Here is a 56890-nt window from a genome sequence, read left to right as displayed (position 1 = left end):
CTTTTCCAAGTTATATTTAAAAGGTCTGATCGATAATTCCTCCGCCAAGGCAGATTTCATCCTGATAAAAGACCACGGACTGACCGGGAGTTACTGCACGTTGCCGCTCTTTGTACTCGACGCGAAATGTGCCGTCCGCTTGCGGGGTGACGAGAACGGGCTGATCTTGTTGGCGATAGCGAAATTTGGCCGTGCATTCAAACGGACTTTGCGGGGTTCCATCGCCCAGCCAGTTGATATCCGTTGCAATCAGTCCGCTCGAATAAAGAGCTTCATGATCATGCCCCTGGGCAACATATAAGGTATTGGTGGACAAATCTTTTTTTACGACAAACCAGGGTTCACCGGTTCCGCTGCCGCCAATGCCCAAACCTTGGCGCTGCCCGAGCGTGTAATACATCAAACCATCATGAGTTCCTTTATATTCCCCGTCCAGTGTCCGAATTTCACCTGGCTGTGCAGGGAGATACTGGCTTAAAAACTCACGGAAATTCCGTTCGCCGATAAAGCAAATGCCTGTGCTGTCTTTCTTTTTGGCAGTAGGCAAACCCGCTTCCTCAGCCAGTTTCCGCACTTCCTTCTTTTGCATGTGTCCGATGGGAAAGATGGCCTGCATCAGCTGGGGTTTGTGCACAGCATAAAGAAAATAGGTTTGGTCTTTGTTTGGATCGGCACCGCGGGCAAGATATTTTTGACCGTCCCGTTCAATGATTTGAGCATAATGGCCCGTGGCGATATAATCAGCACCCAGTTGTTTGGCTTTATTTAAAAACTCCCCGAATTTGATTTCGCGGTTGCACATCACATCGGGGTTCGGCGTGCGGCCTTTGCGGTATTCATCCAAAAAATACTGAAAGACTTTTTGCTCATACTCTTTTTCGAAATTAACCGAGTAATAGGGAATGCCGATGTGCGCACAGACACGCCGCACATCTTCAAAGTCTTCCGTTGCCGTGCAGTGTCCGAATTCATCCGTGTCGTCCCAGTTTTTCATAAACAGGCCGATCACATCATAGCCTTGTTCTTTTAAAAGCAGAGCGGTGACCGATGAATCGACACCACCGGACATGCCGACTACGACACGCAATTGGTTGTTTTTGCTCATAACGATCCGTCCTATGTGAAAAATTCTTAACAGCTCTCCTCTGTCAGGGCAACTTGTCCCTAACCGTTATTATACCGAAATCCTTTTATTTCAACAAACAAAGGAATCAATGGAACCAAATGGCACAATCGTAGCGCCTGCATTTGCCCCTGAAGGAGAACGATCTTGGTGAACGGTTCATTTTGCCGGAAACATTGAATAAACTGGATTTACATCATCCCCGTCCATGTTTGAAGGGGAGCGAGCCATCGGCTGTCGTAGCGCCCGGGAGGAAGTTTCCTTAACAGCGGTGCAAGTGAAAAACGTGGATGGGAAATGAAAAATGCCGCAAGATTGTCAATCGCTCCGCCGGCCGGATGTTGTCAAATGAGTACAGTTCAAGTAAGCTAAAATCAAACTGGTACACCAGAAGGTGAAGGGGCATCCCTTCAACCAAAAAGCCGACTCAGAAGGAGGGCTTATGCAAAAAAGAAAGTTTTGTTTTCTGCTATTCGGGATGCTTGTCGCTGCCTTTTCTCTGAGTGGTTGCTCTCCGGTGCTCCAGCAAATCAAACAGACGGCAGGAAGCCAAATTGATAAGCCGGACCAATTAAATCATTTGGATCAACTGGCGATCAAAGACAATCAATCAACCCAGGAGGAAAAGGAAATCGAACAAGATGATCTTCCGCGAAGCCCGGCTCCACATACGGACTTGCCGGATATCCTTGCAGACCGGGGAGAAGGAGAATACGCCGGCGACAAGTACAACCAATCAAGGGTGATCAAGGCGTTGAAGCAGATGCCGAAAGGATTGTCGGATGACAAAGCGTATGCTTATCTGTTAGGGTTGGTTGGCGAAAATTATAAAAATGATGTTCAGTTTTTTGATGAATTGGGTAAAACCAGCTATGAAGATAAAGTGAATGCATGGCAGCAGGTCGCTAACCGATGGAAGGCAGACACAACGCAAAAATCCGGTGCGAATTCATCTGCTTCAGCCAGCACGTTGCCGGCAAAACCCACTGCTCCGAAAAAAATAAATTTTGTCGTCCTTTTGGATACAAGCAAGAGCATGGACGGGGAAATAAATGGAAAGACGAAGATGGATTATGCCAAAGAGGCGATCCAAAAATTTGCCGACTCCCTGCCCAAGGATAAGACGGCTTTTCAGTTGAGGGTTTACGGCAATCAGGGAAGTGCCGAGGAAAAGGACAAACCGCTTTCTTGCCAAAGCACCGCCAAATTGGTTTCGGGTGCCGTGCCGGATCAGTCCAAATGGAAGGAAGTGCTGGACAAGATCAAACCGACCGGCTATACTCCCATGGCCCTCGCGATTCTAACCAGCAAGCAGGACATGATGCCGGGGGCTCCGACGCAAGCGGAAAATCAGTTGATCATCGTCAGCGACGGCTATGAAAACTGTGGCGGTGATCCGGTTAAGGCGGCTGAGAATCTCCACCTCTCCAACGCGCTGGCCAATGTTCATGTCATCGGCATCGATGTCGATCCGAAAACGGAAACCAAACTGAAGCAAGTGACCGATGTCACAGGTGGCGACTATACAGCGGTTGACGATCCGAAAAAATTGGATCAAGCCTTTCAAGAGCGAAAGCTCTCTTTGAAAATGGCCAATTCTCCATGGCAAATGAGAGCGCTTGATTCGATCATCAAAGAGCACCGTTTGGATGAAAATCGGCTGGAGCAGTTTCATGACAATCTGGTCGGCAAGATCGAGCAAGAATACAACCGCCTGGATCAGGCGAACCATTTCGTTGAAAAGACAGGCAAAGTCGATACGGAAACCTTCGACACGATTAATAATTGGATTCATGAACGCAAATCCCAATTGAAGGATTATTCCGATCGGCGCCAGCAGGAAATCTCTATGGAGCTGGATAAGAACTGGCAAAATCAGGCGAACGTTCTGCTTGATGACTGGAGCAAAGAAGGCGGAGATAAAACCGAGATTATTAAACAGGCCAAGCAATTGTTGCAAAACGATCTGTTGAAAAAACAAATGGATTTGTATAAACTGAAACAAAATCAAGCAGACGTGCACTAGTGACAAAAAGGCAAGGGAGAATCATCGATGGATACGGTGCCGTTTGAGTTTCGATACGACCAGCGGCTGGGGATCAAGCGTCCCTTTTTACATCAGGAATATGAGGCGTTGTCTAAAGAACTTCAAGATGAATTTGAATTGAAATGCCAGGAGATTTGTTCGCAAATTCCTGAACGGGTCAAGATGTTGGAAAGGGAGTATATGCAGAAATTCAATGATCTGAAGGAAATGGACGACGAAACTTCATTTTTGCGGCTGACGGAGGAAATGAATGAGTTGTCAAGGCGAATTTGCGATTTGAATATCCTATACTTACATATTGAAGGAACCTATCTGGCCGCAAATGTTCACGCCTGAACGGAGGCGCCAAGCCGAAAAGGAGCTTGGCGCCTTTTATGTTGCTTCCAATCTTTATCACTTTACTAAATTAACGAATTAATATAGTATACATAAATGTGTGCGATAAATTGTCATTTATATCGATATAAAGCTCATCAATGGAGTGAATGAAGAATGGGACAACAAAGGCAATTGGGTTTATGGGCGCTGATGGCAGCCATCATCGGTTCGGTGATCGGGGGAGCAGCCTTTAATCTGCCCAAGGATATGGCATCAGCCGCCAACAGCGGAGCGGTGATGATCGCCTGGCTGATTACGGGGGCGGGAATGGTGATGCTGGCCCTGGTATTCCAAAATTTGACCTTGCGCAAAGGCGAACTGACCGGGGGAATCTACAGCTATGCGCGGGCGGGATTCGGAGCGTTTATCGGGTTTAACAGCGCGTGGGGTTATTGGATTGCCTCGATTTTGGGACTGGTTTCCTTTATTCCGCTTTTGTTCAGCACCCTGAATTATTTTTATCCGATCTTTGGAGAGGGAAACAATCTTCCTTCTCTGCTGGGCGGAACCCTTTTTGTCTGGGCTTTTCATTTTTTGGTCATGCGCGGGGTGAAAGAGGCGGCTTTTGTCAACTTTATCACCACGATTGGAAAATTGATGCCTATTTTCATTTTCATCATCTTCCTGGTCTTTGCCTTTCACCGCGGAATCTTTTTCACGGACTTCTGGGGAAACGGTTCGTTTTCCTGGACTCTTATCATGAAACAGGTAAAGGATTCGATGCTGGTTACCTTATGGGCATTTGTCGGTATTGAAGGAGCCGTTGTTTTGTCCGGAAGGGCCAAACGGCATCGGGATGTCGGCACGGCGACCGTATTCGGTTTATTGGGCACATTGTTGGTCTATATGCTGATCTCCATTTTGTCCTTGGGGGTTTTGAGCAGAGAGCAACTGCAGGCGTTGCCGGAGCCGTCCATGGCTTATGTTCTCGCTAAGATCGTCGGACCGTGGGGGGCTGTTCTTATCAATGTCGGGTTGATCATTTCGATTGCGGGAGCGATGTTGAGCTGGATTCTGCTCACGATTGAGATTCCCTATGTGGCTGCGCAGGATGGCATGTTTCCCCGCAGCTTTATGCGGGAAAACCGCAAAAATACGCCGATCGTTTCCCTGTGGTGGACAAGCCTGATCACGGAAGCATTCGTCATTATCGTTCATTTCTCCGCATCCACTTATCAGGCGGTTTATTCGATGGCCAGTGTGGCGGTTTTAATTCCCTACCTCCTGTCAACACTATATCAATTAAAGTTGGTAAAAACGGGGGAAACTTATCTTAATGATAAAGATAAAGTGCGGGATGGTCTGATCGGATTTCTGGCTGCACTTTATTCTTGCTGGCTCCTGTATGCCGCGGGCCTGGATTATTTGCTGATGGTCTCTTCTCTTTATCTGGCGGGATTTGTGCTCTACATCCCCATGCAACTGTCCAGGAAGAGAAAGCTGTTCAAAGGCCAGGACTGGCTGGTCGCCTTGGCCATTTCCGGTGCGGGAATCGCAGCGATCGGGATGATCCTCACTGGCAACTTATCCCCATAATTTACCATTGTAAAGTTTTTGTTAATCAAGATTAAAGGATTTATAAAAAGTGTGTTGAACCGGTTTTCAGTACACAATATTAAAGATTAATATATTCTTGGTTGAATTTTGGTTGACTGGGAGGAAATCACGTGCTTTTTAACCGCTCTAAGGATCGCCTTTTTTATCAAATGATGGTGGATGCCACAGCCAATATCATTGAAGCTGTGCAATTGTTCCGTGAGAATGTGGAAACACTCGAAGAGAAAGAAAGATATGCGGAGCAAATCAAAGAGCTGGAAAGCAAAGGGGATGAGTATACTCACCTGCTCATCAAAGAGTTGAATCAAACCTTTGTGACTCCGCTCGATCATGAAGATATTTTAAAATTGGCACAAACCTTGGACGATGTGATCGACGGGATCGAAGCGTGTGCCGCCCGTTTCGTTTATATGCATGTTGACAATCCCACCCCGTATCTCAGCAAATTTGGGGAGATCTTTGAAAAATCGGCCGTGTACCTGCAAGACGCCTTCAGGGCTTTGGAAAAAAGGGACTATGCCGGGATTCGCAAGATCTCGATTGAAATCAATATGCTGGAGAATGAAGCGGATAAATTAATGCGTGAAGGAATCAGCTCTCTGTTTGAGGAGCCGGTCGACTTGATCCAGTTAATCAAGATGAAAGAAATCTACGAAAAACTGGAGGACGTGACAGATACCTTTGAAGACGTGATGGATATCATGGAAAGCGTGGTCATGAAGTATGCTTGATCCTTTTTGGATATTGGTGGCTGTGATCGCGCTTGCTCTGGTTTTTAACTTTACCAATGGTTGGCACGATACCGCCAATGCGATTGCGACGGTGGTCGGTACGCGGACGCTGTCGCCGTGGATGGCCATTTTGCTGGCAGCTGTTCTCAATTTGGCGGGTGCGTTTTTCTCAACGGAAGTGGCCAAAGCGATTGGGGAAGATATTGTCAACATCCATTATGTTACTTTAATTGTGCTTCTTTCCGCGTTAATCGCCGTGATCGTCTGGAATGTGATTACGGTTTTAATGGGATTGCCGACCAGCTCTTCCCACGCCCTGATCGGCAGCATTATCGGTGCCGCCCTGGCTTACAAGGGTCCTTCGATCCTGCAATATCACGGCATTATTACGATTTTAATTGCGATGCTCATTTCTCCCGTTCTGGGCGGGATCGTCAGTGCTGCCATCATCAAATTGATTCGCGGATTTTTCAGCAATATCCCCCGTTCGCGGGTGAAAACGATCTTCAAGTATTTGCAGATTCTTTCCTCCGCTTTTATGGCGTTCAGCCATGGTGCGTCTGATGCGCAAAAGGCGATGGGAGTGATTGGGATGGCTCTCTTCGCTTTCGGTTCGCACTCGCAATTTACGGTTCCATGGTGGGCCACAGCTGCATCGGCACTGATCATGGGGGTGGGAACAGCGGCAGGAGGACGTAAAGTGATTCATACGATTGGATCGCGTCTGAGTCGCCTGGAAACCCCGCAAGGTTTTGCCGCAGAGACGGGAGCTGCTTTTTTGCTGACCACGGTGGCGAAAATCGGAGTGCCCGTCAGTACGACACACACCATCACCGGCTCGATCATCGGGGTGGGAGCGGCGGAACGCTTGCGCAGTGTCCGCTGGAGCGTTGCCGGCAAAATTATCTACGCCTGGGTGCTCACTTTGCCGGGAACAGCCGTGATGTCGTACTTACTGTATATGGCCTTGAAATTCCTTGAACCCTAAGCTGCGGCAACAGCCTGTTCATCATGACGAACAGGCTGTTTTTTCTTTTTGGCACGGCATGAAGGAACGATTTTTTCGTTGCTGATTTGGCGGAAACAGGACAGGCGTGATATAGTAAAAGCAGTGAAAAAATAAAGCAAAAATTTCCAAGCTAAAGGCTCAAATGCCTCCAATTATTTTAAATTTAAAGTATGAATTCCGGTTTGGGCTGATACATAAGGGAAGGGGAGAAAAACGGCATATGATATGGAAAAAGCAGGAGGAGTCGTTGATGACAGAGGTGGCATGGTACGATGAAGTCCTCAAACGCAAAGACGAGATGCTGGAAGAACTGAAAGAGTTCCTGGCGATTGAAAGCGTTTTAGATGAGGCCGACAGCGGATTGGGAGCCCCGTTTGGCCGGAAAATTGCCGAAGCGCTGGAATATATGCTGAAATTGGGCGAGAGGGACGGTTTTAAAACCAAAAATGTCGATGGCTATGCAGGGCATATCGAATACGGGGAAGGAGAAGAACTGATCGGCGTGCTCGCTCATGTCGATGTCGTTCCGGCCGGTGACGGATGGACCTCTCCTCCTTTTGCCCCGGAGATTCGTGACGGAAAATTGTATGCACGGGGAGCCATCGATGATAAGGGACCTGCGATGGCGGCCTATTTTGCCCTCAAAATCGTCAAGGAACTCGGTTTGCCGCTGTCCAAACGCGCTCGTCTCATCTTGGGCGGAGATGAAGAATCGCAGTGGCGTTGTATGGCACATTATTTTGAGCGTGAAGAGATGCCGACAATGGGATTTTCTCCCGATGCTGACTTTCCGATTATCTCGGCGGAAAAAGGACTTTTGGATCTTCGTTTTGCGGGAACCAATGAAAAGAGCGAAGCGAAAGACGGCGAATGGAAACTGGTGCAATTCAAAGCGGGACAGCGGGTCAATGTGGTTCCTGACCTGGCAGAAGTGAAGCTGGCGGGCGAAGGCGATGTGTTTGAACTGAAAGAGAAAGTGCAGGACTTTTTGCTGACCCATCGAATACAGGGATATGCCGAAGAAGGAAATGAAGGAGTTACCATCTCGATCAAAGGGCGTGCCCATCATGGATCGGAACCGGAAAAAGGGTTGAATGCCGCATTGGAAATGGCCCGGCTCCTGGCTGCAATTCCGCTCGATTCCGCAGGGCGGCAATTCATTGAGACAATCAATCGCTATCTGGTGGATAGCTTCTTCGGAGAAAAACTGGGGATTGCCATGGAAGACGAGTTTACAGGCCGTTTGACGGTGAATGCCGGCATTTTCAGCTATGAAGCGGAAGGTGAACGGATGATTCGCCTGAACGTCCGCTATCCGAAATCGGGTGAGGGAGAAAAAATTTGCGAGGCGATTGAAGAAAAACTGGCGGACGATCATTTCCGCATCACGGAGATCGACCATAAACCCGCCCACTTTGTTGAACCCGATCATTCCCTGATTCGGATCTTGTCCAAGGTTTATGAGGAGCAAACCGGAGAAAAAGCAGAACTGTTGGCGATTGGCGGAGGCACTTATGCGCGCGTCCTCGATGTCGGAGTCGCTTTTGGGCCATTGTTCAAGGGACGGGAAGAAACGGCACATCAGCGGGATGAACACATTGTGGTTGAAGACTTGTTAAAAGCGACGGCCATCTATGCCCAGGCGATTTATGAACTGGCCAAATAACCATGCAAAACCCCCCTCTCGATTCTTCCGGTGAGAGGGGGGTTTCTCATGGTTCCATCTTATAGATCTTGTAGAGAAAAGAGTGCGGATTGGTATCGCCGGGCAGTTGCCGCGCGATCTCGATCGGAATCCCTTGCTTGATCATTGTCCGGTGAATCGCCTCAAACTCCCTGGCGTCGTACAGGGGAGAATTATAATTGTTCAAATCCACTGTTTGCCCGTCCTTAAAGAAAACGAGGTAGACCAAACGGTAAGGGCCTGGATTGAACGGCCAACGTTCCGGACGATAATCCAGCTCGATGTGATCGATATCTTGCCAGCGCTTGGCTTTCATGGTTTCCATATTCCAAAATTCGTTGTAGGCGATACCACGCCGGGTGACCAGCAGATAGTTGTCAAAGGAGAGAACCACAAACGGGCTGCAGAGCAGATAAAAGGCCGAAAAAAGGAAGAACAGCCGTTTGAGACGGCCCGGATTTTTCCGTTGTTGAATAAACATGGTGATAAAAAGGGCGACCAGGCAAAAAAAGGCGAACACAAAAGCGTGTGAGATCGGTGTTCCGCTTAAGTATACCTGGTCAGGCTCCGTATAGTTCATCTGTTGCAGGGTGAAGAACAAAATCCAGGCGGCAAAGGCGACAGCGAAAATGACGATCAGTCTGAGTATAACGGAGAAAAACTTACCCAATGAGTCGATCCTCCATCTTTAGGATTCATTGATTAAAAGAGAGCGCAGTTCATCCATCACCTTTTTCAAACAGGTGATAAAACGCTGGAGTTCAGCTTCGGTCGTTTCTTTTCCAAACGTGATTCGCAGGCTTTGAAAAGCTGTTTCTTCATCTGTGCCCATGGCCATCAGCACATGGGAAGCGGCATGTTTTCCCGCACTGCAAGCCGAACCGCTGGAAACATAAATTTTATTGCGACTAAGCTCCAACAACACGGCCTGCCCCTCCACGCGGTGAAAGCTCAGATTAAGGTTGTTTGGCAAGCGCCGGGTGGGATGACCGTTTAACACCACTTCGCCGATTTCATCACGGATGCGCTGCCAACAAGCATCCCGCAATCGGGTTAAGCGCGCGGATTCCGCTTCCGCTTCCTGTGCGGCCAAATAGGCGGCTGCACCAAACCCGACGATGGCCGGGGTATTTAACGTGCTCGGACGCAATCCCCGTTCCTGACCGCCGCCGTGGAAAAGGGGTTCGATTCGCACCCCTTTACGGATGTACAAAGCGCCGATTCCCTTTGGACCTCCGATCTTGTGACTGCCGATCGAGAGCAGATCCACGCCCAGATCGGCCACGGACATGGGGACTTTTCCGAAATATTGCACGGCGTCGGTATGAAACAAAATGGAACTTCTCTTCAGCAGCCGGCTGATTTCCGCGATCGGCTGTATCGTTCCGACCTCGTTGTTGGCCGCCATGATGCTGACGAGAATCGTTTTATCCGTAAGGGCTTTTTTCACATCTTCGCTGCGGACAAGCCCGAACCGGTCGACAGGGAGGTATGTCACCTCAAATCCTTCTCTTTCCAGTTGACGGCAGGCTTCCAGCACAGACGGATGTTCGATGGAAGAAGTAATGATGTGGTTGCCTTTGTTTCTGTGTTTGCGAGCTGCTCCGATCAAGGCGAGATTGTTGGCTTCGGTGCCGCTGCCGACAAAAATGATTTCGCGCGGAGAGTCGGCATCGATCGCTTCAGCCACTTGCCGGCGGGCGTGTTCGATCGCTTCGCGGCTGACTTGCCCGAAGTCGTGAATGCTGCCGGAGTTGCCGTACTTTTCCCTGAAATAAGGGAGCATGGCTTGAAGCGCTTCCTCCCTGACCGGACTGGTGGCTCCATAATCGAGATAAATGGTTTTCATACACCCAACTCCGCTTCCTGAAATTGTTCTTTCATTATTATAGCGAAAAAAGAAAAAGATAGGTCTCACTTTGCCAATCTGTCAAAAAACCAATCGAGAGGCAAGTGAGATTAATCACATTTTTCTCTGTTACCTTCTGATTTAAAATGAAAAAGATAATTTTGGTGGTTGACTTTCTGAACAATCCTGAGAAAATAAAGGTGAGCAATTTGTTAAGAATTTGTGAAAGGATAAACAAACATGATCCGAGAAATGACCGATTACGTGGTGGTAGGGAGCGGTATTGCAGGATTGGTGACAGCGCTTTCTTTGGCTGAAACGGGAAAAGTTGCCGTTTTGACCAAGTCGCAGAAAGCCGACAGCAATTCCTACCGGGCCCAGGGGGGGATTGCGGCGGCGATCGGGGAAGACGATTCGCCTGAATTGCATCTCGAGGACACCTTGCGTACCGGTGTGGAACTTTGTGATCCGAAATCGGTGGAATGCATGGTAAAAATGGCTCCGGAAACCATCCGGATGTTATCGGATTGGGGAACTCCCTTTGACAAAAGAGGAGATCAGTTTGCACTCGGTCGGGAAGGATCGCATACCGTTTCCCGAATTTTGCACGTGATGGGAGATTCAACCGGCGCCGGCATCACATCCGCGTTGTTGAAGCAGGCCGTCGCGCATGCAAACATCACTCTTGAAACGCATACGATGGTAGCCGATTTGCTGGTAAAAGACGGAGTTTGTGCCGGAGTGGTCGTCGCGGATCCGGATCGGGAACCGATTGGTTATTTTGCAAAAAAAGGGGTTGTCCTGGCGACCGGTGGCTGCGGTCAAATCTACCGGTATACGACCAATCACCTTGTCACGACGGGCGATGGATTTGCGATGGCTCACCGTGCCGGAGTCAAGTTGATGGATATGGAGTTTATCCAGTTTCACCCGACCGCGCTGGCAGTCGAGCAAAACCCGATGTTTCTTGTTTCCGAAGCGGTTCGGGGAGAAGGAGCGGTTCTGGTAAACGATGAGGGTGAAGCATTTATGGAGCGGGTTCACCCTTGGAAAGACTTGGCGCCGCGTGATGTGGTTTCCCGGGCGATTTATATGGAAATGCAAGCAGGGAGATCCGTTTATCTGGATGCGACGAAGCTGGGACGGACATTTAAGGAGAGGTTCCCCAAAATCCATCGCCAGGCGGTGCTTTGCGGCATCGATCCCGAACATGACCTGATCCCGGTTACACCGGCGGCTCATTTTATCATGGGCGGAATTCGTACCGATCTCCAAGGCCGGACTTCGCTTCCGCGGTTGTTTGCCTGTGGGGAAGTCGCTTGCACCGGAGTGCATGGAGCCAACCGGCTGGCGAGCAACTCGCTTTTGGAGGGGGCGGTTTTCGCGCAGAGAGTGGCGGCGGAGCTTTCATCCTACAGCGAGCGGAGTGGAGCGGCGTTTGACGGAGAATTTGTATCTCCAATTTTGTGCAGTGATAAGCAAACTGAGGAAACGATCAAAGACCGCATCCGGGAGATCATGTGGGATCACGCGGGAATTGTTCGCTCGTCCGAGGGGCTTAAACAGGGGCTTTCCCTGTTGGATGAAGTAAAAAAACAAGTGAGACCCGGTATGCTGGAATGTTTAAATATGTTAACAACTGCACAAATCATCATGAAAGCAGCATTGTGGCGCAAAGAGAGCCGCGGAGGTCACTATCGCTTTGACTATCCTGATCCAAGTCCGGATTGGGTGCAAAGGCACAATGTGATTTAAGGGGGACCAAGGATGAACACAGTTGCGTTACGGCAATTTATTCGTGAAGCTTTGAACGAAGACCTGGGAGTCGGGGATTTGACGACCGAAGCGCTCGTTCCTGCCGGGCATCAAAGCTCTTGTGTCTTTATCGCCAAACAACCCGGCGTCATTGCGGGCTTGCCCGTGGCGAAGATGGTGTTTGAAGAGCTGGAGCCGCAGATTGCCTGGACGGCATTGGTCGAGGAAGGGGCGGAAGTGGAAAAAGGGACTCCGGTTGCGCGAATCTCCGGTCCGACGAGTGCCATTTTGACCGGGGAACGGGTTGCCCTCAATCTGTTGCAGCGCATGTCCGGCATCGCCACCATCACCCGCCGGTTGGTAAAGAAACTGGAAGGTTTGAATTGCAAAGTGCTGGATACCCGCAAAACGACACCGGGTTTGCGCCAGCTGGAGAAGTATGCAGTCCGCGTCGGCGGGGGGAGCAATCACCGCTTTGGCTTAAGCCACGGGGTGATGATCAAGGACAATCATATTGCGATGGCGGGCAGTCTGGCCAAAGCGATTGAAAAGGCGCGCAACTATGTCGGTCATATGGTGCAAATCGAAGTGGAAGCGGACACGCTGGATCAGGTTAAAGAGATTTTGAAATACGATGTAGACGCCATTTTGCTGGATAATATGGATCTGGAGACCATGCGGGAAGCCGTACGGCTGATCGATGGAAAAGTGTGGACGGAAGCGTCGGGGGGAATCACACCGGAGACGATTCGCGCGATTGCCGAAACAGGTGTGGATGCCGTTTCGCTCGGCTGGTTAACACATTCGGTCACCTCACTCGATATCAGTTTGGACTTTGAAAAAGGAACGGGGGATGCCTGATGGCGATGGATCTGCTTGGCTATGTCGATATGGAAATGCCTGAACAGTACCGTACGATGGGAAGCGAAGAATTGGATGCGCGAATCCGGAGCGCCAAGGAGCGGCTGGGCAAAGATCTTGTGATCTTGGGACACCATTATCAGCGGGATGATGTGATCAAATTTGCCGATTTTCGCGGTGATTCCCTGCGCCTGGCCCGGATTGGCTCAGAGCAGAAAGAGGCCAAGTATATTATTTTCTGCGGCGTCCATTTTATGGCCGAAACAGCGGATACGCTGGCGCAGGATGAGCAAATGGTCATTTTGCCCGATTTGAGGGCCGGCTGTTCGATGGCGGACATGGCTGATATTGAAGAAGTGGAAGAAGCATGGGAAGTGTTGCAGGAGGAGTTTGGGGACACGATCATTCCGGTCACTTACGTGAACTCCACCGCGGCGATCAAAGCGTTTGTCGGACGGCACGGGGGAACGACCTGCACTTCGTCCAACGCGCATCTCGTTCTGGAGTGGGCCTTTAAACAGAAAAAACGCATCCTCTTCTTGCCGGACCAGCATCTTGGAAGAAATACAGCCTACAAAATGGGCATTCCGCTGGAGCAAATGGTCATATGGAATCCGCAAAGCGGCCAGTTCGAAGAGAACAAAGGGAGTTTGCAGGATACGCGGATGATTTTGTGGAAAGGGCATTGTTCCGTGCATCAAAAATTTACCCCCGAGCAGATTCACCGCATCCGCAAACAGGATCCGGAGATGAAAGTGATTGTCCATCCCGAATGTTCTTTTGAAGTGGTGCAGCTCGCTGATCAGGCGGGTTCAACGGACTATATCATTAAAACGATTGAAGCCGCTCCGCCCGGAAGCAAATGGGCGATCGGAACCGAAGTGAATCTGGTTCACCGCCTGGCGGAGGAGCATCCGGAACAGAAAATCGTATTGCTCAGCACCACCATGTGCCCCTGCCTGACGATGAACCGGATCGACCGTCCGCATTTGCTGTGGGCATTGGAAAGTATCCTGGAAGGCCGCCCGATTCACAGAATCGAAGTGGATGAAGAAACGAAAAAATGGTCCAAAGTAGCTTTGGATCGCATGCTGTCGTTAAAATGAAATGTGGAGGAGTGGAGATATTCCACTCCTTTCTATTTATCGGGCAGCGACCACGAGCCGGAAAAAGAGAGATACATGGTGCCGACAGCCCCTGAGGAGTGGAGGCAAAAAGAAAAACGGGCGCATTCCCCGGCGCCCGATAAACCGTTGCGAGTATCATGGAATTATTTTACACAGGACTTATGAATATAAGCAGTTTGCCCGCTCTTTAAGCGGATTTGAAAGAAATCGCCTGCAGACCCTGTCTTCGTAAGTATGGTGCCCTTGCTTACGCGTTGCAGAACCGATGCGGAAAGCGAGGGAGCAGAACGGATATTGGCAAGATAGGCCGTGACCGTCAGTTTGGATGCAGGTGGCTTTGCGGTTGAAACAACCTTTGCCACGGAATGATGGACGTAGGCCGTTTTTCCGCTGCTCAAGCGAATCCGATACCATTCCGTGCTGTCGGCAGTCAATGTAAATTTGCTTCCCTTGCCGGCCTGCGTGAAAATGGCTGAATTCAAGCTGGGACTTGTGCGGATATTGGCCCTGTTAACCGTGATGGCAATCTGGCCGTTCGCCGAATGGAACTGCGGAGCCGGAGTCGGTGCCGGTCCGGTCTTAACGCCCGAGATTTTTACGTAGGGTTTGTAGACAAAACCGGTGCGCCCGTTTGGCAATTTCACCTGGTACCAGTCACCGGAGATCCCGGTCAACGACAGACGCGTTCCCTTTTTTAAGGTGGTCAGAACAAATGACCCTGTGGAAGGGCCGGTGCGCGCATTCACATTTTGTCCGGTAATGGTGGCCGTACCCGTGGCAGGCTTTAAGCCGACGCGACTGTCACCCCGCCAATGGTTATCGCTTTTGCCGGAGTGAATCCAGACGGGGGTTCCCTCATAAATCGTGTTGTATAAGGCGATCACATCTTTGTTATTCATGCGGATGCATCCATTGGAAACATGTTTTCCGATCGAATGGGGATTGTTTGTCCCGTGGATGCCATAAGTACGTCCGCGGTCGCCGTTAACGCTGATTCCGTTCCAACGAACCCCGAGAGGGTTGTCGGCCCGTCCGCCGGGAATGTTTTTCCATCCCGGGTTTACGATTTTCACAACAATCGGAAAAGTTCCCTCCGGCGTCAGATTCTTGCTTCGCCCCGTGGCAACGGGATAGGACCGGATCACTTTTCCGTTTTGATAGAGATAGAGTTTATTGGTGGTTTTGTTCACTTCGATCTTGTAATCGGGAAAAGCGGCCGCGTGCGTGTTGGCAGGAAACAGGATCACAATCAGCGCGAGCGCGACAAGACAGGAAAGATAGCGGAGCCATTTATTCTTTGGCAATGAGTCTTCCCCTCCCATTTATGTTTGGGAATTATGCTCGCAACGGACAAAAAATGGCAAATTTCTTCTGTCTATTTCGATCATAATCTATTCATTATGCGATGTGAAGTATTGTTTTTTACGAGATTAGTAAATTATTAAAGATGCGGTCATCCAAATTTATGCACATCACGATGACGGAAGCCTTGCAGTATTCTGTTTCCTTTATTACAATAAAGCAAATTGCACATCGGTAGGAGGAACCGGCTTTGTACAAGATGATATTATTTGATGTCGATGGAGTTTTTTTAAGTGAAGAACGCTGCTTTGATGCTTCGGCCTTGTCGATTTGGGAACTGCTCTACGCTCCGCATTTTTTGGCGGCGGAAAAAGACAGGCATACGACGCAGCCCGGGGAAGAGCAGATTCGATTCATCCGGGAGACCGTGTTTGATCATGACCGCGTTTTGGACTGGATGAAGTCAAAGGGAATCAATTCCAATTGGGATATGGTTTTTTTGGGATTTTCCGCACAGCTTTTGCAGCTTTTGAAAACTCTGGTACCCCGGCATAAAGAAAAGGTGGAACGGTTTTTGCTTGAACCGATTACCGAAGAATCCCTTCGTTCCTTGGCCGGCTGGGGCAAAGCGGAAATCGCCTCGTTCCGGCCATCATTTGCGGCATTTCCCCAACTTTTCAAAGGGAAGCAAGCGATCAGCAAACATGAGTTACTCACCTATTTCAATGAACTCGCTTCCGAGTGGTTTTCCATTCCGGTCACCCAGTTTTCCCGCAACAGCTCATTATGGGAACTGGGATATTCGGTTTATCAGGAATGGTATCTCGGAGCGGAGCTTTACAGGCAGACCGAAGGGAGAGACGCGAGGGAATCGGGCAAAAAAGGTTTTTTATATCAGGAGATTCCGCTGGCACAGCCGGAGAAGATCCGCAAGCTGTTGACCGGTTTGCGTGAGCAAGGGATTACGATCGGCATCGGGACGGGACGGTCCTTCCTGGAAACAAAGGTTCCGTTTGAACAGTTGGATCTCTTCCCGCTGTTTGCGGAAAATCATATTGCGACGGCCACGGATGTCATTGCTGCGGAAGAGGCTTATCCGGAGTTTGCCCCGCTGGGAAAGCCGGAGCCGTATACCTATGTGAAAGCGTATCTGGGCAGAGAAGCTGAAATTTCTGCATGCCTGCGGGAAGCTTTACCGCTTGCCGATGGAAAACAAATTTTGATCGTCGGAGATTCGGTTGCGGATTTCCTGGCCGCCCGCAAGATGGGGTGCGATTTTGCCGCCACCTTGACCGGGTTGACGGGGCAGGCGGCACGGGCGAAATTTGAAGAGTTGGGTGCTGATTTTATCCTGGAAGATGTGACTTGCCTGGAGAAGATTTTTGCGAACGGGTCCGTTTAGGTTGACTATAAGAATCGATTTTTAGCATAATAATAAAGAGGTGTAACAATTTGATTTAACTCCCTTGGCCTTTGCCAAGGATCTATTTTTAATGATTACATAGGAGGGTTTGATATGGCTAAATATGAATTGCCGGCTTTACCCTATGCTTTTAACGCTCTGGAACCGCATATTGATGCGCAAACCATGGAAATTCACCATGATCGCCATCATGCAACCTATGTCAACAATCTGAATGCTGCGATTGAAGGGCAAAACGTAGGGGAAAAAACGGTGGAAGAGCTCATCTCCAACCTGAATGCCTTGCCGGAAAGCATTCGCACCGCTGTCCGCAACAATGGTGGCGGTCATGCCAACCACAGCCTTTTCTGGCAAATTCTCAGCCCGAACGGCGGCGGACAACCGACCGGCGAAGTAGCCAAAGCCATTGACGAAACCTTCGGCAGCTTTGACGCATTCAAAGAAAAATTTGCCGATGCTGCGGCCAAACGTTTTGGAAGCGGCTGGGCTTGGCTCGTTGTCAAAGACGGCAAACTGGAAATCCTCAGCACCCCGAACCAGGACAATCCGCTGATGGACGGCAGCGGAACCCCGATCCTCGGGCTCGATGTTTGGGAGCATGCTTATTACCTCAAATATCAAAACAAACGTCCGGAATACATTAAAGCATTCTGGAACGTGGTCAACTGGGAAGAAGTAAACAAACGCTTCCTCGCTGCACGCGGCTAATATATCAGGTACAAAAAAACCTTCAGCCTTTCCCGGCTGGAGGTTTTTTGCATCTTTCGGGTGCCGGGGGCGAATCGAACAGAGTACGCGTTTGTCCGGATTAACTGGCAGGAACTTACTATTGAGGTGCACAGAGGATTGCTATAGAATGACTGATGTAAAATTAAAATACTTGTATTTAATTTCACCCCTTTCAGGCGCAGGTTCATTCATAAAACGGCGGTGTGAAAGGGAATAAACAATAGGGGAGGTAATTGAGTGAATATTGCGAAAATAACCTTCCCGCTTGTCGTTTCATTCTTGCTGACGCTGGGGATATTGCCCTTTCAACAGCGTCAGGCTGAAGCGGAGAAGAAGATCACACTGGTCAAGATGAAACAAGAGAGTGTTGCCATGAAAATGAAACAGCAATTACAAGCGGGTTTTAACTATAAAGACTGGACAAATAAGACCACGTTTGCGGACGCAGCGGTTCAATACGTGACGAGGAAATATCATTTACGACAAGTCAGCAAGAGCGACAGGGATATGCGCAGGGAACCCAAAGTGAAACATCATCCGGAACGGCATCGCCCCAAGATGCGTGTTTCGCCGGAGGAATTAGCCCTCCTGGCCCACACCGTTTACGGGGAAGCGCGCGGAGAATCGTTTAAGGGACAAGTGGCTGTGGCCGCTGTCATTCTCAACCGCGTCCAAAGCGATGAATTTCCTCATTCCATTCGCGGGGTGATCTACCAGCCCAACGCTTTTACTGCGGTCGATGACGGGCAGATTCATTTAAAACCGGATCAGGAAGCGTATCGGGCGGTAAAAGAAGCGCTGGCAGGGGCGGATCCGACGCATGGAGCCCTTTATTATTACAACCCTGAAATTGCCACCTCCACCTGGATGGAGAAAAAGGCGAAGCACCGAAAAGCGATTCACATCGGCAATCATCTGTTTCTGAAATAACCATCTCCTTTTTCTTTTGCTCGGTGTTTAAAATAGTGTAGAATATAAAAATACGGCTTCCCCTCATAATCACGGTCCATAACTCGCACACTACCTTCAAGGAGGTGGTTTGCATGCCGAGGCGGGGGAGAAATCGCCTGTTGGTTCCGGGTGCTGAAGAAGGGGTGAACCGCTTTAAAAAAGAAGTGGTAAACCAGGTGCTCGGGACGAATATAACCAATCCGGAAGACGTAAAAATGGAAGTGGCCAAACAGTTTGATATCCCCCTCCGGAAAAGAGGAGGAAATGGAGACATCCGGGCAGAAGATGCAGGGAAAATCGGCGGGTTCATCGGCGGAAACATGGTAAAAGAAATGGTCCGCTTGGCGCAACGGTCGATGGCTCGGAAAGATTGAAAGATGGTTAATATTGCTCATAAAAAATGTGGATTTTATCCATTGACGGGACGGGAAAAGTATAATGGGGATGAACGGTGCAAAGGGGGGGAATCGCTATCGAACGCATATTGCTGCTTTCAATGGGATTTGGGACAGGCCATAATGCTGCTGCGAAAGCGTTAGAATGCCAATTTGCAAAACAACGGCCGCATCTTTCGGTTGAAGTGGTCGACCTTTTAAAATTGATTCCTGGATCCTTCCATCCCCTGTTGCAATCCGGTTATCAGGGTATGTTGAATAAATTTCCAACCCTGTATCATTACCTTTATGATTGGACTCATCACAATAAAATTATTCGCTATGTCTCGAGCGAGATGATCGAAAAAATGGGTTGGACGATCCGGAAAAAACTGAGCCAGCTCTTTCCGGATGAACCGGCGCGCATTGTGACGACCCATCCCTTCGGCACACTGCTCTGTCCGGCTGACTGGGAAAACGTTCTTACTGTCGGCGTGGTTACCGATTATGAGTTGCACCCGATTTGGCTCGCCAGGGTTCCGGATGTTTTGTGTGTACCGAAACAGTTGCTCAGGCGCGGGGATCTGGAACGCATTCAATGGAAAACGGGATTGAAATTGCTGGAAACGGGCATCCCGATCAATCCCGCGTTTTATGAAGAAGTTTCCGCTTTGGAGGCCCGCTTGCAGTTGGGGCTTGATCCAAACCGGCCCGTGGTGCTCATCATGGGCGGCGGTACAGGCCTGGGTCCGCTGGAACAAATTGTCGAAGAGCTGAAGGGATTCACCTGGATTCAGTTTGTCGTTTTAACCGGAAAAAACCACAATCTCTACCAACGTCTCAAGAAAAAACACGATTGTCCCCATATTCTCATTGAAGCGTTCCGGCGCGATGTGGCCTTGTTCATGTCGGCTGCTGATCTGCTTGTGACAAAACCGGGTGGCCTGACGATCAGTGAAGCGATTGCCAAGCGATTACCGATGTTTCTTTTTGAGGCTTTTCCCGGCCAGGAAGAAGCAAACCAGCAGTATTTATTGCATCATCGGGTGGCGATGATTACACGTCCCTCCACCATTCGCATTCAGATTGAAAAATTTTTTTCGCCCGGCTTTAATCGCCAGCGGATTCGTGAGAGATTTACGCCGCTTCTCTCACCGGGAGCAAGCCGGCGGATCGTGCGCGAAACACTGACGGCGAAAGAGCCTGTTGTACAGACTTTATGAAGATCGTGCGAGCCGATCTTGATAAAGTCTGTTTTTCTTCAGGCACTTGCAAAAGATATTTTGGCGCGAATATGCTTAAGCTAAGGGGGGATACGGTTTGAAACTGGTTACATACAAAGTGAAAGAGGACGACCTGAACATTCATACCCGCGATGATGCCGGGGCGAGGTTTGGTTGGATTATCGGCCGGCATGTGGTTGATGTCGGATTTGCGCAAAAGTGGCTGGAAGTAGAAAAAGGTGTTTCCCTTCCGTACGAATTGGCCACCGATCTGCTATCTTGTTTAAAACGAGGGGAGGGGGAACTTGTTTTACTGAAGGAACTGGATCGGCTGATTCGTTTGCAGCCGCTTGAGCGATTGTTTGTCGAGGGGGAACCTGTCACCATTCCCCTGCAAGAGGTAAAATTGTTTTCCCCGCTTCCGGTTCCACCCAGCGTCCGTGATTTTTACGCCTTTGAACAGCATGTGAAAACCTGCCGGGCCCGACGCGGCCTTGATATGGTTCCGGAATGGTACCAGATTCCTGTCTTTTATTTTTCCAATCACCATGCGGTTGTCGGCCACCAAGATGTAGTGAAGAAGCCGTCGTATACCCATTGCCTCGATTTTGAATTGGAAATTGCCTGTATTATCGGGAAAAAAGGAAAAAATATTGCCCGTGACAAGGCACTGGAGTATATCGCCGGCTTTACGATCATGAATGACTGGAGCGCCAGGGATGCGCAGCGGCAGGAAATGGCGGTAGGTCTGGGCCCGGCCAAGGGAAAAGATTTTGCCACATCGCTCGGTCCGTATCTGGTCACTCTGGATGAACTGGAGGACCGCAGGCAGGGCGAGCGCTGGGATTTACAGATGACCGCGCGCATCAACGGCCGCGAAGTCTCCAGGGGCAATGTCAAGGATCTCTATTGGACATTTGCGCAAATGATTGAACGGGCCTCGTCCGAATGTGTATTGGCCCCCGGTGATGTGATTGGCTCCGGCACGGTGGGCACCGGCTGTATCTTGGAATTGGGGGAAGAAGTGCATCGCTGGCTGGAACCCGGTGATCAGGTTGAACTGGAGATCGAGAGGCTCGGCGTTTTGAAAAACGAAATTATTTGACATTGGATCTTGACAATCAGGGTTATCCATTCCATAATAATTTCAACTATGTCACGATAAAGAGAATATCCTTCATTTCTTATCAAGAGTGGTTGAGGGACTGGCCCGATGAAGCCCGGCAACCGTTTTGCCCGTATGGGCAAACAAGGTGCTAATTCCTGCAGTGCATCTGGCACTGAGAGATAAGAAGGCAAAGGTTTTTCTTGGAACAGAACCCTCTTCTTATCTGAAGGGGGTTTTTATTTTGGATCAGGAGGGGAAGAGCGTGGAACAAGTTCAGGTGGCACTTCTCGGTTTGGGAACAGTGGGAAGCGGAGTTTTTAAGATGATTCAGCAGAATCAGGATGTGATCGCCCGGCGCACGGGCAGATTTTTCAATATTCGTTCCATTCTGGTCAAAAACCTCGAGAAAAAGCGGGAAATACAGGAGATCCATCATCTGTTGACCGACGATTATAACCAGATTTTGCGCCAGCAGATCCATGTTGTCATTGAGGCGATAGGAGGTGTTGAACCAGCCCGCACCTATCTGATCGAAGCGATCAAAAAAGGGTGTCATGTCGTGACAGCCAATAAGGAGTTAATCGCCAAACACGGCCGCGAGCTGGAAGAACTGGCGGAACAGCATGGGGTACGGCTCTTGTATGAAGCGAGTGTCGGCGGCGGAATTCCGGTGATCGGCACCCTGGAACATTTCCTGAAGGCAAATCATGTTTATCGGATTTGCGGGATATTAAATGGAACGACGAATTATATCCTGTCGCAATTGAGTGAGCAAAAACGCGAATACACAGAAATTCTGAAGGAGGCGCAGGAAAAAGGATATGCTGAAGCTGACCCCTCCTCCGATGTCGAAGGGCGTGATGCGGCTTATAAATTGTCCATTTTAATCCGGCTGGCATTTGATGCCGATGTTCCCGTCGAGCAAATTCGCTGCCGGGGAATTACCGACGTTACTTCAGGTGAGCTGGAACTGGCGGACAGGCTCGGCTATACGGTAAAACTGTTGGCCCAGGCGGAGCAATTTGGCGAAAGCGGGCCGATCGCCTGTTCTGTCTGTCCGACGCTCATTCCTAAATCGCATTTGCTGTCAAAGGTAAATGATGTATACAATGCCGTTTACCTCGAGGGTGACCGGATTCAGGATCTCACCTTGATCGGGCAGGGAGCGGGTGAAAATCCGACTGCCAGTGCCATGGTCGAAGATTTGTGCAACATCGAACGCTGGCAGTCCTTCCGACGGGTCAAAAAGGCCGAACCCTGGATTGTCGAAGGGGCGGCAGAAGCGGGAACACAGTTTATTTACTTGCGCTCGGGAGATGCGGTTACGGAATCTGACTGGGAGGAGCAGGTAAAGCGCTGGAGCGGTCGGGGAATGGAGTTCCACGGCTGGGCGTTCAGGCAGAAGGAGAGGGAAACGGAAATCGGCTGTATCGTATCGGGATGGAATGAAGAGACAGAGGCGGATTTGATCACAAAAACGGGACGGAATGCACAAATCGTTACCAAGCGTCCGGTCTTTTTGGGAGGATCAGTGAAAAGCAAAGAAGAAAAAATGGCGCGATTGACAGTTGGATAAAACTGCGGGGGATTACGGTATTTTGTGACGAAGGAACCGGGAGCAAAGAACAGCACCAAGATCCGGTGACTTTTTTTGAAACTCCGTTACGAGGCTGAGACGGACATCTTCGGCATGTTCGTCTGTTTTTTTACAAAAAAATCGTCCGACGGGGACAAAAAACGAAGTTTGGATGCGAATAATAGATTGGGTGACAAAAAGCCCCCCTGCCAACGAGGGGGAGGGAGGGATACGAAGTTGTCGTGCTGCCTTTCTTTATTATACTCCTTTCCTCCTCCGACTGTCAGAATGAATTCGATAGAAAAGGATCGGAATTTTAAACGGTTCTGTTGTTTGTCCGATGCTTTTATCAATAGATGTCATAAATGGTTTATCGAATGATTTGATTATTATATCAAATAGAAATTTGTGACAAATTTGTTTCCGTTCTTACCCCGTCCAGCCTTTTCTCCGGCTCTTGACCTGATCCCGTGAAAAGCGGCCTGTCGCACGGTGGACTGCAAGAGGGAGTTTTTGTCATTGATGTGTGGTCGATTGCTCAGCCTTTTTTAAAAGTGAATCAAGCGAGACCCATTCATACCGGATTTCTTCTACTTCCTGATCCCCGATCCAAGAGGTTTCCGAGTTCACGGGGATGGCACCGAGCTTTTCATAAAAGCGCCTGGCAGGATTGTCTTTTATTACATAGACCACGAGAGAATTGCATCCTTGCTTTTGTAACGATTCGGCGAGCTGCCGCATCAACCGGGTTCCGAGTTGTTGTCTCTGTACTTCTTGCAAAAGGTAAAGCGCATAAACCTCTCCGGTTTGCACCGGCTGTTGGCTTCGGATTTTGCCGCCGCAGATGAATCCGGCGATTTTTTTCTCCGGTGTTTCTGCCACATACGTCACACTGTCACTGCGCAGATGTTTTTCCCAGCGGGCTGCGCTCTCTTCCGGATTGAGACTGGTCAAATAATCCTCTGACACGATGCCTCTGTACGTGGTTTGCCAGCTTTTCACATGCACTTTGGCGATTTCCCGGGCATCTGCGATCATCGCAGGGCGAATATTCATAAGAACCCCCCCTTGAAAGGAATGACATTGCCACCCATCAGCCGTCATTGTTTCATCGCCCGGAAGGAACAGAAGCTTCCGGGCTTATTTCGTTTTAATATATCATAGCGGAAAAAAGATTTGAGAGGAAGAAGGATGCTCCATCGGAAAGCGATGGCTGAAAGTTGGCAGATGTTCAGGTGAAGCGGGGGAGTGTTTTTCAGCCGCGTCCTTTATGGAAAGTAACCGGGGGCAAAGAGAAACGCCCGGATCCGGCAGACTCCGCTTTAAAAACTCTTTCAACAATCTTTGTTTTCTTTGACTTGCTGTCCCATGCCTTGGGGAAAATGGTAAAATGTTTGGGATCAGGAGTGCGGGACGGAGTAATGAAAGAGGAGAGGGGCTCTGCCGCAAAGAGGGGACGGGGCGGGGATGAGGTTCCGGAGCTGTTCAAAAAGGCAGTCCATGCTCTTCAAGGAATCGTTATGAGATCATATGGGAAAGGGATAAGTCAGATGGGAAAAACGGAGTATCAGCATAAAGTTCGCTTGAAAAAAGGACAGGTGATTGAAGTTCCGATCCGCCGCATCGGCATCAACGGCGAAGGGATCGGTTACCATCAGCAACAAGTAGTGTTTATTGACGGCGCTATCCCTGGAGAAATCGTCAGCGCCCGCGTCACTCAGGTGAAACCTTCGTTTGTCCGGGCGAAGCTCATCAAATGGAAAAAGAAGTCAGCCTACCGGGTCGAGCCGCGTTGTCCGGTTTACCATCAATGCGGCGGCTGCCAACTGCAACACATCGATCGGAGAATGCAGCGACGTTTGAAACGGGAGTTGCTTGAGGAGGCATTTGCAAAATACACCCGGCTTTCCACGATTCCGATCGAGCCGACGATTACCATGGATGATCCCTGGTTTTACCGCAATAAAGCACAGCTTCCTGTCAGCATGATCGCGGGAAAGGTCGTGATGGGGATGTATTCTGCCTCATCCCGGCGTTTGGTCGATGTGAGTGATTGCTTGGTGCAGCATCCTCTTATCAACAAAACGTTGCAAACCGCCAGGGATATATCGGAGAAACTGGGAATCTCCATCTATGATGAGAAGAAGCATGAAGGGGTTTTGCGTCATCTGGTGGCGCGAATTTCCTTTGCAACCGGGGAAATACAACTGGTTCTCGTGACCAGGACGAAAACTTTCCCGCAGGAACAAGCCTTTGTTGCGGAAATGTGCAAACAGGCTCCGCAGGTGAAAAGCATCATCCTCAATCACAATCCGAACCGAACCTCGTTGGTTTTGGGTGAGAAAAACCGCCTGTTGTGGGGGAAAGAAAAACTGGAAGAACGCATCGGTGATCTGGTTTTTCTGCTGTCCCCGCGTGCTTTCTTTCAATTAAACCCATTGCAGACGGAAAAGCTTTATGATGAAGTGGCCAAGGTGGCTCACCTTACCGGAACGGAAACGGTTGTCGATGCGTATTGCGGTGTGGGAACGATCGGGCTTTGGCTGGCGGCAAAAGCCAAACGGGTGATCGGGGTGGAAGTCATTCCCGATGCGGTTGCTGATGCGAAAGAGAATGCAAAGCGAAACGGGATTGAAAATGCCGAGTTTTACACAGGGCAAGCGGAAGCGCTTTTGCCTGTCTGGGCCGGAGAAGGGCTGCGGCCGGACGTCGTGGTCGTCGATCCGCCCCGAACCGGTCTGCATGATGCTTTGATCGACACCCTTCTCAACCTTAAAGTGCCGCGGATCGTCTATGTTTCCTGCAATCCAGCCACGCTGGCCAAAGATTGCGACCGTTTGCTGCGCGGGGGCTACAGCCTGAAAAAAGTGGTCCCGCTTGACATGTTCCCGCAAACGGCACATGTCGAGAGTGTGACATTGATGACAAGGGAGGATCAATAGAAGGGCTGAAAAACTTGTAAATAAAGGGTTTCCAGGCATTGAGCTTTTGCGGAATCACTGTGTTGGCAGTGACAATGTCAGGAAACCCGGATGATTATTATCAGATAAATGAAATTTTTATAATATACTTACATAAACGGTACCTGCCTGGGAGTATCACGAAAGTTCATTGTTTATTCCCGATTGCTGATTTGGTATGTGCTTTATTCTTCTTCCGGAGCTTATTCTGGTTTTTTTCAAAAACATATTTAGATCATTCCATAAATTGTGCCAGTCGTTCATCGAACTTTTCCGGTTCCTTGGGAATGGACGTTATGCAAGAAAAACCGGAAGCAGTATTTCATCAACCAATAACTCAAGCCGGTTTCTGTCAATCACATCTTTCCGCAGAAGATTTTCTACACGGATCAAGTCAAAAGGCAGGGTCAGTGTCGCATCGCTGACCTCTTTTATTTTTTCACCCCTGTTTTTGGCGAACCCGAGCAATTTACGCATGACCAGGATATTTTTATTTGTGGCGTTAACTTCAATTTCAATCTTTTTTTTGCGGTCTTGCCCTATCTCAAATAAAATCGCATTCATTATTTCAGGTCCAATCTCTGCATAAATGCTTTGATAAAGTGTAAGCAACTGTAGCAAGTCACCACGCAGGCTTCCTGTGTCCTCAATCCTGTCAATCAATTCACCGCCCAGTATGTTCGTCATTTTATATACCATTATTTCGCGAATCAAATCATATTTGGTTTTCCAGCGGCGGTACATTACGGTACGGCTTGTTTTTGCGGCTTGCGCGATTTGCTGAAATGTAAGATTGGTATAGCCAACTTTTTGGATCATTTCTATAGTGGCATCATAAATGCTTTCACTCAGTGCGTCTCCGCGCCTGCGCATGTTCCTGCCTGAATTGTTCATTCCTGTGTCCAACCTCTTTCCAGCAATAATTAAGTATACAAGTAAGTTTTGCAACTGGTTCTAAAACATTATACCATTTTGTCGGGATTAAAATAAGGTACATGTTGCACCTTATTTTAAAAGCGTGTATACTTATAAGGTGCAAAGTGTACCTTAAGGGGTGGAGATATTGGAAAAAGAAAAATTACCAAAAGGAATTATCAGCATCGCGTGGATTTTAGTGTTCGGTGCACTCCCGCCGATGCTGGATACCACCATTGTCAATATTGCAGTAAATAATTTGGCAAAAGTGTTCTCTGCCAGCTTTGTCGTTACGCAATGGGTTGTGACCGGATATGTCTTGGCTTTGGGAATTGCCGTTCCATTTTCCGGTTGGATGATGCGAAGGTTTGACGGCAAAAAAGTATATATGAGCGCAATGGGCTTGTTTTTGGCAGGATCTCTGCTATGCGGCCTTGCATGGGATATGCAGAGCTTAATCGCATTTCGCGCGCTGCAGGGCTTTGCTTCAGGCATCATAATTCCAACGCTTACCGCCTTGATTGTGCAAGCCGCCGGCAGTGAAAACTTGGGGCGTATCATGTCCATTGTCGGGCTTCCGATTGTTTTTGGCCCGATTGTCGGGCCGGTCATCGGAGGATTGATTTTACAGCACCTACAGTGGCAATGGTTGTTTTTTGTAAACCTTCCTATTGGGGTTATTGCAATATTTATTACAAAATGGAAGCTGCCGAAGTTCGAGGCTGTGGATAAATCTGCAAAACTGGACTGGTTTGGTATTCTGTTGCTGGCAATGTTATCGGGGATGTTTGTCTTTGGAGTGACGGAGATCAGGACACAGAGCATGCGAGCAACAGGCATCCTTGCATTTGTGATTGGCACCGTCTCGCTGATTGCATACTTGCTTTATGCATGGAAGAGAAAGGATCAGGCATTGATACCGCTGGATTTGTTCAAATCAAAAAATTTCAGCGCATCGTTTCTTTCTTTATTTTTAGCCGGATTCGCCACCAATGGGCCTATGCTTCTCTTTCCGATGTTTTTTCAAAATGTACGCGGCCTGAACGTCATTACATCGGCACTTTGGCTGATTCCCCAAGGTGTGGGAACGCTGGTAATACGGACTTTGGTCGGCAAAATGACTGATAAGTTCGGAGCCAGGTTTGTCGTATTGCCTTCAATCGGCATAACCATCATTGCTACGCTTCCATTTGTATATTTTGATGCCGGAACAGCGCAGTGGCTCATATGGCTTGTACTGTTCGTACGCGGAATAGGCGTTGGAGGAATCACGATCCCTGTGATGAGTGATTCTTACGTAGGACTTCAGAAGCCGCAGGTCCCGGCAGCCAGCGTTGCCACCCGCATTATCCAAAACGTTGGGGCCGCCTTTGGCTCCGCAATTTTGGCAACAGTAGTCAGTAACGCTCAATATGTGAAGGATGTTACGGCAGTTAACATTACTGATGCTTACCACACAGGATTTATTACGAGCTTAATCTTCATGGTGATTAGCATTCTGCCCGCACTGTTTTTGACAAATAAACTGATGGGCAAACCTATGGAGTCTAAAGGATGCTAAAGCAATAGGATCAGCTTATATACAAAACCTGTCCGATTTTTTCGTGGCAGGTTTTGCTTTTAATATTAATTAAATGTAGATATGTTCCCTCGTACTTCAGTTTCTCCAAAACAACAAAAAACTGATCGACATGTTTTCGCATTCACAGGATTTGAAAATCGGCCCAAGACATCAATCTGAGAGGAAGAAGGTTATATGGATTTCTTAAGGGACGAAATCATGAATGGTTGGGATAAGGATCTGGTGACAATCAATGATGGAACACTTGATCCGTTTGACCTGACACAGCAAACCAAAGAAATTCTTGCAACGGTTGGATTACCGATGAATGCAGAAGAAATGAAAGAAGATCCTTTTTATATCCATTTTTATAACGAACCCCGTTTAGCTCAAGGCGGTGATTATATCATTCTAGGTGATAATGAAGGAAGCGAGATAGGAATATATGTTGAAACAGGGGAACTCTATTTTTTAAGTGCTGATCCAGTTTCTGTACAAAGGAGATTTATTAATTCGGATATAGGGAAATTCCTTATGTTTTTAAAGATCTATTTGCGTTACCGCCCTCAGTTGGTGAATGCGATGGAGTGCGAAGATGATGAAGAAAAGAGATCAGTAATAGTGAATGAGATTAAACGGCAATTTAATCAAGCGGATTCAAAAGCTTTATCGGATGAAGAGTCATATTGGTCTGTTATACTTGAACAGGTTGAAGAGGGATTGTCCTGTTGACACACAACAGCTGTACATAGCTGGTTTGCAAATCAACGCGCCTGCGACGGGGATCTTTACGGTGTTGCTCAAATTATTTTCATTGTCAAAATTGTTGGCAGCGAGCAAAGCAGGTTTGTTTTCAAAAAACGGTTATGTAACGCGCACCGCTGTTTTTATTCACATTTTTTTCTATAATATTTAAATGTTTAGCAGGTTAACTGTCGGTGACGGTCGAATATAGGTTCTTATCCGAAGCTCACACTTTGGCTTACAATGTGGCTGATCATGACAAAAGGGGATGAAACACCTTGGAGCTTGTATTTCGCATCATCAGACCGAAAGACGCCCCCTTTCTCAAGGATTTTTTGACTATGGCGCTCACTGTTCCCGGGGATGGAGCCGCAGAGGAGAGTTTGCTTGAGAAACCGGAGCATCGGCGGTATTTGGACAACTGGGGACAACCGGGAGATTTGGGTTTTTTTGTTGCTTTGAAAAAGGAGAAAAAGCCGATCGGGGCTGTCTGGTTTCGTCAGTTCAGCAAAGAGGAACCCGGGTTCGGCTTCGTTGACGAGGCAATTCCCGAACTGATTCTGGCTGTGTTGCCGGAATATCAAAATCAGGGGCTGGGCCGGCAACTGCTCACCCGTCTGATTGACCAGGCACGGCTCGAAGGGTATCCGGGATTGTCTGTGACGGTTCATAAAAACAACCCGGCCAAGGGTTTGTATGACCGCCTTGATTTTAAAGTGAAGCGTGAGGAAGGCAATTATCAGGTGATGGTTCGTTCGTTTCGGTGAAGGTTAAAATAGAGGAAACGTTCAGCCGGTTGCAGGAACGGCCAGACGTCGGTGGTCAACGAATCCCGCTGGCAAAACGGGGGTCTGAACCGCTTTGCCGGCGGGATTCGTCTGCATCGTTCGCAGTCGGCAGGCGGGGGATGCTAGCCTGTCACCAGCCAACGTTCATTTTCTTCAACCAAATAACCGGTGATCGTGATTGTATCTCGGTCTGTTTCGGCTTGTTGCCGCAGCTGGGCAACTTTTTTTGTGTATGTCCGCTGGGCTTCTTCTTCCCAGAAACTGAAGATCAGGTAACGGACAGGGGGATGGATCGCTTTTGCCACCATTCCGCCGAACATGCCTGCGCTTTGGGCGAGCGCCGGATTCCAAACCGTTTGCTGGACGTTGAGAAAGTGTGTCTCCTGACCAGGGGCAATCATGCAGTCAGCGGCCCGCAGCCATTTTCCCTTTAAGGTGCGGGTGATGCTGCCTTTGTCCGGGATTTCCATGATGATATCGGCCAAGGTGACGGCAATGGATTCGTACGTCTGTTGCTGGTGGTTCGCCTGAAAAATGGTGTCATGAAGTGAGGCCATAAACTGATCATAAGCGTGTTGATCCCGCCAGCAGGAGAGGATGCAAGCCTCAGAGGGACGATGTCGGTTCCAGCCGCCCCGCTGCCAGTAAAATCCGTCTGCGCCCGCCAGATCCTTCCAGGACTCCTGTGCTCTGGAAAAGTCAGCCCGCTTTTCTTCAGGCACTTGGCAGACGATCCATTTGATCAGCATGTGCTTTATTCCTCCTTTCCGATCGGAATCGCGCATTTCAAAAAGAGAAAAAGTCTTTCCAAATGAAAAGGGAGGATGTGGACAAAGTTCAATAGGAGGGAATGGGTGTTTTTGTGCTGCGAAGGAAGCGGGAGCTTTGATATTCAGGGTGCGAACGGAAGTCAGTCTGATGCGATGTTTCATCCATTGAACTCTTTCATTAATTTTACCAAAGGTTTGTACGGGCAAAAATACTTTCCTTGCTTTCTCACCGGCTTTCGGGTCTTCCGGACGGGGGCCGGATTTTGTTCCTGCCGGCTATGGGGATGTTCTGGCACATATGCAAGAAATATAACCTCTGAGAGGTGAACATGATTTTGAATTTCCGTCGTTCCCTGTTTTCTGCAAATGCCTTGATCCCCTGGTCTATTGCCACAAATGCTCGTCCGCAGTCGCGGGTATGGTGAAAAATGGATTGTTTCGGTTGAGGCAACAAAACAACAAATCAGATTAGAAGGAATGTGAGACAGAGATATAAAAAATATTCTATGAAAAGTCTGTGAGATGATCCTTCTCGGAGTTAATCGCAAACCGATCATCTTGCCGTTTTTGGCCCTGGATGTTTTTGTCGGAATCAGGGAATCCAAATCATTGGAAAGACGGTGTGCGGCCGGAGGTGATCAGATGAAAAGTTTGGATTGTCCCTGATTTGAACGGAAGATCATCTGCCTGTTGCCGGCCAAACCGGAAAGAATACCGGAAGAAAGAAGAAGGGATTAAGAAAGGGATGGTTATGAGCAAGGATAAAGAATTTGAGCAATTGATCGACTATTACGAAAAAAATATTTTGCAAACGATTCAACATGGGGGACCGGAGCCGTATTTAACCGATTTAACGGGATATTGCCGCTTCTGCGGGAGCCGCAAAAGCAGAACCGGGCTGAAACTGGTGCTCGATCTCGACACCGATCTCGAACTGCCTGCCTGCTTTCAGTGCATTGAGGAGCAGCAATTGCCCGTTTCCACCACCCGGAATGCATTGGAATTTGAAGCGATCACGCAGGCGATTTTGCGATTGAAGTCAATGCTTTAAAGGAGGTGAGGCCTTATGCGTATCTTCATCGGCGAACCGCCGCAGGCATAATGGTTATCATTGTTTTCAATGAGCCGCTTTCGACAAGCGGCTCCTCTTTTGCCTGTGCAGGTCTTTTCAGCGGGTTTGGATTCAAACAGGCATATTAGAGGCGGGCTCAATCTTTATGATAAAAATTGTAACCGATGTGATCTGCGGTTTAATCCCCTCCGGAAACCGGTTCAACGTCGTAGATGTCTGCAAAGGAGATGGTGTAAAGATGACGCCCGTCGGCGAGGCAGAGGCGGCGTTCGTGAGGGATGATTTTTTGGATGAAGCCGCATCGTTCCCGGGGCCGGCGGTTTTCCACATAACGGATGAGCAAGGGGAAATCGCTGTGAAGGGCCTCCAAAATCAGCCTGTTGATTTCATCCCACCGGTCGTCATCCAGTTCCGGCGGGATGAAATCATCGGCACGGGCCCGCTGTTCGGCCAGCGCCTGACGATGTTCCGGCAAAAACATGCGGCTTCCTTCCCACAGCATATTTTTACGATCGAGAATTTCACTCATCGGTAATGACCTCCAATCTTTTGTGCCCGTTCATAGGCCTGGCCGGACGGGGTTAGGGAGATGGCGCGCACAATCGAAGTCGGGCCAAAGCGCTGCCTGATTTCATCCATGACATAGCCGAGTTTCCATTTTTTTTCACGGTCGTCAAACAGATGGAGCTGGATGGCGTCATCGGATGCAAATCCGCCCAGGCTGACGCCGAGAGAGCGAATCGGCTGGCCGTCCCAGAAACGGAGGAACAGATTCCAGGCATGATGAAAAAGATCCATGGTCTGGTTGGTCGCCTCCGGCATTTTCATCTGGCGGTAAAAGCCGGTGGGAAAGTCAAAGTCGGCACCGCGGCAGCCGACGCTTACCGTCTGCCCGAGCAAATGGTGACGGCGGGCGCGGCGGCATACTTCCTCGCACAGTTCCAACAGGACGACCTGAATCTCCTCCGCTGTCCGGTAATCCCGCGGCAAGGTCATATGGTGGCCGATCGCCTTTTGGCTGTGAAAGGTTTGCGGCGTGACTGGAGAGAGGTCAAATCCGTTGGCGGTCATCCAGAGCACATGACCGTTCACGCCCCATTTCCGCTTCAGGCGTTCGAGCGGGAAACGCGCCAGTTCACCAATGGTGCGGATGCCGATCGAACGCAAATGGCGTCCCATCCTTTTTCCCACTCCAAACAGTTTTTCCACGGGAAGCGGCCACAAATCTCTCTGCAAATTGTCATGCGTCAGGGAGAAAATGCCGGTCTCCCTCTTTTTGGCGAATTGATCGCAAGCCATTTTGCTCAGCACTTTGTTGGGACCGATGCCCACCCGGGCGTAAACTCCCAGTTCCGTGCGGATCGCCGCCTGGATTTTGCGTGCGATCGTCAGCGGGTCGCCAAACAGCTTTTCGCTTCCGCTGATGGAAACAAATTGTTCATCAATGGAATAAGGTTCAACCAGATCGCTGAAACGTTCCAGAATTTCCGTGATGGAAAGCGAGGCTTTGAGATAGAGCCCCATGCGCGGACGTACCACAGTCAAATGGGGACAGAGTCTGGTCGCTTCGCTCAAGGTGATTGCATTTTGAATGCCGTATGATTTGGCGAGCGGGCAGGCTGCGAGAATGACGCCCCCGCGCCGCTCGGGATCGCCGGCCACGACGACCGGTTTTCCCTCCAGTTCAGGGCGCAGTGCTTTTTCGATGCTGGCATAAAACGATTGAATATCGACGAGAAAAACCACAGATTCCATAGTCCTTCACCTGAAACGCGAACATATGATTGGTTCTGATAAGATTATATGCAAATATATGTTCGGGTAACACCGAAAAATGTTTCCAGTTTGCCCTGAAAAATTGATCCGGATAAGATGAAAACGAAGAGCAAATTTTCGGGAAGGAGAAAACGGGGATGGAGCAAACGGTCATTTTTTACAACGGGCAGATTGCGACACTCGATCCCGCCTGTCCGTATGCGGAGGCGATTGTCAGCAAAGGCGGACGCATTGTGGCAGTGGGAACGAAGGAGGAACTGTTGCTGGACTTCGGACGGGCCGGTCATCAGAAAGTGGATTTGATGGGAGGATATGTTTATCCGGGATTGACGGACAGCCATATTCACCTCTCCGGTGTCGGACAAAAGATGCGTATGCTCGATTTAAGCCTCTGCCAAACCGGAGAAGAGATGTTGAAGGAGATTCAAAAGCGGGCGAGAGAAGCGAAAGACGGGGAGTGGATTTTGGGATTGGGGCTGGACGAAAACCGATTGCAGGGGGATGTTCCGTCCTTGAAGGAACTGGATGAAGTGAGCAAAGGGCATCCGGTGTTCCTGACCCGGGTCTGCTTTCATGCTCATCTCGTCAATACCGCTGCCTACCGCTTGGCGGGGATCGGAGAAGATCAGTCCGATCCCGAGGATGGCGCATTTGGCCGGGATGAATCAGGGAAGCTGAACGGCTGGGTTTATGAAAATGCATCCAACGCCTTTTATGCGGCCATGCCAAAACCCGATCTCAGAGAAAAAAAGGATACCATTCGCCAAGCGGTCAAAGCGGCGCTGGCCAGCGGCTTGACAGCAGTACATACGGAAGACTTGCGCTTTTTTGAAAGTGTGGAGGAAATGGTGGCAGTCTGGCGCGATCTGGTCGAAGAGGGGCTTTTTTTGCGGACGCATCAGCTGATTTACCATCCGTATCTGCGGCAGTTGGATGAGATCGGGCTAAAAGCGGGAGACGGTGATGAGTGGTTTCGCATCGGAGCCATGAAGATCTTTGCTGACGGATCAATCGGGGGCGGAACGGCGCGTCTGTCTGAGCCGTATGCGGATAACGAGAAAAATCGGGGATTGCTGATCCATTCAGATGAAGAGCTGCATGAATTGGCGCGGCTGGCAGTAAAGCGCGGCATGCCCATTGCCGTTCACGCGATCGGCGATGAAGCGGCAGATCGGGTGATCGGCGTGATGGAGCACCATCCCTTGTCCGTACGCGGGGATCGGCGGCTTCGGCACCGCCTGATTCACGGGCAGTTTTTGCGAAAAGATCTGATTGGGCGCCTGGCCGGGATGGATGTGGTCGTCGATGTCCAACCCCGCTTTGTCGCCAGCGATTTTCCGTGGGTATTGGAGCGGGTGGGGAGCGAAAGGGCTCGTTATGCCTATGCATGGAAATCCCTGCTCGATGCAGGAGTTCGTCTGGCCGGGGGAAGTGATTCTCCGATTGAGCCCTTGCATCCGCTTCTCGGCATTCATGCGGCTGTCACGCGTCGTCATCCGGAAGAGGCAGGGGATCATCCAGGGTATTTTCCCGAACAAAAGCTGACGGCGGAGCAAGCCTTGCGGCTCTTTACTGCGGGAAGCGCGGTTGCCGCAGGGGAAGAACATGAGCGCGGCACCCTTGCCGTCGGAAAATATGCCGACATGACCGTGTTTGACCGGGATCTTTTGAAGGTGAATCCGGATGAGCTGTTGCAAACGAAAGCCATCTGCACGATCACCAATGGCAAAATCGCTTACGCTGCTCCTTAACGATGGATCGTTATTCCTGGAAAGCGTTTGCATTTTGCGTCAGCGGGTAAAAGGCCATTTATAAAGATCCATTTTCGTCGTATACTCGGTGATTTCATTGACCGTTTCATCGAGCTGGTGTTTCAGCCTGTTTCCCGTAAAGCGCATCACTTTCCAGCCATGCTTTTTCAGATATTCATCCCTGCGGCGGTATTTGACCCGCTTTTGGGAAAAATACCCGTTGCCATCGCATTCGAGAGCCAGTTTGTACTTGGGCAGGGCGAAATCGATCGAGTAAGGACCGCAGGGATATTGTGCCTTGATTTTTCCTTTGTATTTGTGGCGAATCGCGTAATAAAGCCGGCGTTCCAACCGGCTTTTTGTCTTCAGCATCCCGAAGTCGAAGCCGGGGAAATGCCCGAGGCATACTTGCTCCACCATATATTTGAGGATCACAAGCGGGAGCAGGATTAATTTCACCCGCCAGCTCATGTTTCGCTTGAATTTGATATACCTCCACCGAAGAAGGCGAAATTTTATTTCTATGGAAGAAAACGCTTTTGAGATGAATAAAAACAAAAGCCATCACCTCTTACTTTAAAGATACAACATAATATTTTTATATTTCAATATATTTAGTATCAAAATTATAAAAATAGAACCTGTCAAAAGGAAAGGCAAAGCCGATTGGTTCTTTTTTATGGTTACCCTACATACGTTACTTTAGAGGAGGGATCGTATGCCGGTGATTAATACGACAACGGAGCAGACGCGTTTGCTTGCGCGCCTGATGAGAGCCGAAGCCGAAGGAGATGGGCAGATGGGCATGATTCTCGTCGGCAATGTCGGAGTCAACCGGGTGCGGGGAAACTGCCTCGATTTTGAAGGGATTCGCAATATTCGACAGATGGTTTTTCAGTCACCGGGCGGGTTTGAAGCGGTGCAAAAGCCGTATTTTTACCAGCCGGCCAGAGCGCAGGACATGAGGCTGGCCAGGCAGGTGATCCGGGGGAGACTTGTTCATCCGGCCCGGAATGCCTTGTGGTTTTTCAAACCGCCGGCAGAATGCCCGGGAACATGGTTTAACCAGACCAACAGCGGCCGCTACAAAAGCCATTGTTTCTACATTCCCCGTCAGAGCGACTGTCCGTCAGTTTACCATTGAGGAGGCGATGCGATGTACTGGTCTTATCCTTATTCCGCTTCATATCCGATCCAGATTTCGCAGAGGGAAGAGCGCCGCTTTTCCGAAGACTTGATGCAGGCCAATGTCGGAAAGAAAGTGACGGCCTATCTGACCTATGAAGGAAGCGAGCACTGGCGCAACCGGATTTTTACAGGAATATTGCGACAAGTCGGACGGGATTTTTTTGTGCTGAGAGACCAGAAGACCGGCAAGGATATTATGCTTCTGAACATCAATCTGAACTATATTGTCTTTGAGGAACAGCCGGCGACATTGATTCCGGAAGGCAGATGATCACGCATACCGTCACAAAAACAAATTCCCGGTCTTGGGTCTGGTCAGGGTTCCCTGATGAATTCGGGAACCCTGATTCCGTTTTTATTCAAGTACATATGCGAGCGCATCGAGTGCCTGTTCGGGTGTTTCCACAACAAGTTGCGCCCTCTGTGATAATTCTTTCAAAGGATGATGCAGACTTTCGGGGCGGATGAGGATCAGGGGTTTCTGGGCAGCAATGGCCATTGCTGCGTCCATGGCCGTGTTCCATTGCCGGTATTTTTCGCCGAAGAGAGCGATGACGACATCTGCTTTCTGCATCCAGATCCGCGTCCGCAGATTATTCACTTCAGAAGCAGCCTGGTCACGGTAGACGGCGTTTGGCTGTTTTCCCTTAATACGCTCCCCGATGTCATCGGAAAGATCATGGTCTTCCTGGGGACCTTTGAAAATGAGAGGCAGATTGCGTTCTTTTGCCATTTGGCGCAGTTTGTCGCGCCAATCATCATGGATTTGACCTGCCAGGTATACAACGAGTTCCATCAGGTTCCCCTTTCTAAATGTTCGATATTTGGACACATTTCTCCTTTTATTTTAACATGAGAAAAACATCCCGAACAGGGTCATCGAGCACAATATAGCAAGCTTTTGCCGCTTTAATCAGTTAATGTGACAGGGAGTTGACAATTGATATTATTTTCTGCTATTCTAAACACAGCCATTAAACCGAGTTAATTTATAGGAATTTGTGTTTTTTTAAAGTGAATAAAATTATAATCCTCATGAAGAGAGAGGGAGGGACTGGCCCGATGAACTCTCGGCAACCGGCGGATGCTTGGTGCCAAGTCCAGAGAACGTTTGTTCAAAGATGAGGAGAGAAGCATGGAAATCAGCCCCTTTCTCTCCGGAAGGGGATTTTATTATAAGGAGTGAAAAAGGTGGGCCAACAGTGGAAATGGGCGGAAAATCCCGAGCAGTTGAACCAGATGGAACAACTTAAATTAAAACAGGATGGATTAGACATTATTGATGAGATTATTCATATCTATTCTAATAAAGGCTTTGAGTCCATTCCGGAAGAAAAATTTTCTCTGTTTAAATGGGCTGGCGTCTACCAACAACGTCCCAAAAAAGATGGTTATTTTATGTTGCGTATAAGAATTCCCACGGGAATTTTGACAAGCGGGCAAGCGCGCGTGATCGCCGAGCTGGCACAGGAGTACGGGCGCGGCTTGATCGATATCACCACCAGGCAGGCGGTTCAATATCATTGGCTGCGCGTGGAAAATTTGCCCGATATTTTTCGGCGGCTCAATGAAGTAGGACTTTATACTTACGAAGCATGCGGCGATTGCCCCCGGACGATCATCGGCAATCCGCTGGCGGGGATTGATCCCAACGAATTGGTCGATACGTCTTCCATCGTAAAGGAACTGGATGAAAAATTCCGTTTGAATAAAGAATTTTCCAACCTCCCGCGAAAGTACAAAATTTCGATATCGGCCAGTGTCTATAATCCGGCCCATGCCCAGATTAACGATCTGGCCTTCACTCCGGCAGTAAAAAACATCAATGGAGAAGAAGTGGTCGGGTTCCATGTCTGGGTAGGCGGCGGGCTGTCGAACCGACCTCATCTCGCCCGGCAGCTGGATTTGTTTGTGCGGCCCGAGCAAGTGGTGGATGTGGCGATTGGTGTGACCAAGGTATTCCGCGATTACGGCTACCGGCAAAAAAGACATCGCGCCCGTCTGAAGTTTTTGGTGGCGGACTGGGGAACAGAGAAGTTTTTGGAAGTGCTGACTGAGGTGATCGGCCCCTATCCCTCGCGGGGAGAAGACCGAACCATCGGGTGGAATGCGGGATATTTCACCGGAGTTCATCCGCAAAAGCAAAAAGGTTTGTCTTATGTCGGCTTGAATGTGCCGGTCGGGCGCACGTCGTCGGAAGAGTTTTTCGCCTTGGCCGACCTGGCTGATCGCTACGGTTCAGGAACTTTGCGCACCGTCAATACGCAAAATATCATCATTTCGGATGTTCCGGATGAAAAAGTGGAAGAGCTGTTAAAAGAGCCGCTGCTCAAGCGTTTGACTCCATTTCCAAAAACATTTGAAGGCTATGCGGTCTCCTGCACGGGAAACGAATTTTGTAATTTGGCCTTAACAGAAACAAAAGGGCTGATGAAAGAAGTAGTGGATTATTTAGATGCACACGTTCAACTGGACAGTCCCGTACGTATCCATATTAACGGATGTCCCAACTCATGCGGCCAGCAGCAAATTGCGGATATTGGCTTAATGGGGGGGAAAAGCAAAACGGCTCGGGGGATGGTGGAGTCTTATACGATTTCCGTCGGCGGCCATCTTTTGGGAGAGGGAAGATTCAATACGCAGTTAAAAGGACGAGTGGTCAAGGATCACGTACCGTTTGTGCTGAAAGAGCTGATTCTCTTTTACAAGGAAAATCGCAACGAACAAGAGCGTTTTACGCAATTTGTGGAACGCGTTGGCATAGAAGTCTTTCAAACGGAATTGGATCGGATTTTGGGGCAGGTGGTCTCCTCATAATGGAAAATGAACTCTATCTGTACCGGTTGACGGCAGCGGGCGGGGAAGGAAAACAGTATACGATCATAGTTGTTTCCCCGACGGATGAAAAGGCGTTTCAAGATGCGGAAAAGGAACTGGAACGCCAGGTTCTCGTAACGCCGGTGATCAGCGAATGGAACCTGATCGAGAAGAAGCGGATCCGTCCAGGCAGCGGTTATGTTTTGGAATCATGCAGCTAGAGATAGAAAGGAAAGGGAAGTCGTATGGCTAATCAAAACGGAAAGTCATCGGTTTTGGTCGAGTCCGAACAGGCTAAACTCGAATTTTTGCAGGAAGCAGCTCATCAGTTGAAAAATGAACATCCGATTGAGATCATTCGCTTTGGCATTGAACAAGTGGGCGTTTCCGGGATCACATTGGCCTGCAGCTTCGGGGCGGAAGATGTGGCCCTGGTGGATATGCTGTTAAAAGTGGATAAAGACGTGGATATTTTCTATTTGGATACCGATCTTCACTTTGCAGAAACTTATGAGGTGCGCGATCGGTTGAAAGAGCGTTACCAGAAAGACTTTATCCGCGTATCCCCGGCGCTTACCCTGGAGGAGCAGGCGGAAAAATACGGGGATGAATTGTGGAAAGTGAATCCCGACCAGTGCTGCCGCATTCGGAAGGTGGAGCCGCTCAAACAATTTTTGCGCGGATATCAAGGCTGGATCACGGGGATCCGGCGTGAGCAGTCCCCAACCAGGGCCCATACCGAAGTGGTCGAGTGGGATCGGGCGTTTGGCCTGGTTAAGATCAATCCGCTTGCTTATTGGACCAATGCGCAAGTTTGGGAATATATTTACAGCAATGACATTCCGTACAATAAACTGCATGATCAATCGTATCCCAGCATTGGCTGCCAGCCTTGCACGCGTCCCGTCAAACCGGGAGAAGATCCGCGTGCCGGACGCTGGGCAGGTTTAGACAAAACGGAATGCGGGCTTCATAACAGCCCGGTACGCTGATGATTTCCATCGTTTTCACCGGTTTTGTCGTCGGTTTGCTGGTAGGGTTGACCGGGATGGGCGGCGGATTGTTAATGACTCCGCTCCTCATTCTCTTTTATGGTTTTTCGCCCACCATGGCCGTTGGAACGGATTTGATTTATGCAGCGGTGACAAAAGCGGTTGGAAGCTGGCAACATATCCAGCAAAAAACACTGGATTGGCAGATTGTCCGAAAGCTGGCGATCGGCAGTATTCCGGGCGGAATCATCGGTGTGTGGCTGATCCAATTGCTCAAGCGGCTCACACCATTTCCGGTTGAAGATGTTTTGGGAAGAGTGATCGGTTTTACCTTTGTTTTTGTGGCGATTCTGATGTTTGCGCAACTTTTGCTGAACCGGAAAAATGGCCCGAAAATCCGCTTTAACGCCCCGCTCACCCTGGTGGGGCTGGCCGGCGGACTCCTGGTGGGTCTTACCTCGGTGGGAAGCGGTTCCATGTTTATGGTCGTCCTGCTATCCAGCACGGGCCTGACGGCCTCGAAATTGGTTGGAACGGATGTCGTTCATGCTTTTTTTCTGACATTGAGCGCGGGTCTGGTGCATGCTTCGTTTGGGCATGTGGATGTTTCATTTGTGCTGTGGCTGCTGCTCGGGTCGATTCCGGGCATTCTCATCGGGGGACGTCTTACCTTAAAGGTTCCCGATCTATGGCTGCGTTTTTTGATTATTCTCGTCCTGTTCATCACCGGCATTAAAATGATATGAAAGGAGAAGCGTCATGGAATATACAATCGCCCCTCACGGCGGACGTTTAATCAATCGCATCCTGGAAGGAGAAAAGAAGCAGGAATGGCTGGAGCGGGCGGCTTCTTTTCCGCAAATCACCGTATCAAAAGTGACACTGTCAGACTTGGCATGCATCGCGACAGGGGTCTTTTCGCCTCTCACGGGCTTTTTGTCCGAAGAGGATTACAAATCGGTCCGGGATTCGATGCGTTTAAGTGATGGAACGGTTTGGAGCATCCCGATCACCCTGCCGGTGCCGGAAGAAAAGGTCGAAGAAATCAAAAAAGCGGATTATGTGACGTTGACTGATTCGGAAGGAACGGTGATTGCCGTACAGGAAGTCCACAGCCTTTACCGGGTGGACCAACGGGAAGAGGCGCGCAAGGTATATCGCACGGATGATGAGAAACATCCGGGGGTGGCCCGGTTATTGCGACAGTCTCCGTATTACCTTGGCGGTGACATCTGGCTTGTCAATCGCCCGGACCGCGGCCGATTTGCCCGATATACGTATGATCCCGCGGAGACGAGACAGATGTTTATCGAACGCGGCTGGCGCAAAGTGGTCGGATTCCAAACCCGCAATCCGGTGCACCGCGCCCATGAATATCTGCAAAAATGCGCCCTGGAAACGGTTGATGCTTTGTTTTTGCATCCGTTGGTCGGGGAGACGAAGGCAGATGATATTCCTGCGGATGTCCGTGTCAAAAGCTATGAAGTGATTTTAAAGCATTACTATCCGCAGGATCGGGTTCTGTTTGGCGTCTATCCGGCGGCCATGCGCTATGCCGGACCGCGTGAGGCGATCTTTCATGCGCTCGCCCGCAAAAATTACGGGTGTACCCATTTTATTGTCGGACGGGATCACGCCGGAGTGGGGAATTATTACGGAACTTATGATTCCCAAAAAATTTTCACCCAATTTACCGAAACGGAACTGGGGATTACCCCTCTCTTTTTTGAACACAGCTTCTATTGCAAAAAATGTGCGGGAATGGCTTCCTACAAAACCTGCCCCCACAGCGATGAAGACCGGGTCATTCTGTCCGGGACAAAAGTGCGCCAAATGTTGAGCGAAGGCATTTATCCGCCTCCGGAATTCTCCCGTCCGGAAGTGGTGAAGGTGTTAATCGAAGGAATGAGGGAAAAAGCGAAAACGAGCTTGTAAGGGGACATGAAAAAGGCGAGAAGGATGATGACAAAATTCAATAGGAGGGGATGGGTGTTTTTTCTGCAGCGACCTTTGTGACGAAGGAACCGGGAGCAAAGAAAAAGCACCCGGCCCGGCGAACTTACGTTTAGGGATTTTGTCAACATGCTGACGGCGAGGAAGGATAACTCCTTTCTCGCCTTCGTTTTTTTCAGGGCCGTGCCAGAAAACGCTGGATGTGGGGACGGACATCCTCGATTGGAATGGCAAATCCGATGCATTGTGAGGGATAAATGATCAATGTATTGATTCCGATCACTTCTCCCAATATGTTGACCAGTGGCCCGCCGCTGTTGCCGGGGTTGATGGCTGCATCCGTCTGCACGACATTTTCATATGAACGGTTGCCCACGCGCAGAGGTCTGTTTTTTCCACTGATTACGCCGACGGTGACGGTCTGTTCCAAACCGTATGGATTGCCCACTGCCAGCACCCATTCCCCCACCTGGGTATTTGCCGATGTGCCGAGCGGCAGCGGTTTCAGCGGATGGGGCAAGGGAATGCGGATCACTGCCAAATCCTTTCTTTCATCAGCCCAAATCGGTGTGGCCGGCAACGGGTGTTTGATTCCTTCCACTTTGACTCGGATGCGGGATGCCTGGTGGATCACATGTTCATTGGTTAAAATATATCCTTTCGGATGGATGACAAATCCGGAACCGAACTGTCCTTCCCGATTCGCTTGGAAGTCATGGGTTTCGGGAAACAGAAAGTCGAACAGGTTCCTTTGCAGTGATCCGGTTGTCAGGCGGCGGTCGGCTTCAATGGAAACGATGCTCTTTTTTATGCGCCGGAAGACGGAGACAAAGACGTTGGCCGGATGCATGGAGGCAATCTGGGTTCCACCTCGATAAACGCGCAGTTTTCCTCGGGACATCTTCATCACTCCCCCGCCCTGACAGATCAAGGGCGCTATATCTTATGCCGGAGAGACAGGAGAAGACCGGGCGGGCGTGGAGGAACCTGGGGTTTGTAAACCTAATTTTTATTTTAAGTTGACATTAAACAGCCAAGATTTTACACTTTAGTTGGACATCATGAATCAATAAGGGGATAGGAATCATGACAAAATCGGTTTTACGCGTACGTGACATGACATGGATGGCCATGTTTGTCGCACTGCTCGCCATCAGCGGAATGTTTTCCATTCCGGTCGGGCCTGTGCCGATCACGTTGCAAACGCTGGTGGTGATGCTGGCCGGGTCCGTGTTGGGAGCCAGACGAGGGTTTATCAGCATGGTTGTTTTTATTTTACTCGCAGCTGTCGGGGCACCGGTCTTGAGCGGAGGCGGGGGAGGAATCGCCCACTTGCTCGGCCCGACCGGCGGATATATTATCAGTTGGCCGTTTGCTGCGTTTTTGATCGGCTGGATCATTGAACGATGGGGAGACAGTGTTTGGAAATTAATGGTGGCACACGTTGTCGGAGGGGTTGCCTTCATTCATTTGGTAGGATTCACGTGGGTTGTCTCTTATCTGCATCTGCCATTAAACATGAAAACCTTCATCACTTCCCTGTTTATTTTCCTGCCGGGCGATCTGGTAAAAGCTGTGGTGGCCTCTCCCGTGGCATCCGCGGTTTACCGGGCATTGCCCGCGTTAAGGCCCGGACGGGGACAATCTGTATTATGAGTGTGGCAGCGCCCTGCATCCGGGGCGCTTATTTTTTATCGACCGCAAGCGGGATGAGATCGGTATGACTTTGGATAAACTGTAAAAAGCGGTCATTCATGGGAACGACCAGATCAGTTGCTCCGATGGAATGTACCCCGTGCCGGTTGATGATGTTTAACCGGGCTACGGAAAGCTTGTAATATTGCTTTCCATGTCTTTCGATTTCAATTGGCCATTCCGGCTTGTGCATTTGGTTCATTTGTGGAAGAGAATAAGGCATAAGGCCGATAATATCACTCAACAGAATATAGTAAGAGAGATGCGGTTTTTGAAAAACCATTTCTCTCGTGGTCAGCGTCGCTTTCCAATTTTTTTTTGTCTGCGAAAAAAGCAAATGGCCGGCCAGGCCTTTGATGGGAATAAAATCGGAATGAAACATAAGAATATGCACCTTTCATTTTATTTATGCTAAAATTTATTGTATCATGAAATGGGAAGGGACATTTATGGAAACTGTAACTGATATTCAGAAGTTATTGAAAAGGTTTGGGACGGTGATTTACACCGGCGATCGCCAGGGAGATCTCGAGTTGATGCAGGACGAGATCAGAGAATTGAAGGAGATCGGGGCCATCGATTCCGAGACCTATCTCAAGGCGGCCTTAATCTTGCAAAGGCGGCTTCAGTCGGGCAAGGGATAAAGGAGGTAAATGTTTTTGAATGCGCTTACAAGAAGGAAATCGCTGAAACAGCTGCAACAGGAAGGATTGAAATCAACCGGTTTAAAAAGGGTATTATCGTTGCCCACCCTGACAGCGATCGGGTTGGGTGGAATTATCGGTGTCGGAATATTTGTTCTGACCGGTGTTGCAGCGGCGAAACATGCGGGCCCCGCGGTTATTGTGTCATTTATCATCGCCGGACTGGCCAGTGCGGCAGCTGCGCTCTGTTATGCAGAATTTTCCGGATTGATTCCCGTTGCCGGAAGTGCCTATACGTATAGTTATGCAGTGCTCGGTGAATTTGCCGCGTGGATGATCGGTTGGGATCTGCTGTTGGAGTATGCTTTGGTCGTTTCCGTGGTGGCGATTGGCTGGTCGGGCTATTTTAATTCGATACTGGAGCAGTTTGGCCTTCATTTGCCTGTATGGGCGCAAGGAGCACCCGGAACCGGCGCAGGGCATCATTTTGACTTATTTGCTTTTATCATCAGCTTGGGGATTGCGGGTCTTCTGACGCTCGGAGTAAAGGAAGGAGCGCGCTTCAACAACATCATGGTGGCGATCAAGCTGGCGATTATCGTCGTGATCATCGGCATCGGTGCCTTTTATGTGAAACCGGAGCTGTGGCATCCTTTTATGCCGTTTGGATTTGGAGGAGTCGTCAGCGGAGCGTCGCTGGTCTTTTTCGCCGTGTTCGGTTACGACACGCTGACAACAGCGGCCGAAGAAGCGAAAAACCCGCAGCGCGATTTGCCGCGTGCAGTTGTGCTGTCTCTGGTGGTCGCCCTGATTTTGTATGCGGGAATGTCATTGGTTTTGACGGGAATCGCCAAATATTCGACGCTTAACAACGCGGCTCCGGTGGCCCACGCATTTGCCGCACTCGGACTTAAGTGGGTGACGGTCATCATCTCCGTTGCTGCGGTGGCCGGGATTTTGAGTGTGCTCTTCTCCTTCATGCTGGCTGCGGCGCGCATCTGGTTTGCGATGAGCCGTGATGGGTTGTTGCCTGGATGGTTTGCCAAAATCCATCCGCGCTTCCAGACACCTTATCGCCCCACCCTGATTTTGGGTGTGTTGACGGCGTTTGTGGCCGGGCTTACTCCGATTGCAGAGGTGGCGGAATTGGTCAATATCGGAACGCTGTCAGCCTTTATTCTGATTTGCAGCTCGATCATTGTGCTGAGGAAGAGACAGCCGAACCTGGAACGCACTTTCCGTACTCCCTGGGTTCCATTTACCCCCATCGTCGGCATTTTATTCTCCATCTGGCTGATCATCAAACTCCCGGCCGTTACCTGGGAGCGGTTTGTGATCTGGCTGGTGATCGGTTTGATTATTTACTTTGGCTATGGAAAGAGAAACAGTAAGTTGGCAAAAGAACATCAGCCGTAATGTTTCCGACTCTGAAATCAAAGCCCTGGGCAGATAAGTGAAATCACTTGGAGCCCGGGGCTTTTTTACGGTTTCTGCTAAAGTTTTGCCGAATAGAAGGCCGGCAGGTTCCGCTCATAAGCGGCGATTTTCGCTTCCGATTGCAAAGTGATGCCGATATCATCCAATCCCTCAAGCAGACAATAGCGACGATAGGAATCGATGGCAAACGAATAAGAAAGTCCGCTGTCGTCGTAAACGCGCTGTTCTTCCAAATCGACCGTCAGCTGGTAACCTGTCTGTTTCCTGGCGCGTTCAAACAACGTTTCCACCTGTTCTTCGCTGAGTTTGACCGGGAGCATCCCGTTTTTAAAGCAGTTGTTATAGAAGATGTCGGCGAAGGAAGGAGCGATGACGACGCGGATTCCGAAGTCATTGAGAGCCCAGGGGGCATGTTCGCGGGAAGAACCGCAACCGAAGTTCTTGCGGGCGAGCAAGATGCTGCTGTTTTGGTATTCCGGTTGATTGAGAACAAATGAGGGGTCTGGGTTTCCATTTTCGTCAAACCGCCAGTCGTAAAAGAGAAACCGGCCAAATCCGCTCCGTTCGATCCGTTTCAGAAATTGCTTGGGGATAATCGCATCCGTATCGACATTCGCCCGGTCCAACGGGGCGACAATTCCGCGGTGTTGTTTAAGTGGTTGCATAAATCCCATCCTCCTGATCCCGGTATTTCCATTCCCGCACATCGACAAAATGTCCGGCGATCGCAGCTGCAGCGGCCATAGCCGGCGAGACGAGGTGTGTTCTCCCCCCGCGCCCTTGCCGTCCTTCAAAGTTCCGGTTGGAGGTGGAAGCACAGCGTTCTCCCGGCTTCAGGGTATCGGGGTTCATCGCCAGACACATGCTGCAACCCGCTTCGCGCCATTCAAATCCCGCCTGCGTAAATATTTTGTCCAATCCTTCTGCTTCGGCTTGCTGTTTGACCAGCTGCGAGCCGGGCACAACCATTGCATGGACGTGTGGGGCCACCTTATAACCTTTGACTACCCGGGCTGCAGCGCGCAGGTCTTCAATGCGCGAGTTGGTGCAGGAACCGATGAAAACACGATCGATTTTGATTTCGCTGATCGGAACCCCCGGGGTAAGTCCCATATACTCAAGGGCCAATCGGGCCGCTTTCTGTTCCGTTTCCGTCGCAAACGAGGCGGGATCGGGGACGCATTGGGTAATATCGGTTCCCATTCCCGGACTGGTTCCCCACGTAACTTGCGGAGCGATTTTTCCGGCATCGATTTCGACATAACTGTCAAAAACGGCACCTTCATCGGTACACAGTTGCTTCCACTCTTCCACCGCCCGCTCAAATGCTTCACCTGACGGAGCAAAGGGGCGTCCGCGCAAGTAGGAGAACGTCGTCTCATCCGGAGCGATCATGCCGGCTCGGGCGCCTGCCTCGATCGACATGTTGCAGACGGTCATTCTTTCCTCCATCGACATGTTCCGGATCGCTTCTCCCGTATATTCGATCACGTGGCCGGTCGCTCCGTCCGTGCCGATTTCCGCGATCAAGGCGAGAATGGCATCCTTGGCCGTCACTCCCGGCGGGAGATTTCCCCGGAAGTGAACCCGCATCGTTTTGGGTTTCAATTGCTGGAGGCATTGCGTTGCCAATACATGCTCCACCTCACTCGTGCCGATCCCGAAGGCGAGCGCGCCAAATGCTCCGTGGGTGGAGGTATGGCTGTCACCGCAGACAATCGTTTTTCCGGGAACGGTAAGTCCGAGTTCGGGGCCGATCACATGAACGATCCCTTGGCGCTCATGGTGCAGATCAAACAACGGGATTCCAAATTCCTCGCAGTTTTTCGCCAATGTTTCCATTTGCTTTTTGGCGATGGGATCGGTGATCGGCAGACGGCGGTCGGTTGTGGGGACATTGTGATCCATCGTGGCGATGGTCAAATCGGGGCGGCGCACTTTTCGCCCGGCCATGCGCAAACCTTCAAATGCCTGGGGAGACGTGACCTCATGGATGAGATGAAGATCGATGTACAGAATGGCAGGCTTTCCTTCCTGCTGTTCAATCACATGACGTTCCCAAATCTTTTCAAACATCGTCCGTGGTTTCATCAGGCTCACCTCAACTTTTTTCTCAGCTCAGCAGAATCAACCATTTAGATTGGCGAAAAAGTTATAATTGAAGACTATTTTAACAAAATTGCATCCTGTTTCAATAGTAAATTTTCGTCAGGGGAGAAAAAACAGGTTGAGGAGCAGGCAGATTGGCCTACATAATAAAGGGAAGAATCATGCTATTTAAAACTAAGAATATTTACAGGAAAAGAGGAATCGCTGTGGGAGAGAAAAAGTGGTGGCGCTTGCGGGAGATACCCGATTTGGATGTGGAAATGGAAGAAGCGGCCCGCAAACGGGTGCGCTCGTTAACCAAGCCCGTGGGGAGCCTCGGGATGTTGGAAGAGATTTTTATTCGCCTGGCGGGAATCACGGGTGAGACGATTCCGGATATCAGAAAAAAGGCCGTCGTTGTGATGTGCGGGGATCATGGAGTTGCTCAGGCTGGAGTGAGCGCCTATCCACAAGAAGTGACCGGATTGATGATGGAAAATTTCCTTCGCGGCAAAGCGGCGGTCAATGTGCTTGCAGAGCTGGCCAGGGCCACTGTGATTGTGGCCGACCTCGGCAGTTTGCTGGAACCGGTGCCGGAAGGGGTGATCGATTGTAAAGTTCGCAAAGGAACCCGCAATTTTCTGGAAGAGCCGGCGATGACCGTCTCTGAAGTGATCCAAGCGGTTGAGGTCGGAGTGCGGCTGGCGCATCAACTGGGCGGGCAGGGAGTTCGCCTCATCGCCCCCGGTGAGATGGGCATCGGCAATACAACTTCGGCTTCAGCGCTGGCGGCTGCCCTTACCGGAAAGGATGTCGGGGCGTTGACCGGACGGGGAACAGGGATTACCGATGAAAATCTGGTGCGCAAACAAGAGGTGATCCGGCAGGCATTGGCTCTGCATCAACCCGGGAATGCGATGGAAGCCCTGATTTGTGTAGGAGGGCTGGAGATTGCCGGCATGGTCGGTTTATACCTCGGAGCGGCACAAATGAGGATGGCTGCTGTCATGGATGGCCTGATTTCCACAGTGGCTGCGGCGATCGCCGTTGAAATGGAACCGGAGGTGAAGTCTTATCTGTTCGCATCCCACCTCTCGGCTGAACCCGCCCACCGCATCCTGCTGAATCGTTTGCAGCTGACACCGTTGATCACCGCAGAGATGAGGCTTGGGGAGGCGAGCGGCGCATCACTGGCCTTCCCGCTGTTCGATGCGGCCGTGGCTCTCGCCGAGCGGATGGCCACCTTTGCCGATCTCGGGCTTCCTGAACCTGATTGAGGTGATTGGTCAAGAGGCAAAGGGTGGATTCATGACACAATATCGATCGCATCGGAAAAAGAGGGAGTGTGTCATTTGGCTAAACTGGAGCGTTTTGGCCATGGCGGCGATCTGCTCACCGCCGCAGAGATGTTTGGCTGTCAGAGAGATTTTGTTGATTTCAGTTCCAATATCAACCCGTTCGGCCCTCCGTCCGTCGTGATGGAGACGATGGAGAAGGTGCTTCGGGAACCGGGTTTGCCGGCGATCGCCGTTTATCCCGATCCGGATCTGCGCCTGCTTAGGAAAAAGCTGGCCCGTTTGCACCGGGTAAGCGAAGAGATGGTCTTGCCCGGAAACGGAGCAGCCGAACTGATTGATCTTTTGGTTGCGGCGTTAAAGCCAAAGCGCGTCGGCGTGGTGGAACCGGCTTTTTCCGAATATCGCCTGGCAGCGCAGAAAAGAGAGATCCCCGTCCAAAGTGTGATTACCGGCTGGGAGCAGGACTTTCTCCCAAAAACAGAAGAGATGGAAACATTGATCCGGGATGTGGAACTGCTCTTTCTCGGGAGGCCCAACAATCCTTCCGGGCATTTCATCACGGAAGGGCAATTGGAAGAGTTGGCCCTGCTGGCAGAGCGCTTTGGCACGATACTGGCGATTGATGAAGCGTTCATCGATTTCGTTGATCAGGGCGAAACGCGTTCGTTCATCTCCCGCCTCTCCCGTTTCCCGCATGTTGCTGTCCTGCGATCGTTGACGAAAATGTTTGCTCTTCCCGGATTGCGACTGGGGTATGCAGTTGCCGGTGAGAATCTGATTCGCCGGATGAAACGGATGCAAGTATGCTGGAGTGTCAGCGGTTTGGCGGATCGTATCGGCTGTGCGGTGGCTGATCCGGATTTTTATCATGGCTACGTCGATGAGGTGCGGCGCCGGCTCGTGGCGGAACGGAAGTTTCTCTGCCAAGCCTTGCGCCGTTTCGCTTCACTCGAGGTTTATCCGGGAGAGGCCAATTATTTGCTCATCCGGACGATCCGCGGGAGGACGTCGGAACAGCTTCAGCAGCAACTGGGAAAACGGGGGATTTTAATTCGGGATTGTTCGATGTATCCGGGACTGGATGAGCGGTATTTCCGGATCGCCGTGAAAAAAAGAGAAGATAATCAGGTGTTGGTTCAGGCGTTGGGAGAGCTTTTGCAAGAGGGGTGAGAACATGAGACTAGTTCTGGTAACCGGGGGCGTGCGCTCGGGGAAAAGCGCCTTTGCCGAGACGCTTTGCAGGCAGAGAGGGGAGGAAGTGATTTATTTGGCCACCTGTGAGCCGGCAGATGCGGAAATGAAGGCGCGCATCGCAAACCATCAGCTGAGAAGGCCCGCGGATTGGGAAGTGCTGGAGGAACCCCATCATTTGGCCGGGGCGCTGGCCGGAATTCCGGCTGAAAAAATGATCCTGCTCGACAGCATCACCGCTTGGGTGAGCAATCGCCTGGAACGGCATGGTGGCGAATCGGGACAAAAAAACGCCATCGGACGGATCATCGAAGAGGCGGGAGAGTGGCTCGCTTTGCTCAAAACGCGAAATGCGATTGTGGTCACGGATGAAGTGGGGCTGGGCGGCGTGGCGATGCACCCGGTCACCCGGCAATTTCAGGACGCGTTGGGAACCGTGAATCAAATGGTGGCGGAGCAGGCAGATGAAGTCTGGATGGTTATTTCGGGAATTCCGTGGAAGGTGAAAGGATGAACGCTTTTTGGCATGCCGTCGCTTTTTTGACCCGGTTTCCGGTTCCTGTTCGATTGAAATCGGAGGGCTGGGAAAAAAGCACGATGTGGTATCCGGTGGTCGGAGTGGGATTGGGCGCTTTCCTGGCCGTGATCGATTTTTTGGTTGCCCGCTGGTTTTCGCCGCCGCTCCGGGCCCTCATCGATACGGCTGTCTGGATTTTTATGACGGGGGGATTGCATCTCGACGGATTGATGGATACCGCTGACGGCTTTGGCTCCCACCGGGATCGCGAACGGATGCTGGCGATTATGAAAGATTCCCGCATTGGTGCGATGGGGATGATTGCCGGCGTTCTTTTGATCCTGTTCAAAGCGGCAGCGGTTTGGACGCTGGCCCAGGGACCGGCCTCACTGTTTCGATCCGTCCTGGTTGTTGCCTGTGCCCTGGGGCGAATGGGAGCGGTCTGGGGGATTTTCTTTTTTCCCTACATTCGCGAGGACGGGATCGGAGTCGGAATGAAAGAACATTTAACCTGGATCAGGATGCTTTTCGCCTGGATTTGCTGTTTGCTGCCGGCTGTGATTTTGCTCGGCTGGCCGGGTGTCGTTTTATCTGTCGTCGCACTGTTGGTCAGCGGGGGCATCGGTCTGGTCGCCAAGCGGCGGATCGGCGGCTGCACCGGAGATCTGTATGGCGCCATGATTGAGCTCACGGAAGTTTGCCTGCTGTTGATTCTGTCGCTCAGGGGGGTGGAAAAATGGTTCGTCTGATCTGGATTCGGCATGGTGAAACAGAGGCCAACCGGGCGAAAAGATATATCGGGCATCTGGATGAGCCTTTAAACGGCAGCGGCATTGAGCAGGCAGGGCGACTGGCCCGTTCCCTTGCCCATCTCGACGTGGAGATCATGTATGTGAGCGATTTGCGGCGCTGTCGGGAAACAGCCCGGTTTTGTGCCAAACATTGGCCTGATGCCCCGATGGAAATCACGCCGGACTTGCGGGAGTGCTCATTTGGGCGGTGGGAAGGATGGACCTACCGGGAGATCGCCGAACGGGAGCCGGAGCTCTTGCAAAAATGGCTGGGGGATCCGTTCCGGCATGCTCCGCCGCAGGGGGAGAGCCTGAGGGATTTGGATCGGCGTTTAACTGCATGGCTGGAGGAAGCGGAACAAAAAACAGTCGGGAAAACGGCGGCCGTCTTTTCCCATGGTGGCCCGATCCGCTGGTTTTTGGCGAAACATGTCTTTCGCGATTGGGATCAGTTTTGGCGGCTGGAGATTCCTCATGCCGGTGCATGGGTTGCCGTGAAAGAGGAGCGATGGGAAATCGAGCGGATTTTTGCCGGAAACGGGGCGGAGGAGTCATAATGCAAAAGTTGTTTCAAAACGGAAGCTGGTTATTGACATGGGAGCAAACGCCGGAGCGGGTGATGGTTGCCTCCGAAAGGCCGCTGACCGTACTGTCGAGCGCGGTGTACGGAGGGGAGAAAAAAACGGCGCTTCGCCTGATTAACCGCCATGTGCCGCTGAGCTATGCCGCTTCTGATCCGGAAGGGGAAATCGCCGGGTGGCTTTTGCGCAGCAACTTGGATCCCGAAGAGTCGGTTGTGTTGCTTACCGCAGCCGATATTGATCGCGGCTGCCTGCGGGTAATCGAAGAAAAAACGTTTCGCCTCGCTGTTTTTGCTACTGCCGGTGTGAGCAATGCCGCACGGGCGGGAGAGGCGTATCCCGTTTTTTGGCATCATTCTGACTTAAGACCCGGAACGATTAATTTGATGATCGTGATCGATGGAAAGATGACGGCAGCCGCCATGATCAATGCCGTGATGACGGCGACGGAAGCGAAAGCGGCCGCCCTGCAGGATTTGCATGTAAAGGATGCACATGGAAAACAGGCGACAGGAACAACGACTGATGCGGTCATCATTGCCGCCACGCAAATGGAACTGGCTGGTTATACTCATGTGTATGCGGGAGTGACTACACCGCTCGGCAATGCGATTGGACAGGCTGTGTCCGCATCCGTTCGCCAGGCGGTGGCCGGTTCGGGAGGATAAGGGGAGAAAGAGGATCGGGATGGAGAAAATATGGATCATTTGCGGAGCTTTTCTGCTTGAACTGATGTTCGGGGACCCCCGCTGGCTTCCCCACCCCGTCGCCGGGATCGGCCGCTGTATCACATGGCTGGAAAAAGGGCTTCTCCGCCTGATTTCCCGCCTTGCCGTTACCGGCCGGAAAGTCCGCCTGCTCGGGTTGCTGTTTCCACTGGTGATTGCCGGAGGAACCTACGGACTGGCATGGGGGATCACAAAACTGTGTGATGGTTGGAGCCCGCTGGCCGGACTGGTGAGTGAAATCGTCTTGGTTTGGCTGACGATCGCGCCGAAAGGGCTGGCTGACGCGGGGAATCAAATCTTCCGGGCGCTGGCGGAGGGAGATGTGGAAAAGGCCCGCCGGGAACTGGCGATGGTGGTCGGACGGGATACGGAGCATCTCGACTGTGATGAAATCGTCCGCGGAGGGGTGGAAACGGTGGCGGAAAATATTGTCGATGCAGTGATTTCACCTTTGTTTTATGCGCTGATCGGCGGAGCCCCGCTCGCCTTTGCCTACCGGGCAGTCAACACCCTGGACGCGATGGTGGGCTATCGAAATGAAAAGTACATCGATCTGGGCTGGGCTTCGGCCCGGCTTGACGATCTGGCCAACTGGCTGCCCGCCCGCCTGACCGTTATCCCCATGCTGGCAGCTGCTTTTTGTTTGCGCCTCGATTTCCGTTCCGGTTGGCGCGTGGTCCGGCGCGATGCTCATCTGCACCCCAGCCCCAACAGCGGCATTCCTGAATCCTTGATGGCAGGGGCGTTGAATATTCAACTCGGGGGAACCAATACCTATCAGGGGAAGGTTTCAGTTCGCGCCCGGCTTGGTGACCCCCGGCAACCGAAAAAACGGGTGCATCTGAAGTTGGCAGTGCGCATGATGTGGTGGACGACGGTGCTTTTCATCGCCGGTTGTTGCGAAATTGTCCTTGTTTGGAAAAAAATGTTTTTTCAGTCATGCATGATCCCACCTTTTTAGGGGTAAATACAAGCAAGAATGCAAATAGGAAGGGAAAGCCCTCAAAGGAGTGGATCCGCTATTTTTCAAACAGGAGGAACATTGCTCCGCGGCGACGTGGAACAGGAGCTGAAGCGCATTCAGATTGTTGCTTCACCTGAAAATGAATTGGTGGCGGTTAAAAGCGTTCCGCCTGTTTTTCACGAGATCGGACGGGGAACGGATGCGATTGTCGTATCCCATCCGGAATTTCCGGGTATTGTGTTTAAAGTGTATGCAAAGGACCGGATTCATAAAAAAGAAAAAGAGTGGACGGTTTATCAAAAACTGGGGAATTGCCCCTTTTATGCCCGCTGTTACGGATACGGGGATCATTATCTCATCCTCAGCCATGAAAGCGGCCCGACCTTGTATGAATGCTTGGAACTGGGGATCGTGATTCCGGAGCAGGTGATCCGCGACGTCGAAGAGGCAGTTGATTGCGCGCGCTGCCAGGGTCTCAATCCCCGCGATATTCATTTGAAAAATGTGTTGTTGCAAAAGGGGCGCGCCAAGCTGATCGATGTGTCCGAGTATATGGAACCGGGTCGGGACCGGCGCTGGGAACATCTGGTGGAGGCTTATTATGTCTGTTATCCCTATATCCGTGGGCGAAAGATTCCCAAATGGCTGATGGAAAGAGTAAAAAGAGCTTATTTCAATCAGGGGGGAAATGCGTTTTCCCTGCCTTCTTTTGTGCAGAATATGAAGCAGCGAATGGGGATCGACTGGCTGACACAAGAGAAGAATGGAGAGGAGCAGGAAAATGTTTCAGAATCCGACTGATGCAGAGAGGGCAAAATTGCTGAAAGAGGCGAAAAATATCGCTGTGGTGGGATGCTCGGATAAACCTGAACGAACGAGCTATCTGATCGCTGCGGCATTGCAGGATGCGGGATATCGCATTTTTCCGGTCAATCCTTATCTGACCGGTCCGGTTTTGGGAGAAAAGCCCTATCGCTCACTGAGCGAGATCAACGAGCCGATCGATATTGTCAATGTGTTTCGCCGAAGTGAAGAGGTGTTTCCGATCGCGGAGGAAGCCGTCAAAGTCCGGGCAAAAGCGATCTGGATGCAGATCGGAGTCTGGAATGAAGAAGCGGCGGAGCTGGCCGCTGAAAATGGACTGATCGTGATCATGGACCGTTGTATTAAAGTGGATCATGCCATTCTGCTGGGGAAACGGTCCGCCCGGGAAGGCTGAGTCTGTAAGCCGTCCTGCACTCATTTTTGATATTTCCTGTATTTTGAAAACTTGGTTTGGTGATCAGCCCCCGAGTCCGGTGGAATAGCCGGACTTTTTTCTTTGACTGCGCAGGGGTTGCGCCGAACAAAAATAATATCCGCCAGATTTTTATATAGGAGATTGTGTTTCGATTTGTCGAAAAAAATAGATTTTTAGCGAAAGATGTGGCATAATGAAAAAGCAAACAGCGGGTTTTTCCCCTTACAGGTGTGGCAAATTCAGCTGATTGAGGTGAGTCAAAATGCAAACATTGAGGTTATCTCAATTGGTATTGGCAGTTTCCCCCGAGTTGTATGAATTGTTGACAGAAGCTGAACTGGATGCCAGCGTTTTGGTTCACGGTGAGCTTTCCAATATAAACAGGGACGATATCAGCCGCATTGTCGCACAGACGATCGCTTATCATCACGGAGATAAATGGTACCATTAACAGGGAAGGCCCGGAGAGCCCGGGTCTTCCTTATTAATGTACGTTGGTGGCCGAGTTTTCGAATTCGCGAATCGCCTGTTTGATCTCTTCCGGGAGAGGCTGGCTTTTTCCGGTTTTCGGGTTAATATAAACGACCGTTCCGCGACCGGCAGCTGCCAGTTGGTCATCGGCCAGCAGGGCATATTCAAAATCCATGCTGCTGTTGCCGATGCGACTGATGCGAACCCCGAGGTTCACCTTTTGCCCAAAGTGTACCTGCCGCAGATACTGGCACTCCAAACTTGCAGCCACAATGATTCCGCTGTGTTCCGAATGGAGATCGAACATCCTATCGGTTAGATTCAACTCCTCGAAATAGGCGATCCGCCCATGCTCAAAATAGCTGAAATAACTGACGTTGTTGATGTGTCCGAGCATATCGGTATCGGAGAACCGGACTTGAACCGGGGTGAAAAAGCGAAAAGAATCAACCCATTGATTTGGGTCTTCTGGTAGCCATGCAGGAATCATGGATCTGAACCTCCATTAACATGTCGTTAAAGAAAATGTTGGTACAAACAATATTATTATATAAATAAATTCATTTATAAATATGATTTTATTCCTGTAATTTTATGAGAAAAACGTCGAAATTAAATGCAGAAATTAAATACTTCATATGATATACTAAAAGTGGAAATGAAGGGGGCTAGTCCTGGTCCAAGGGGGGTCTTTTTGATGCCGGCAGAGCAGACGAGACAATTATGTGTTTTCGTAAAAGACAAATTAAAAGAAGCGAAAGAAGAGCTGAATCATTTTCTTAATTATACCCATGTGCCCATGCTGCTGGGGGAAAAAGAAAATGATTCCGCACAAGAGGCCTATATCTGTGAATACCTGCAGGATTTAAGGCATTTGAGTGTCGCTTGCGAACTCGGGTATGAGAAGGTGAGCCTCGTTTTGCGGCGAGCCAAGTTCAATCACGAGTTTGCGGAAAAAGTGCTGAGTGAAATCGTCCATTCATGCATTTATGCCTTTTATTATCCGAAGCACGAGGTATATGAGGAAGACGGCCGTTACACATATACTCAGATGGATGCGATCAAATTCCGACAAACTCCTCCCGAAGCTTTGCGGAAAATCACGGTTTCCCTGTCCAAGATCTTCGAAGCTTTGAGAGATGAGTTGGACT

Annotated in this window: 59 protein-coding genes and 2 riboswitches (1 of these 61 only partly in view); of the genes, 43 read left to right on the top strand and 16 right to left on the bottom strand. The window is 50.2% G+C overall.

Annotated elements, in window-relative coordinates; genetic code table 11:
• Positions 1 to 16 precede the first annotated feature (16 nt).
• Complete coding sequence (gene mnmA, locus I8U17_RS01515) at positions 17 to 1105, bottom strand: tRNA 2-thiouridine(34) synthase MnmA (RefSeq protein WP_198055151.1); 1089 nt, start codon at positions 1103 to 1105, stop codon at positions 17 to 19.
• 460 nt (positions 1106 to 1565) lie between these two features.
• Between mnmA and I8U17_RS01510 the strand changes: the two genes are divergently transcribed.
• The 6 genes from I8U17_RS01510 to pepV all read left to right on the top strand — a co-directional run bounded on the left by I8U17_RS01510 (position 1566) and on the right by pepV (position 8511).
• Positions 1566 to 3149, top strand: a complete 1584-nt coding sequence (locus I8U17_RS01510; RefSeq protein WP_052154460.1) for a VWA domain-containing protein — start codon at positions 1566 to 1568, stop codon at positions 3147 to 3149.
• Between the two features lie 27 nt (positions 3150 to 3176).
• Entirely contained in the window at positions 3177 to 3506 is a 330-nt protein-coding gene (locus I8U17_RS01505; RefSeq protein ID WP_033102380.1) for a hypothetical protein, read from the top strand.
• A gap of 156 nt (positions 3507 to 3662) precedes the next feature.
• The gene (locus tag I8U17_RS01500) at positions 3663 to 5084 is read left to right on the top strand and encodes a basic amino acid/polyamine antiporter (RefSeq protein WP_198058923.1); all 1422 of its coding nucleotides are present in this window, start codon (positions 3663 to 3665) and stop codon (positions 5082 to 5084) included.
• A gap of 131 nt (positions 5085 to 5215) precedes the next feature.
• A complete protein-coding gene (locus I8U17_RS01495) occupies positions 5216 to 5836 on the top strand; it encodes a DUF47 domain-containing protein (RefSeq protein ID WP_033102382.1) in 621 nt (206 codons plus the stop codon).
• Positions 5829 to 6824 (top strand): inorganic phosphate transporter, encoded by a 996-nt coding sequence (locus I8U17_RS01490; RefSeq protein WP_198055153.1) that lies wholly within the window; start codon positions 5829 to 5831, stop codon positions 6822 to 6824. Before I8U17_RS01495 ends, I8U17_RS01490 begins: the two co-directional genes overlap by 8 nt.
• Positions 6825 to 7095: 271 nt before the next feature.
• Positions 7096 to 8511: a dipeptidase PepV gene (gene pepV / locus I8U17_RS01485; protein WP_033102384.1), complete on the top strand. Its 1416-nt coding sequence runs from the start codon at positions 7096 to 7098 to the stop codon at positions 8509 to 8511.
• Between the two features lie 46 nt (positions 8512 to 8557).
• Here the strand turns inward: pepV and I8U17_RS01480 are convergent, their stop codons facing one another.
• Together I8U17_RS01480 and I8U17_RS01475 are read right to left on the bottom strand one after the other, a co-directional pair.
• Positions 8558 to 9199, bottom strand: a complete 642-nt coding sequence (locus tag I8U17_RS01480) for an Asp23/Gls24 family envelope stress response protein (RefSeq protein WP_033102385.1) — start codon at positions 9197 to 9199, stop codon at positions 8558 to 8560.
• Positions 9200 to 9217: 18 nt separating this feature from the next.
• A complete protein-coding gene (locus tag I8U17_RS01475; protein ID WP_033102386.1) occupies positions 9218 to 10378 on the bottom strand; it encodes a cysteine desulfurase family protein in 1161 nt (386 codons plus the stop codon).
• Between the two features lie 240 nt (positions 10379 to 10618).
• Between I8U17_RS01475 and I8U17_RS01470 the strand changes: the two genes are divergently transcribed.
• Genes I8U17_RS01470 through nadA form a run of 3 tightly spaced genes read left to right on the top strand, consistent with a single transcriptional unit; the run spans position 10619 to position 14100 of the window.
• A complete protein-coding gene (locus I8U17_RS01470; RefSeq protein ID WP_033102387.1) occupies positions 10619 to 12133 on the top strand; it encodes an L-aspartate oxidase in 1515 nt (504 codons plus the stop codon).
• A 12-nt stretch (positions 12134 to 12145) separates the two neighbouring features.
• A complete protein-coding gene (nadC, locus tag I8U17_RS01465) occupies positions 12146 to 12994 on the top strand; it encodes a carboxylating nicotinate-nucleotide diphosphorylase (RefSeq protein ID WP_198058922.1) in 849 nt (282 codons plus the stop codon).
• Positions 12994 to 14100: a quinolinate synthase NadA gene (gene nadA / locus I8U17_RS01460; protein ID WP_370589197.1), complete on the top strand. Its 1107-nt coding sequence runs from the start codon at positions 12994 to 12996 to the stop codon at positions 14098 to 14100. The genes nadC and nadA overlap by 1 nt, the downstream gene beginning before the upstream one ends.
• 164 nt (positions 14101 to 14264) lie before the next feature.
• Here nadA and I8U17_RS01455 read toward each other — a convergent pair whose 3' ends face one another.
• A complete protein-coding gene (locus I8U17_RS01455) occupies positions 14265 to 15425 on the bottom strand; it encodes an SH3 domain-containing protein (RefSeq protein WP_232330821.1) in 1161 nt (386 codons plus the stop codon).
• A 257-nt stretch (positions 15426 to 15682) separates the two neighbouring features.
• On the opposite strand from I8U17_RS01455, the gene I8U17_RS01450 reads away from it, so the two are divergent.
• The 7 genes from I8U17_RS01450 to I8U17_RS01420 all read left to right on the top strand — a co-directional run bounded on the left by I8U17_RS01450 (position 15683) and on the right by I8U17_RS01420 (position 22807).
• The gene (locus I8U17_RS01450) at positions 15683 to 16825 is read left to right on the top strand and encodes an HAD family hydrolase (RefSeq protein WP_232330840.1); all 1143 of its coding nucleotides are present in this window, start codon (positions 15683 to 15685) and stop codon (positions 16823 to 16825) included.
• 114 nt (positions 16826 to 16939) lie between these two features.
• A complete protein-coding gene (locus I8U17_RS01445; protein ID WP_033102390.1) occupies positions 16940 to 17554 on the top strand; it encodes a superoxide dismutase in 615 nt (204 codons plus the stop codon).
• A gap of 258 nt (positions 17555 to 17812) precedes the next feature.
• Positions 17813 to 18505 carry a cell wall hydrolase gene (locus tag I8U17_RS01440; protein WP_370589196.1) on the top strand — a complete coding sequence of 231 codons (693 nt, stop codon included), beginning with the start codon at positions 17813 to 17815 and terminating at the stop codon, positions 18503 to 18505.
• Positions 18506 to 18618: 113 nt separating this feature from the next.
• Positions 18619 to 18900 carry an alpha/beta-type small acid-soluble spore protein gene (locus I8U17_RS01435; protein WP_033102392.1) on the top strand — a complete coding sequence of 94 codons (282 nt, stop codon included), beginning with the start codon at positions 18619 to 18621 and terminating at the stop codon, positions 18898 to 18900.
• Positions 18901 to 18977: 77 nt separating this feature from the next.
• Positions 18978 to 20123, top strand: coding sequence for an MGDG synthase family glycosyltransferase (locus tag I8U17_RS01430; protein ID WP_152568643.1), 1146 nt, complete (start codon positions 18978 to 18980; stop codon positions 20121 to 20123).
• A gap of 97 nt (positions 20124 to 20220) precedes the next feature.
• Positions 20221 to 21228, top strand: coding sequence for a fumarylacetoacetate hydrolase family protein (locus I8U17_RS01425; RefSeq protein WP_033102394.1), 1008 nt, complete (start codon positions 20221 to 20223; stop codon positions 21226 to 21228).
• 76 nt (positions 21229 to 21304) lie between these two features.
• Positions 21305 to 21417: riboswitch (SAM riboswitch) on the top strand.
• A 76-nt stretch (positions 21418 to 21493) separates the two neighbouring features.
• The gene (locus I8U17_RS01420) at positions 21494 to 22807 is read left to right on the top strand and encodes a homoserine dehydrogenase (protein ID WP_198055160.1); all 1314 of its coding nucleotides are present in this window, start codon (positions 21494 to 21496) and stop codon (positions 22805 to 22807) included.
• 516 nt (positions 22808 to 23323) lie between these two features.
• Here the strand turns inward: I8U17_RS01420 and I8U17_RS01415 are convergent.
• Positions 23324 to 23863 carry a GNAT family N-acetyltransferase gene (locus tag I8U17_RS01415; protein WP_198055161.1) on the bottom strand — a complete coding sequence of 180 codons (540 nt, stop codon included), beginning with the start codon at positions 23861 to 23863 and terminating at the stop codon, positions 23324 to 23326.
• A gap of 494 nt (positions 23864 to 24357) precedes the next feature.
• On the opposite strand from I8U17_RS01415, the gene rlmD reads away from it, so the two are divergent.
• The gene (rlmD, locus tag I8U17_RS01410; RefSeq protein ID WP_232330820.1) at positions 24358 to 25749 is read left to right on the top strand and encodes a 23S rRNA (uracil(1939)-C(5))-methyltransferase RlmD; all 1392 of its coding nucleotides are present in this window, start codon (positions 24358 to 24360) and stop codon (positions 25747 to 25749) included.
• 312 nt (positions 25750 to 26061) lie between these two features.
• Here the strand turns inward: rlmD and I8U17_RS01405 are convergent, their stop codons facing one another.
• Positions 26062 to 26661 carry a TetR/AcrR family transcriptional regulator gene (locus tag I8U17_RS01405; protein WP_033102395.1) on the bottom strand — a complete coding sequence of 200 codons (600 nt, stop codon included), beginning with the start codon at positions 26659 to 26661 and terminating at the stop codon, positions 26062 to 26064.
• A 169-nt stretch (positions 26662 to 26830) separates the two neighbouring features.
• Here I8U17_RS01405 and I8U17_RS01400 point away from each other — a divergent pair, with 169 nt between their 5' ends.
• From I8U17_RS01400 to I8U17_RS01390, 3 genes are all read left to right on the top strand, one after another.
• On the top strand, positions 26831 to 28243 hold the full coding sequence (locus tag I8U17_RS01400) for an MDR family MFS transporter (protein WP_198055162.1): 1413 nt from the start codon (positions 26831 to 26833) through the stop codon (positions 28241 to 28243).
• Between the two features lie 195 nt (positions 28244 to 28438).
• A complete protein-coding gene (locus I8U17_RS01395) occupies positions 28439 to 28975 on the top strand; it encodes an SUKH-4 family immunity protein (RefSeq protein ID WP_198058920.1) in 537 nt (178 codons plus the stop codon).
• A 290-nt stretch (positions 28976 to 29265) separates the two neighbouring features.
• Positions 29266 to 29754 carry a GNAT family N-acetyltransferase gene (locus I8U17_RS01390; protein WP_052154465.1) on the top strand — a complete coding sequence of 163 codons (489 nt, stop codon included), beginning with the start codon at positions 29266 to 29268 and terminating at the stop codon, positions 29752 to 29754.
• Positions 29755 to 29897: 143 nt separating this feature from the next.
• Here I8U17_RS01390 and I8U17_RS01385 read toward each other — a convergent pair whose 3' ends face one another.
• Positions 29898 to 30524, bottom strand: coding sequence for a YdbC family protein (locus I8U17_RS01385; protein WP_198055164.1), 627 nt, complete (start codon positions 30522 to 30524; stop codon positions 29898 to 29900).
• Between the two features lie 688 nt (positions 30525 to 31212).
• On the opposite strand from I8U17_RS01385, the gene I8U17_RS01380 reads away from it, so the two are divergent.
• Complete coding sequence (locus tag I8U17_RS01380) at positions 31213 to 31596, top strand: hypothetical protein (protein ID WP_033102400.1); 384 nt, start codon at positions 31213 to 31215, stop codon at positions 31594 to 31596.
• Between the two features lie 199 nt (positions 31597 to 31795).
• On the opposite strand, the gene I8U17_RS01375 is transcribed toward I8U17_RS01380, so the two are convergent.
• Both I8U17_RS01375 and I8U17_RS01370 read right to left on the bottom strand, forming a co-directional pair.
• Positions 31796 to 32146 carry a YolD-like family protein gene (locus tag I8U17_RS01375; protein WP_033099118.1) on the bottom strand — a complete coding sequence of 117 codons (351 nt, stop codon included), beginning with the start codon at positions 32144 to 32146 and terminating at the stop codon, positions 31796 to 31798.
• Positions 32143 to 33372, bottom strand: coding sequence for a DNA polymerase IV (locus I8U17_RS01370; RefSeq protein ID WP_198058919.1), 1230 nt, complete (start codon positions 33370 to 33372; stop codon positions 32143 to 32145). Before I8U17_RS01370 ends, I8U17_RS01375 begins: the two co-directional genes overlap by 4 nt.
• A 158-nt stretch (positions 33373 to 33530) precedes the next feature.
• Between I8U17_RS01370 and I8U17_RS01365 the strand changes: the two genes are divergently transcribed.
• Positions 33531 to 35144: an amidohydrolase gene (locus I8U17_RS01365; protein ID WP_198055166.1), complete on the top strand. Its 1614-nt coding sequence runs from the start codon at positions 33531 to 33533 to the stop codon at positions 35142 to 35144.
• 39 nt (positions 35145 to 35183) lie between these two features.
• On the opposite strand, the gene I8U17_RS01360 is transcribed toward I8U17_RS01365, so the two are convergent.
• Entirely contained in the window at positions 35184 to 35603 is a 420-nt protein-coding gene (locus tag I8U17_RS01360; protein ID WP_160173773.1) for an endonuclease domain-containing protein, read from the bottom strand.
• A 259-nt stretch (positions 35604 to 35862) separates the two neighbouring features.
• Between I8U17_RS01360 and I8U17_RS01355 the strand changes: the two genes are divergently transcribed.
• Positions 35863 to 36288 (top strand): cell wall hydrolase, encoded by a 426-nt coding sequence (locus I8U17_RS01355; protein ID WP_198055167.1) that lies wholly within the window; start codon positions 35863 to 35865, stop codon positions 36286 to 36288.
• Positions 36289 to 36300: 12 nt separating this feature from the next.
• Positions 36301 to 36603, top strand: coding sequence for a spore coat protein GerQ (locus tag I8U17_RS01350; protein ID WP_198055168.1), 303 nt, complete (start codon positions 36301 to 36303; stop codon positions 36601 to 36603).
• Positions 36604 to 36687: 84 nt separating this feature from the next.
• Here I8U17_RS01350 and I8U17_RS01345 read toward each other — a convergent pair whose 3' ends face one another.
• Positions 36688 to 37128 (bottom strand): YtoQ family protein, encoded by a 441-nt coding sequence (locus I8U17_RS01345; protein ID WP_033099115.1) that lies wholly within the window; start codon positions 37126 to 37128, stop codon positions 36688 to 36690.
• Positions 37129 to 37362: 234 nt separating this feature from the next.
• Positions 37363 to 37460: riboswitch (SAM riboswitch) on the top strand.
• Between the two features lie 111 nt (positions 37461 to 37571).
• On the opposite strand from I8U17_RS01345, the gene I8U17_RS01340 reads away from it, so the two are divergent.
• Genes I8U17_RS01340 through sat form a run of 5 tightly spaced genes read left to right on the top strand, consistent with a single transcriptional unit; the run spans position 37572 to position 42076 of the window.
• Positions 37572 to 39149, top strand: a complete 1578-nt coding sequence (locus tag I8U17_RS01340; protein WP_052153846.1) for a nitrite/sulfite reductase — start codon at positions 37572 to 37574, stop codon at positions 39147 to 39149.
• On the top strand, positions 39149 to 39370 hold the full coding sequence (locus I8U17_RS01335; RefSeq protein ID WP_033099114.1) for a DUF3906 family protein: 222 nt from the start codon (positions 39149 to 39151) through the stop codon (positions 39368 to 39370). The genes I8U17_RS01340 and I8U17_RS01335 overlap by 1 nt, the downstream gene beginning before the upstream one ends.
• Positions 39371 to 39394: 24 nt before the next feature.
• Positions 39395 to 40141 (top strand): phosphoadenylyl-sulfate reductase, encoded by a 747-nt coding sequence (locus I8U17_RS01330; protein WP_052153842.1) that lies wholly within the window; start codon positions 39395 to 39397, stop codon positions 40139 to 40141.
• Positions 40141 to 40887 carry a sulfite exporter TauE/SafE family protein gene (locus tag I8U17_RS01325; RefSeq protein ID WP_052153841.1) on the top strand — a complete coding sequence of 249 codons (747 nt, stop codon included), beginning with the start codon at positions 40141 to 40143 and terminating at the stop codon, positions 40885 to 40887. The genes I8U17_RS01330 and I8U17_RS01325 overlap by 1 nt, the downstream gene beginning before the upstream one ends.
• Positions 40888 to 40900: 13 nt before the next feature.
• Positions 40901 to 42076 (top strand): sulfate adenylyltransferase, encoded by a 1176-nt coding sequence (gene sat / locus I8U17_RS01320; RefSeq protein ID WP_198055169.1) that lies wholly within the window; start codon positions 40901 to 40903, stop codon positions 42074 to 42076.
• A gap of 193 nt (positions 42077 to 42269) precedes the next feature.
• Here sat and I8U17_RS01315 read toward each other — a convergent pair whose 3' ends face one another.
• On the bottom strand, positions 42270 to 42995 hold the full coding sequence (locus tag I8U17_RS01315; protein WP_198055170.1) for a S1C family serine protease: 726 nt from the start codon (positions 42993 to 42995) through the stop codon (positions 42270 to 42272).
• Between the two features lie 185 nt (positions 42996 to 43180).
• Here I8U17_RS01315 and I8U17_RS01310 point away from each other — a divergent pair, with 185 nt between their 5' ends.
• The gene (locus tag I8U17_RS01310; RefSeq protein WP_033099111.1) at positions 43181 to 43750 is read left to right on the top strand and encodes a biotin transporter BioY; all 570 of its coding nucleotides are present in this window, start codon (positions 43181 to 43183) and stop codon (positions 43748 to 43750) included.
• A gap of 28 nt (positions 43751 to 43778) precedes the next feature.
• Here I8U17_RS01310 and I8U17_RS01305 read toward each other — a convergent pair whose 3' ends face one another.
• Positions 43779 to 44171, bottom strand: coding sequence for a hypothetical protein (locus tag I8U17_RS01305; protein ID WP_033099110.1), 393 nt, complete (start codon positions 44169 to 44171; stop codon positions 43779 to 43781).
• Between the two features lie 46 nt (positions 44172 to 44217).
• Here I8U17_RS01305 and I8U17_RS01300 point away from each other — a divergent pair, with 46 nt between their 5' ends.
• Positions 44218 to 44433, top strand: a complete 216-nt coding sequence (locus tag I8U17_RS01300; protein ID WP_370589195.1) for a YqgQ family protein — start codon at positions 44218 to 44220, stop codon at positions 44431 to 44433.
• A 15-nt stretch (positions 44434 to 44448) separates the two neighbouring features.
• A complete protein-coding gene (locus I8U17_RS01295) occupies positions 44449 to 45849 on the top strand; it encodes an amino acid permease (protein ID WP_033099108.1) in 1401 nt (466 codons plus the stop codon).
• Between the two features lie 77 nt (positions 45850 to 45926).
• Here the strand turns inward: I8U17_RS01295 and leuD are convergent, their stop codons facing one another.
• Both leuD and leuC read right to left on the bottom strand, forming a co-directional pair.
• Positions 45927 to 46535, bottom strand: coding sequence for a 3-isopropylmalate dehydratase small subunit (gene leuD, locus I8U17_RS01290; protein WP_198055171.1), 609 nt, complete (start codon positions 46533 to 46535; stop codon positions 45927 to 45929).
• Positions 46522 to 47961 carry a 3-isopropylmalate dehydratase large subunit gene (gene leuC / locus I8U17_RS01285; protein WP_198058918.1) on the bottom strand — a complete coding sequence of 480 codons (1440 nt, stop codon included), beginning with the start codon at positions 47959 to 47961 and terminating at the stop codon, positions 46522 to 46524. The genes leuD and leuC overlap by 14 nt, the downstream gene beginning before the upstream one ends.
• A 224-nt stretch (positions 47962 to 48185) precedes the next feature.
• Between leuC and cobT the strand changes: the two genes are divergently transcribed.
• The 10 genes from cobT (at position 48186) to I8U17_RS01235 (ending at position 55719) form a co-directional block, all read left to right on the top strand.
• Positions 48186 to 49235 carry a nicotinate-nucleotide--dimethylbenzimidazole phosphoribosyltransferase gene (cobT, locus tag I8U17_RS01280; protein ID WP_033099105.1) on the top strand — a complete coding sequence of 350 codons (1050 nt, stop codon included), beginning with the start codon at positions 48186 to 48188 and terminating at the stop codon, positions 49233 to 49235.
• A gap of 75 nt (positions 49236 to 49310) precedes the next feature.
• Entirely contained in the window at positions 49311 to 50426 is a 1116-nt protein-coding gene (gene cobD / locus I8U17_RS01275) for a threonine-phosphate decarboxylase CobD (protein ID WP_033099104.1), read from the top strand.
• A 4-nt stretch (positions 50427 to 50430) separates the two neighbouring features.
• Positions 50431 to 50961, top strand: coding sequence for a bifunctional adenosylcobinamide kinase/adenosylcobinamide-phosphate guanylyltransferase (cobU, locus tag I8U17_RS01270; RefSeq protein WP_033099103.1), 531 nt, complete (start codon positions 50431 to 50433; stop codon positions 50959 to 50961).
• Positions 50958 to 51713, top strand: a complete 756-nt coding sequence (gene cobS / locus I8U17_RS01265) for an adenosylcobinamide-GDP ribazoletransferase (RefSeq protein ID WP_198055175.1) — start codon at positions 50958 to 50960, stop codon at positions 51711 to 51713. The genes cobU and cobS overlap by 4 nt, the downstream gene beginning before the upstream one ends.
• Entirely contained in the window at positions 51701 to 52312 is a 612-nt protein-coding gene (locus tag I8U17_RS01260) for a histidine phosphatase family protein (protein WP_198055176.1), read from the top strand. Before cobS ends, I8U17_RS01260 begins: the two co-directional genes overlap by 13 nt.
• Positions 52312 to 53004 (top strand): adenosylcobinamide amidohydrolase, encoded by a 693-nt coding sequence (locus I8U17_RS01255; protein ID WP_052153837.1) that lies wholly within the window; start codon positions 52312 to 52314, stop codon positions 53002 to 53004. Before I8U17_RS01260 ends, I8U17_RS01255 begins: the two co-directional genes overlap by 1 nt.
• 19 nt (positions 53005 to 53023) lie before the next feature.
• Positions 53024 to 54025 (top strand): adenosylcobinamide-phosphate synthase CbiB, encoded by a 1002-nt coding sequence (gene cbiB, locus I8U17_RS01250; protein ID WP_052153836.1) that lies wholly within the window; start codon positions 53024 to 53026, stop codon positions 54023 to 54025.
• Positions 54026 to 54106: 81 nt separating this feature from the next.
• The gene (locus tag I8U17_RS01245) at positions 54107 to 54829 is read left to right on the top strand and encodes a hypothetical protein (RefSeq protein WP_052153835.1); all 723 of its coding nucleotides are present in this window, start codon (positions 54107 to 54109) and stop codon (positions 54827 to 54829) included.
• The gene (locus tag I8U17_RS01240; RefSeq protein WP_033099101.1) at positions 54810 to 55247 is read left to right on the top strand and encodes a CoA-binding protein; all 438 of its coding nucleotides are present in this window, start codon (positions 54810 to 54812) and stop codon (positions 55245 to 55247) included. The genes I8U17_RS01245 and I8U17_RS01240 overlap by 20 nt, the downstream gene beginning before the upstream one ends.
• Positions 55248 to 55530: 283 nt before the next feature.
• A complete protein-coding gene (locus I8U17_RS01235; protein ID WP_033099100.1) occupies positions 55531 to 55719 on the top strand; it encodes a hypothetical protein in 189 nt (62 codons plus the stop codon).
• A gap of 33 nt (positions 55720 to 55752) precedes the next feature.
• Here the strand turns inward: I8U17_RS01235 and I8U17_RS01230 are convergent, their stop codons facing one another.
• Entirely contained in the window at positions 55753 to 56229 is a 477-nt protein-coding gene (locus I8U17_RS01230) for an acyl-CoA thioesterase (protein ID WP_033099099.1), read from the bottom strand.
• Positions 56230 to 56436: 207 nt separating this feature from the next.
• Here I8U17_RS01230 and I8U17_RS01225 point away from each other — a divergent pair, with 207 nt between their 5' ends.
• Positions 56437 to 56890 carry the 5' portion of a DUF3907 family protein gene (locus I8U17_RS01225; RefSeq protein WP_198055178.1) on the top strand. It continues 47 nt past the right edge of the window, so only the first 454 of its 501 coding nucleotides appear in the window; its start codon is at positions 56437 to 56439; its stop codon lies beyond the right edge, outside the window.

Origin of the sequence: Thermoactinomyces sp. CICC 10521 (assembly GCF_016055135.1) — a bacterium.
Lineage (GTDB): Bacteria > Bacillota > Bacilli > Thermoactinomycetales > Thermoactinomycetaceae > Thermoactinomyces_A > Thermoactinomyces_A daqus.
Note: the sequence above shows the minus strand (reverse complement) of the source record. Positions and strands in the feature narration are given on the sequence as shown.

Coding starts and splice junctions, on each gene's coding strand:
- mnmA (WP_198055151.1), bottom strand. CDS start 1,105: ATGAGCAAAAACAACCAATTGCGTGTCGTAGTCGGCATGTCCGGTGGT.
- I8U17_RS01510 (WP_052154460.1), top strand. CDS start 1,566: ATGCAAAAAAGAAAGTTTTGTTTTCTGCTATTCGGGATGCTTGTCGCT.
- I8U17_RS01505 (WP_033102380.1), top strand. CDS start 3,177: ATGGATACGGTGCCGTTTGAGTTTCGATACGACCAGCGGCTGGGGATC.
- I8U17_RS01500 (WP_198058923.1), top strand. CDS start 3,663: ATGGGACAACAAAGGCAATTGGGTTTATGGGCGCTGATGGCAGCCATC.
- I8U17_RS01490 (WP_198055153.1), top strand. CDS start 5,829: ATGCTTGATCCTTTTTGGATATTGGTGGCTGTGATCGCGCTTGCTCTG.
- pepV (WP_033102384.1), top strand. CDS start 7,096: ATGACAGAGGTGGCATGGTACGATGAAGTCCTCAAACGCAAAGACGAG.
- I8U17_RS01475 (WP_033102386.1), bottom strand. CDS start 10,378: ATGAAAACCATTTATCTCGATTATGGAGCCACCAGTCCGGTCAGGGAG.
- I8U17_RS01470 (WP_033102387.1), top strand. CDS start 10,619: ATGATCCGAGAAATGACCGATTACGTGGTGGTAGGGAGCGGTATTGCA.
- nadC (WP_198058922.1), top strand. CDS start 12,146: ATGAACACAGTTGCGTTACGGCAATTTATTCGTGAAGCTTTGAACGAA.
- nadA (WP_370589197.1), top strand. CDS start 12,994: ATGGCGATGGATCTGCTTGGCTATGTCGATATGGAAATGCCTGAACAG.
- I8U17_RS01450 (WP_232330840.1), top strand. CDS start 15,683: ATGATATTATTTGATGTCGATGGAGTTTTTTTAAGTGAAGAACGCTGC.
- I8U17_RS01445 (WP_033102390.1), top strand. CDS start 16,940: ATGGCTAAATATGAATTGCCGGCTTTACCCTATGCTTTTAACGCTCTG.
- I8U17_RS01435 (WP_033102392.1), top strand. CDS start 18,619: ATGCCGAGGCGGGGGAGAAATCGCCTGTTGGTTCCGGGTGCTGAAGAA.
- I8U17_RS01415 (WP_198055161.1), bottom strand. CDS start 23,863: ATGAATATTCGCCCTGCGATGATCGCAGATGCCCGGGAAATCGCCAAA.
- rlmD (WP_232330820.1), top strand. CDS start 24,358: ATGGGAAAAACGGAGTATCAGCATAAAGTTCGCTTGAAAAAAGGACAG.
- I8U17_RS01405 (WP_033102395.1), bottom strand. CDS start 26,661: ATGAACAATTCAGGCAGGAACATGCGCAGGCGCGGAGACGCACTGAGT.
- I8U17_RS01395 (WP_198058920.1), top strand. CDS start 28,439: ATGGATTTCTTAAGGGACGAAATCATGAATGGTTGGGATAAGGATCTG.
- I8U17_RS01385 (WP_198055164.1), bottom strand. CDS start 30,524: ATGCTGATCAAATGGATCGTCTGCCAAGTGCCTGAAGAAAAGCGGGCT.
- I8U17_RS01375 (WP_033099118.1), bottom strand. CDS start 32,146: ATGAGTGAAATTCTCGATCGTAAAAATATGCTGTGGGAAGGAAGCCGC.
- I8U17_RS01370 (WP_198058919.1), bottom strand. CDS start 33,372: ATGGAATCTGTGGTTTTTCTCGTCGATATTCAATCGTTTTATGCCAGC.
- I8U17_RS01365 (WP_198055166.1), top strand. CDS start 33,531: ATGGAGCAAACGGTCATTTTTTACAACGGGCAGATTGCGACACTCGAT.
- I8U17_RS01355 (WP_198055167.1), top strand. CDS start 35,863: ATGCCGGTGATTAATACGACAACGGAGCAGACGCGTTTGCTTGCGCGC.
- I8U17_RS01350 (WP_198055168.1), top strand. CDS start 36,301: ATGTACTGGTCTTATCCTTATTCCGCTTCATATCCGATCCAGATTTCG.
- I8U17_RS01345 (WP_033099115.1), bottom strand. CDS start 37,128: ATGGAACTCGTTGTATACCTGGCAGGTCAAATCCATGATGATTGGCGC.
- I8U17_RS01340 (WP_052153846.1), top strand. CDS start 37,572: ATGGAACAACTTAAATTAAAACAGGATGGATTAGACATTATTGATGAG.
- I8U17_RS01335 (WP_033099114.1), top strand. CDS start 39,149: ATGGAAAATGAACTCTATCTGTACCGGTTGACGGCAGCGGGCGGGGAA.
- I8U17_RS01330 (WP_052153842.1), top strand. CDS start 39,395: ATGGCTAATCAAAACGGAAAGTCATCGGTTTTGGTCGAGTCCGAACAG.
- I8U17_RS01325 (WP_052153841.1), top strand. CDS start 40,141: ATGATTTCCATCGTTTTCACCGGTTTTGTCGTCGGTTTGCTGGTAGGG.
- sat (WP_198055169.1), top strand. CDS start 40,901: ATGGAATATACAATCGCCCCTCACGGCGGACGTTTAATCAATCGCATC.
- I8U17_RS01315 (WP_198055170.1), bottom strand. CDS start 42,995: ATGTCCCGAGGAAAACTGCGCGTTTATCGAGGTGGAACCCAGATTGCC.
- I8U17_RS01310 (WP_033099111.1), top strand. CDS start 43,181: ATGACAAAATCGGTTTTACGCGTACGTGACATGACATGGATGGCCATG.
- I8U17_RS01305 (WP_033099110.1), bottom strand. CDS start 44,171: ATGTTTCATTCCGATTTTATTCCCATCAAAGGCCTGGCCGGCCATTTG.
- I8U17_RS01300 (WP_370589195.1), top strand. CDS start 44,218: ATGAAATGGGAAGGGACATTTATGGAAACTGTAACTGATATTCAGAAG.
- leuD (WP_198055171.1), bottom strand. CDS start 46,535: ATGCAACCACTTAAACAACACCGCGGAATTGTCGCCCCGTTGGACCGG.
- leuC (WP_198058918.1), bottom strand. CDS start 47,961: ATGAAACCACGGACGATGTTTGAAAAGATTTGGGAACGTCATGTGATT.
- cobU (WP_033099103.1), top strand. CDS start 50,431: ATGAGACTAGTTCTGGTAACCGGGGGCGTGCGCTCGGGGAAAAGCGCC.
- cobS (WP_198055175.1), top strand. CDS start 50,958: ATGAACGCTTTTTGGCATGCCGTCGCTTTTTTGACCCGGTTTCCGGTT.
- I8U17_RS01260 (WP_198055176.1), top strand. CDS start 51,701: ATGGTTCGTCTGATCTGGATTCGGCATGGTGAAACAGAGGCCAACCGG.
- I8U17_RS01255 (WP_052153837.1), top strand. CDS start 52,312: ATGCAAAAGTTGTTTCAAAACGGAAGCTGGTTATTGACATGGGAGCAA.
- cbiB (WP_052153836.1), top strand. CDS start 53,024: ATGGAGAAAATATGGATCATTTGCGGAGCTTTTCTGCTTGAACTGATG.
- I8U17_RS01240 (WP_033099101.1), top strand. CDS start 54,810: ATGTTTCAGAATCCGACTGATGCAGAGAGGGCAAAATTGCTGAAAGAG.
- I8U17_RS01235 (WP_033099100.1), top strand. CDS start 55,531: ATGCAAACATTGAGGTTATCTCAATTGGTATTGGCAGTTTCCCCCGAG.
- I8U17_RS01230 (WP_033099099.1), bottom strand. CDS start 56,229: ATGATTCCTGCATGGCTACCAGAAGACCCAAATCAATGGGTTGATTCT.